This window comes from Bradyrhizobium yuanmingense, from assembly GCF_900094575.1.
Lineage (GTDB): Bacteria > Pseudomonadota > Alphaproteobacteria > Rhizobiales > Xanthobacteraceae > Bradyrhizobium > Bradyrhizobium yuanmingense.
In genome coordinates this window covers 221,617-275,003 of the sequence record NZ_FMAE01000008.1, presented here as the reverse complement: position 1 = coordinate 275,003, position 53,387 = coordinate 221,617, and the positions used below count along the sequence as shown (strand labels likewise).

Below are 53,387 nucleotides of genomic sequence, written 5' to 3'. Positions count from 1 at the left end.
GCACCGCCCCGAACGTCGCCGTGCAGAAATATCTCAACGCCAAGAAGATCCCGCAGCTCTTCGCCGCCACCGGCGCCGCACGCTTCACCGATCCAAAGAACTTCCCCTGGACCATGGGCTTCAACCCCTCTTACCTCGTCGAGGGCCGGATCTATGCGCAATACCTCCTGAAGAACCATCCGAACGCCAAAATCGGCGTGCTCTACCAGAACGACGATCTCGGCAAGGATTATCTCGCCGGCCTCAAGGCGGGCCTCGGCGACAAGGCGAGCATGGTCGTCGCCGAGACCTCCTACGAGATCAACGAGCCGACGATCGACTCGCAGATCCTGCGGTTGAAGGATGCGGGCGCCGACGTGCTGTTCAGCGCGACCACGCCGAAGCAGGCCGCGCAGGCCATCAAGAAGGTCGCCGAGATCGGCTGGAAGGCGCTGCACATCATCGACATCAACGCCTCCTCGCTCAGCGCCGTGCTCAAGCCCGCCGGGCTCGACAATTCCAAGGGCATCATCAGCGTCGGATACGTTAAGGATGCCGCGGATCCCGAATGGAAGGACGACCCGGGCATGAAGCGCTACCTCGCCTTCATGGCCAAGTACTATCCCGAGGGCGACAAGGATTCGAACCTGAACGTCTACGGCTACATCACCGCGCAGCTCCTGGTGCAAGTGCTGAAGCAATGCGGCGACGATCTGACCCGCGAGAACGTGATGCGACAGGCGGCCAACCTCAAGAACGTCGAGCTCGACCTGACGCTCCCGGGGATCTCGGTCACGACCACGCCGACGGACTATCGCGTCAACAAGCAGTTCCAGATGGTGCAGTTCGACGGCCAGCGCTGGCAGAAGCTCGGCGACATCGTCACGGACGAAGCCAGGGAGTGAACCCGCTTCGCCGGCGCTCAACGCCTTTCGGCGTAACGGCCGCCGCCACGGATGAGATCGTCGCGTTCCGCGGCATGGCGCTGGTATTCGGAGATCGCGCGGTTGGCCATGCGGATCCGATTCGTGTGGCCCTCCTCGACCATCACGGTGATGCGCTGCGCCAGGAACACGCAGGCGTCGAATTCGTCGCTGATGGCGCCCGTTCGCGTAAGAAAGTCCCAGGCGATCTCGTAGGCCTGCTCCGCCGCGGGATTGCGGTAATCGCTGAAGATGATGTGCGTCATCACTGCCAAAGCCTGATCGCAGCGATCGTTCCTAGGCTCACGCGCAGATGGCAGGGAACCCGGCGGCGCGAAAAAACCACCGGCCGCGGGGCGCGCCGGTGGTTCGCTGTCAGCGAGGAACGCGAAGAACTACGCGGCCTGGCGCTGATGCGTGAGGTACTCCATGGTGACCTTCTCGACATTGGAATCGATCCAGGCCGCCATGCGCTGCTCCTCCTTCAGAGACGTCTCGAGCGGCTCCTTCGCCTCCGGCATGCCGGCCGCGCCGCACAGCGCGAGCAGCGACTTGTAGGCGGCGATCTCGAAATTCTCGAAGGCGTTGTTCGCGAAAGTGTTCTTCAGAATCTCGTCGCCGGCAACCGAATGCGCCATGGCCATCATGTTGGCCATCACTGACTGCGCCGTATCCTTCAGGCTCGACGTGCTCTCACCACAGGCTTCCAAGCATTTCTCGAGGCGCCGCAGTTGCTCATTCGTCTCCTGAAGGTGCGCCGTGATCTTCGCCTTGACCTCGGGATATTCGTCCAGCCGCTCCGACTGGCGCTCCATCAACTCTCGCGCCTGCACTTCCATCGCATGCGCATTGCGTAGTCCCACCACGAACGTATCGCGGGCTGCATTGGCCATTTTCCTGTTCTCCGTTTGACTGGCGTCGTTCGCGCAACCGGGAAGCACAGGCGATTGTTCCTAATACAGCCGCGCTGATTGCCGCGGAGAGATGACCGTCTCATCGCCTGTTCCGGCCGAAGGATCCGGCACCAACCTGCGATAGAACGATCACCTCGTATCACCGCTTCATGCCCGCCACATAGGCCGCGAGCTTGTCGAGCGTCTGGTAGCCGTATTCGACGGCGCCGAAGCCGATCATGCCATCGCGCTGCTCGGTGCTCGAGGCCAGCTGCCGCATCATCAGCACGGTCTTGCCGTTGCTCTGCTCGGCAAAGGTGACGGTGAAGCGGAACATGCGGGGATCGTCATCGTGGTCGGTACCGTGATCCATCTCCATCAGCGAGGGCCGCTCGATGCGGCGGAAGCGCATCCGGTTCGGATAGACCGTGCCGTCGGGCCCGATCATGTTGAAGCGCCAGACGCCGCCGACGCGCACGTCGATCTCGAAGGTCTCGACCTTGAAGCCCTTCGGGCCGAACCATTGCGGCAGATGCTTCGGGTCGGACCATGCCTCGAACACCAGATCGCGCGGCGCGTCGATCACGCGCGACATCACGATCTCGCGGTCGAGCGACCATTGCGACAGAGGGGGGTTGGCAGAACTCGTCATTGTCAGGAACCTTTCCGTTCGGTTGTTCGGGACGGCCGCTTGGCGGCCGCCCTTTCCTTCTCTTTCTTGAGCTTCATCACATAGGCCTCGAACCGGTCGAGCCGCGCTTCCCAGACCGCGCGCTGCTGCTGGAACCAATCCTCGGCGCCGACCAGCGCATCCGCGCTGAGACGGCAGGTGCGCACGCGTCCCGATTTCTCGGACTGAACGAGCCCGCTCGTCTCCAGCACATGGATGTGCTTCATGAAGCTCGGCAGCGCCATGTCGAAGGGACCGGCGAGCTCGCCGACCGACGCCTCGCCCGCGCACAGCCGCATCACGATCGCCCGCCGCGTCGGATCGGCGAGCGCGGCGAAGATCTGGTCGAGGTTGGATAATTGGTTAGCCATGAAGCTAACTATAAACGCAGGATCGCGGACGTCAACAATTGTTAGCCGAACGGCTCAGTTTTGTGATCTGGATTGGCGGGAACCCACAACGCGCAATCGTGAGTTGGGACCTGGCGCCCTCCTCACTAAAACCATCCCGGGGCGCATCAGCATGATCGATCAGAGCACGTGGCGCCCGTTGTCATCTCATCCCCGATCACCCGGCGAGTCTTCGCCCAGGCCGCGTCCATTGCGATGGCGATGGCGCTTTGCCAGCGCCGCGCCTCGGCCGATTCCGACATGATTGCGCAAATGCGCGACATCGTCGCCGGCGCGCTGGCGCCGACCGCGACGGCGGACCATGCGGGCGGCCTCGCCGCAGCGCTCTATGCCGGCCGCCATGTCGAGTTCTTCAGCTACGGGTTCGCCGACGATGCGACCGGACGGAAGGTGACGCCCGACACGCTGTTCAACCTCGCCTCGTTGCGAAAGCCGTTCGAGGCCACGCTCGTGGCGCTCGGCGTGCTGCGCGGCGAGCTGCGGCTCGACGATCGTCTGCCGAAATACCTGCCCGAGCTGAGCGGCAACTACATCCGCAACGTCACTGTGGGCCAGTTGGCGACGCACACGTCGGGCCTGCTGCTGCCGACCGACCATCCGCCCTGGCCGAACGAAGAGTTTACGCGCGAGCAGTTCATCGCCCTGCTGAACGCCTTCACGCCGACACCCGGCATCGCACCTGGCCGGCAACGCGTCTACACCCATGCCGGCTATGTGCTGCTTCAGCTCGTGCTCGAGCGTTGCTACGGCAAGCCGATCCATGCGCTGATCCAGCACCGCATTCTCCGCCCCCTCGCCATGGGCTCCACCTTCCTCCCCGAGCGCGGTCCGGACCATCGCGCCGTCATGGACGCGGCGGCGATGCAGCGCGTGGTCCAGGGCTATTCCGACCAGGGCATGGCGATCGGGCCGATCGGCAACCAGCAGAGCTACTTCGATTTTCCCGGCACGGGCCAGATGTTCGCCTCCGCCCGCGACCTTGCCGCCTTCGCGGCCGCCTGCGTCGACGGCCGCGCGATCGACCCGCATTTGCGCGAGGCGTTGCGGCTGACGCAGCGCGAGGCCTTCCGCGTCGACGAAAGATTCGGACAGGGCCTGGCCTGGGAGACCGTGCGCGTTCCAGGCGTCACCATCGTCGACAAGCCCGGCGGACTCAACAACGCCTCCGGCTATATCGGCCTGGTGCCGGCGCGGCGGATCGGCATCGTCCTGCTGGCCAATCGCGGCGAGTATCCGCACGAGATCGCCCGCTACAAGATCCTGCCGGAGCTGGCGCGGCTCATCGCCTCACATTGAGGCCGCCGCTCAGACCGAGCGCATCAGCCCGCCGTCGACGCGGATGTTCTGGCCGGTGATGTAGGCGGCGCCGTCGGAGGCCAGGAACGAGATTGTCGCCGCGACCTCTTCGACCTTGCCGTAGCGCTTCATCGGCACGCTGTCGCGCCGCGCGTCCTGTTGCGGCAGGCTGTCGATCCAGCCCGGCAGCACGTTGTTCATGCGGACATTGTCGGCCGCGTAAGCGTCGGTGAAGATCTTGGTGAAGGCGGCGAGCCCTGCGCGGAACACCGCCGAGGTCGGGAACATCGCGCTGGGCTCGAACGCCCAGGCGGTCGAGATGTTGATGATGGCGCCGCCCTTCTGCGCCTGCATCAGCGGCGTCACCAGTCGGGTCGGACGGATCACGTTCAAGAGATAAGTGTCGAGGCCGGTGTGCCACTGCTCGTCGGTGATCTCGGCGATGGGGGCACGCGGCCCGTGCCCCGCGCTGTTGACGAGAACGTCGATCCGTCCCCACTTCGCCATCGCAGCCTCGACGAGGCGCTTCAGGTCGTCGTTCGACTGGTTCGAGCCGGTAACGCCGAGCCCGCCGAGCTCGGCCGCCAGCGCCTCGCCCTTGCCCGAGGACGACAGGATCGCGACGCCAAACCCGTCCGCCGCCAGCCGCCGCGCAGCCCCCGCCCCCATGCCGCTGCCGCCGGCGGTGACGAGCGCAACCTTCTCTACTGCCATGATCCGATGATCCCTTTAGTTGAGGCGAGCCGCAGGCTCGGCCTATCATGAGGCCTTCTACAGCCAGACCCGTCGGCAGGTCCATGGCCGAAGACATCCATCATGAGGCGCTTGAAATGAGTGATCTGCAGATCCGCAATTTGCGCCCCGACGAAATCGCCCTCGCCGTCGACTGGGCCGCTGCAGAGGGCTGGAATCCGGGGCTGGCGGATGCGGCCTGCTTCGCGATCCCCGATGCCCGAGGCTTCTTCCTCGGCGAGATCGACGGCGAGCCGGTCGCGACCGTCTCCTGCGTCAATCACGACGACCGCTTCGCCTTCCTTGGCTTCTACATCGTGCGCGAGCGCTTTCGCGGCGCGGGCCATGGCCTGCGCATCTGGAATGCCGCGATCGCGCATGCAGGCGCGCGCGTGATCGGCCTCGACGGCGTGGTGGCGCAGCAGGAGAATTACAAGAAGTCGGGTTTCCAGCTCGCTTACGCCAATATCCGCTATGGCGGCACCGTTGCGGGATCCGTCAAGCCGTCTGCCGATGTCGTTGCGCTCGACAAGGTCCCGTTTGCGCTGGTGGACGCCGATGACGCCAGCGTATTCCCCGCCGCGCGCAGCGCCTTCCTGCGCGCCTGGATCAACACGCGAGGTCATGTCGGCCGCGCGCTGCTGCGCGAGGGCAGGCTCGCTGCATGGGGTGTGATCCGGACCTGCCGGACGGGCTACAAGATCGGCCCGCTCGTCGCCGACGATCGCGCCGCCGCGGATCAAGTCGTGCAGGCGCTGCTCGGAAGCGCGGGCGCCGGCGAGGTCTTCCTCGACGTCCCCGCCGTCAATCCCGTCGCGATCGCGCTCGCCGAGGCGCTCGGCCTCGAGCCGGTGTTCGAGACGGCGCGGATGTATACGGGGCCGATCGCGCCGCTGCGCATCGACCGCGTCTTCGGCGTCACCAGCTTCGAACTCGGCTAGCTCAATAGCAGCGCATGATGTTGACGGTGTGCTCGCTGCCGCCACGGCCGGGCACCGTCACCTGCTCCGTCGGGCAGCTCGGCACGTAGGGCCGATTGGACGGCACGACGTTCGGCGGATAGCGATGCGTCCAGTCCCAGGGCACATCATAGGTGTAGGTGTAGCGCACATCGGCGGAGAGCGATTGGTTCACATCGGCGAAGGGCTGGCTGTAGCCGGCGCCGTCGTAGAAGTAGCTGCCGCCGCCCGGCCAATAGACCCAGGGAGCGCTGCGGCGATGGAACCTGGCGCCCGGCCCGATCGGCGGACGTGCCGCAGCCGGCGGGGCAGCAACTGCGGCGACGCCGGACGCTGTGGCGCCAGCAGCTCTGGCAGGACTGTCACTGGAGCTAAGCAGCAGCGCAGCTGCGCTGAGTGAGGCGAACAACGCCCCATATGATCTGGCAATCATGATACGCACCACACTCGTTTGGCTTCGCGATAGCGGCTCCCCGAAAGGAGGCTAGGCCGGGCTGTCGCCCACCCGCAAACGTATAATTAATTATTGGTTAAGGCACGCGAATAACCGGGAACAAGGTGCGGCAGAACGCCCGGAATTCCTCTCTCATTTCAATGGCTTCGTGCGTCAGTGGCCCTGCAGCTTGCGCAGCCAGTCGAGCATGTCCTGCGGGCTTGCGCTGCCCTGTGTCACGATCGCGGTGTTGCCGCCGCTGCGGCGGGTGACCGTCGTACGCCCGGGCTCCTTGTCGATCGTGACCTCGGCCTCCGCCGGATCACCGCTCTGCGTGATCACCGACGTGCCGTTCTCGTCCTGGACCACGGTGGTGTGACCGTCGCCGGCGCCGGCCGGCGCCATTGCAACCACGCTCATGAATCCCAGTCCGGATGCGAGCAGAAGCAGCTTCATGTTACACCTCCATCATCGGCCGAACTGGAAGATCGCCAGCCAGTTGAAACGCCCGAACTGCCTCACCGCTCCCGTGTTCATGTCGCCGATCTGGAGCAGGAGCGCGTTGGTGGAATTGCCGATCTGGGTGATCTCGGCGGTGTTGCTCACCCCGGATTGACCGATCGCCGCATTGGTGGTGCCGCCGACCTGGATCACATTGGCATAGTTGTGCGTGCCGTTCTGGATGATGGTCGCGTCCACCGTGCCGGTCCCGCCGATCTGGATCACCCGCGCGATGTTGATGCGGCTGTTCTCCTCGATCGTGACAGGCTGAACATTGTCGCCGAACTGCACGACCGTTTGGATGCTTACGTTCCGGTTGGTCACGCTGCGCTGGACGGTCCCCGCGCTTGCCGGCGTCGCCGCACCGACGGCGGCGAGCATCGCCGCCAGGGCCAAAGCCCGCCTCAGCACCTGTCTGCCACCTCGCATCGCGCTTCCCCGTTCGTTGTCGACACTGGCGAGATCGCTCGCGCGTCAGGGACCGGTCTGGACGATGGTCGAGGCGTTGACGGTGCCGAACTGCGCCACCGTGCCCGCATTCATCGCGCCGAGCTGCGATATCAGGCTGGTCGCCGACTGGCCGGCCTGGCCGACATAGGCGAAGTTGTTGACGCCGGCCTGCCCGATCGATGCGGAATTCGTTCCGCCGAACTGCAGCACGCCGGTGGCGTTGTTGGTGCCGTTCTGGGTGACCGTCGCGCTGGTCGTGCCCCCGATCATGAACACGCCCGCCATGTTGAGCTGGCTGTTCTGGTTCAGCACCACGGGCGGCCCGCCGACCGACACGATGGTCTTGATGTCGGCCGTCTGCGCTTGCGCCGAAAGGGCGCCGGCCAGGTATAGAGCGAGCGTTGCGGCACATGCGCCGCCGAGATGACGTTTCATGACATGCCTCACCACTTCGGATCTGCTCACGGAACCTGCTGGAGGACAGTCGATCCGTTCAGGATCCCGAGCTGTCCGACGCCGGCGGTGTTGTTCGCGCCGATCTGGCCGATCAGGCTCGAATTGGAGCCGCCAACCTGGCCGGTCAGCGCGGTATTGGTTGCGGTCGCAGTGGTGCCGCCCTGCCCGATCACGGAGGTGTTGACGGTGAGCAGCGAGCCCGTCTGCAAGGTCGTCGCGGCATTGGTGGCGCCGAACTGCATCGTGGTGGCGCTGTTGCTGGTGCCGCCGCTCTGCGAAATGAACGAAGAGTTGGTCGTGCCGAATTGCAGCACGCTGGCCGAGTTGCCGGCCCGGGCATCGGCTGCCGTCAGTGCACCGAATGCTGCGAGAGTTGCAATGAAATAGGTGATCCGCATGTCCTGTCCTCCGCGAGAATGAGCCGGCGTCGCAATTGACCGTCCTGCCCGGTAGCGGTGCTCTAGAGAGTGGCCCGGACGCACCAACCTGGGTGCGTCCGACCTAAACCAACCGTGCCTCAGTTCGCCGTCTGCGAGACGGTGCTGCCGTTGATGCCGAACACGCTGAGCTGGCCGACGGCGGCGGAGTTGTTCTGGAGCGCGGCAGGCCCGAACGAGTTCTGGGTGATCGCGCTGCCGTTGTTGCCGAGCGCCACCTGGCCGGTGGCCGCCGTGTTCTGCACGCCGATCTGGTTCACGGTGCTGCCGTTGTTGAGCGAGGCAGCACTGGTGCCCTGCATCGTCGTCGCACCGTTGATGATGCCGAGCTGGCTGGTCGACGAGGTAGAGTTGGTGAGGCCCTGCTGCGAAACGCTCGAAGAGTTCACGACGCCGACCTGCACCGTGGTGGAGGTGTTGGCGGCCTGAGCTGCGGAGGACAGAGCGAACACGGCAACGGAAGCAAAAAACAATTTACGCATGGAGTATCCCTTTCTGGCCAAGTTGTCTGACTGGTTTCGGATGCCTTCCCGGAAAGAGGCCGACATCGTAGGGGTGAGACTGAACCGATCCTGGCCGGCGCGACAGACTGCAGTTCATGCTAGTCGCTACGGACTAGACGCTGCGTGTCGTCTCGGCTTGGCGCCCCATGCTGTCGACCAGGCGCACCACCTCGATCGGCGTACGCAGCTGCAGCTTTCGCATCATCCTGGCGCGATGGACCTTCGCGGTCACTTCGCTCACGCCGAGTCGTGCGGCGATCTGCTTGGCGACGAGCCCTTCGGCCATCAGCAGCATGATCTCGCGCTCTCTGGCCGTCAGCGTCTCGACGCGTTGGCGGGCTTCACGGACGCTGTCTTCGCGTTGCAGCCGCCTGCGGTCGCGCTCGATGCCGTGCCTGATCGCATCGAGGATCTCCTGCTCGCGAAACGGCTTTGGCAGAAACTCGACCGCGCCGCGCTTCATCGCCTCGACCGAGACGCGGACGTCGGAGTAGCCGCTGATGAAGACGATCGGAATGGACACGCCCGTCTCGGCCAGCCGGCGCTGAAGCTCGAGCCCGGTCGGCGACGTGCCGGGAAACCTCACGTCGAGCACGAGGCATGACGGCCCGGGCGAAACGGTCTCGGTGAGGAACTCGTCGGTCGAGGCGAACAACTTCACCTGATGCCCGGTCTCCTCGCAGAGACTTCCGATCGCGGCTCGAATCTGGGCTTCGTCGTCAACGACATAAACTGTGGCTTGGTCCGAATTCATGGCAATGGGCTCCCCGGCTTGGGGCTCGATGAAAAGGCAACGAGCTATCCATTCTTCTTGCAAGCGAGATCAAGGTGCTTGGATGATTCGCGCAGATCGAGCCGAGCGCGCCGGTCTGCCGGTTCGATGTCATAGGGCCAACACGCTCCGGAGGCGAGTGAAGGCGTTCACATATCGGGCTTCGTGATGGGAGGACGTCGATCTTACCGCCGGCGGCATCGGGGCGCACCGACATCGAGAATGCGGCAATGCTGCGTCGTGGTCTCGCCGGCTGCATCATGGCATCGCCACCCATGTGTCGGCTCGACGCCAGCTGCTGGCCGCTCCGGCCGGATCAGACGGGACGTTCAGTCAGCTTATCGAGATCGATACCGCGCGCCTCATATCGATACGCTCCGTATGCATCCTGATCAAATCACGAAAAGTAGCATCCCACCTGCTTTACCACTGGATGATGCGCCACGCCCGACCGTCAGCCCGGCGAGGACGACATACTGACATTCGATACAACCTTAGACGTTTTACAACCATAGCGAGCTTGCCACTTTTTCCTGATTCCCCGAAATTAATTCAATCGGCGAGTTTTGATATGCGATTTGTGCCAGCATTTGCCTTGCTCGGAGCTTCATGCGGCCTCGCTGCGATCCTCTACGCCGGTCCGGGCACGATCGCCGGCGCTGCCGGGAGCGCGGCGGACACGGCCGCTCGCGCCTATGAGCAGACCAGGCGGCTGCTCGTGCCCGGCGGCCGCGAAGCGCCGACCATCGGATCGGATGCCCCCTTGTTCCGCTATGCCTCGATCCAGCGTGGCAGCATCGAGCAGACCGTCACCGTCACCGGCGCCCTGCAGCCGGTCAAGACGATCGAGGTTGGATCGCAACTGTCGGGGCAGCTCGCCCGCGTCTATGTCGACTTCAACGACACCGTCACCAGGGATCAGCCGCTTGCTCTGATCGATCCGCGCAGCTTTGCGGCCAAGGTCGACGAGGCCCGGGCGTCGCTGGCCGTCGCCAATGCCCTGGTCGACATCGCCAGGGCCAAGCTCGACCGGGCCAGGATCGATCTGCAGAATGCGAGGGGCAGCCGCGACGTGCTCGCGGCCAAGCTCGAGAGCGCGCAGGCGGTGAAGTCCTCGGCTCAGAAGACGCTGCAGCGCAAGCTGGCGCTGCAGTCGCAGAACGTGGTGGCGACGACCGCGGTCGACGACGCACAGACCGAATTCACCGCGCGCCTCGCCCAGGAACGCGAAGCCGAGATCCTGATGTCCCTCAACTCCTATTCGGTGGAGGGTGCGCAGGCCGACGTCCGCCGCATCGAGGCGGAGCTGCAGCAGGCTCGCATGGCGGTGCCGGAGAAAGCCGCCGTCCTCGCCGCAGCCCAGGCCGATCTCGACCGCACCATGATCCGTTCGCCGATCGACGGCGTCGTGGTCGGCAGGTTCGTCAACGAGGGGCAGACGCTCGCGGTCGGACTTGAAGCGCGCACCACCTTCATGGTGGCGCACCGCCTGGAGGACATGGAGATTCACGCGCAGGTCGATGAAGCCGATATCGGCCGCATCGCGCCCGTGCAGCACGCGCATTTCACCGTCGACGCCTACCCGGACCGCCGCTTCGAGGCCGTGGTGCGCCAGGTGCGCAAGGCGCCGCAGACCCAGCAGAACGTCGTCACCTACACCGTGGTGCTGGCGACCGCCAACCTCGACGGCGCGCTGCTGCCGGGAATGACTGCCCTGGTGAAGATCGTCATCGAACGCCAGGACGACGTGCTGAAAGTGCCGCTTGCAGCGCTGCGATTCCAGCCGACCGGCACGCGGCCGGACACCGGACGCAGCGGCGTGTGGGTGCGCACCGCCAGCGGCGCGCTGCAGCGCGTCGCCGTCACGGTCGGCGCCGCCGGCACCGAGCAGGTCGCGCTCCGGAGCGGAGACCTCGTCGAGGGCAGCGAGGTCGCGGTCGGCCAAGCCATCCGCCCGGCGGGCATGGAAATACTCGGAATCAGGTTCGGGTCATGACCGCCGCTGCGCCCCTCATCAGCCTCCAGTCGGTCAGCAGGACCTATCGCACCGAGCGCGTCGCGGTGGCCGCGGTGCGCAATGTCAGTTTCGACATCGCGCAAGGCGAGATCGTCGCCGTGATGGGACCGTCCGGCTCCGGCAAGTCGACGCTGATGAACATGATCGGATTGCTCGACCTGCCGAGCGAGGGCGCGGTCTATCTTCAGGGCGCCAACGTTGCCGATCTCACGGAAGATCGCCGCTCGTCCCTGCGCGCTCGCCGCATCGGCTTCGTGTTCCAATCCTACAATCTGCTCGCCCGCCACGATGCCATCGAGAACGTCGCATTGCCGCTGGTCTATTGCGGCATCGCGCGCAAGGAACGCATGGCGCGCGCGGAAGCGAGCCTTCAGGCGGTCGGCATGCTGCACCGAGCCCATCACTTCCCGCGGCAGCTCTCCGGCGGCGAGCAGCAGCGCGTCGCGATCGCGCGCGCACTGATCGCCTCCCCCCTGATCGTGCTCGCCGACGAGCCGACCGGCGCGCTCGACAGCCGCACCGGTGCCGAGATCCTGTCCCTGTTCGCCGCGCTCAACCGGATCGGCCAGACCATCGTCATGATCACCCATGATCCCGGCATCGCGGCCCAGTGCCGGCGCACGATCCACCTGCATGACGGCGAGCTCGTCGGCGACGAAACGCAGACCCCTGCTCTGGCGAAACGGAGCGCTGTGTCATGACGATGCTGCAGGGCTTTCAGATCGCGTTGCACGCCCTGCGCCTCAATCCGCTGCGCAGCTTCCTCACCATGCTCGGCATCGTGATCGGCGTCGCCTCGATCGTGACGGTGTTCGCGATCGGGGCCGGCGCGCAGCTCCGCCTCCAGGAGCAGATCCGTTCGATCGGGGCCAACGTGCTGATGATCACCCCCGGCGCGGTCTACCAGGGCGGTGTGCGTCTCAAGGACGGCAGCAAGCTGACGATGACCGAGAGCGACGTGCAGGCCATTATCGAGCAGATCCCGGAAATCCAGGCCGCAGCCGGCTCCATCGCGGGAACGGCGCAGGTCATCCACGAGGGCAAGAACTGGAACACGACGATCAACGGCACGACCACCGGCCACTTCATGGTGCGCGACTGGCAGCTCGCGGCCGGGCGCTATTTCTCCGCCACCGAGGAAGCCGGCGCCGGCAAGGTCGTGATCCTCGGAAGCACGGTCGCGCGCGAGCTGTTCGCACCCGGCGACGATCCGATCGGCGCGCAGATCAGGATCATGAAGGTCCCGCTCGAGGTGGTCGGCGTGCTCGACCGCAAGGGACCGGCTCAGGACGACGTCGCCTTCGTGCCGCTCACCACGGCCAAGCTCCGCTTCCTCGGCAGCGCCAGCAAGATCAACCGCGACGCGGTCGCCTACATCATCGCCAAGGTGGCCGCAGACGGTCAGATGGCGGGCGCGCGCGCGGAGATCGCGAACCTGCTGCGGCAGCGCCACCGCATCCCCGCCGGCCAGGACGACGACTTCAAGGTCCAGGATCCCGCCGCCGCCATGGAGGCGCAGCAGGGCGCGATCCGCACCGTCGCGCTGCTGCTCGTCGCCATCGCCTCGGTTTCGCTGCTCGTCGGCGGCATCAGCATCATGAATGTCATGATCGTGTCGGTCACCGAGCGCACGCGGGAGATCGGCATCCGCCGGGCGCTCGGCGGGCGAATGCGCGACATCCGTCTGCAGTTTCTCTGCGAAGCGCTCGTCCTCTGCCTGCTCGGCGGCGCCATCGGCGTCGCCGGCGGCATCACGCTCTCGATGACGGTCGCCCGCATGGCCGGTTGGGTCACCTCGATCGACGGCCAGGCGATCGGCCTGTCTCTCGTCTTCTCGATCGCGACCGGCCTCGTCTTTGGTTTCTATCCAGCCCACAAGGCGTCCAAGCTGAGCCCGATCGAGGCGCTCAAGACGGAGTGAGAGCATGCCGGGATGTTCGCAAAGGCCAGGGAGGCATCAGCCATGAGCTCGGATCCGAAGGACTTGATCGCACCGACGCCGCGCGAACGGGAGCTGATGACGCTGATCGCGCGGGGAATGCAGAACAAGAACATCGCCTACGAGCTCAACATCTCGGAGAACACGGTGCGGGCGCATATCGGCAACATCATGCGCAAGTACCGGCTTCAGAACAGAACGCAGATCGCGATCGCCTTTGCCCTGCACGCGGCGCCATCGTCGCTCCGCCGCGATCTCGCCAAGACCGAGCTCTATCCGGCCGCGACGAAGCCGGCGCAGGCGCTTGCACCGAATCCACCGACGGCGCAGACCGCGCCGGATTGAATGGTTGCAGCTACCATCCCTTGCGTTGCCCGACGGGCAAAACATCCAATCTATGGGTCAACGCACGCGGCCCAAAATATTCCGCTTTACCGAAATTCGGAAATCGCCTATGTGTCGCGCAACCCGGCCCAAGGAAGAGGGGCGTATCGCGATCGTCACGAACGCGGGCCGGGGGGCGGTGGACGCTGATGGCGTTGGCGCGAAAGGGTTTGCAGGGCGGAGAGCCGTGAGCAAAGACCTCGCGCATACGACCGGTGTCATCGGCGTACGGCAAAATCGTGTGGTCCTGACGCCCGGGGTCTGTGCGTCAAGTCTTGCGGTGATGTTGCGGCCCAACCGGGCAAGCGCATCAGCCATCCGCGGGGCGACGGGGGCAATAGTGCATCGCTCCCCGAGGAGAGCACGACATAAGCCGTAAAGCCACTGCGCAGGGAAGGCCGGATGTTTGGCTTCACCTGTATGCCGCTGTGCAAATTCTTCGTTGCCACCTTTCGCACAGTGGACCGTGGGTGCCCGGCCGGCACCCGGTCTTCCCTGCGCCCTCTTTCAATTGAGGGTCGGACGACAGGCAAAGCTCGGGCGAAATGAGCCGCGAGGATGCGGAAGCGTGCCTGCGAGTCACGCGAATTGGAGAGACGCGGTGTCGCAACTTGCCCCGTCATTGCGAGCGCAGCGAAGCAATCCAGAAATGTATCCGCGGAAAGATTCTGGATTGCTTCGCTGCGCTCGCAATGACGCTGTTGAGACAGTTGTTTGCCTGAAACTCAGGTCTCGTGCCCGGGACGCAGCGCGGCGTCTCTTGGACGATGCGCTGCAGAGCCGGGGCCCATGTCACAGCGAACCGCGCGGTGTCCTGGGTCCCGGCTCTGCGCCACACCGCTTACGCGCTGCGCCGCGTCCGGGACAGGAGGAAACCGAACGACGCTGCGAGCCGCGACCGCGGCCCATTTGCCTTACATCCCGATGTCGAACACGTTCGGCAATTGGCCTGCCAGAGGCAGTGCGGTGGCGCCGAGGAAGGTCGCCACCATCGCCATCAGGCGACGGTTGTTCTGGCGCTTGCCACGCATCTGGCCGGCGATCCACTCCAGCATCTCGCTGTTGACCTTGGAGGCATAGGACGGCGCCCAGCTCTCGATCTCGGTGTCGGCCGACAGCGCGACGCTGCGCGGCGGCACCTTCAGGCCCGAGGCGCTCGCGGCATAATGGGCGACCGCCTTGGCAAGCAGGTCGTCGAACCGGCCGCCATCGGTGCGCTCCGTCGCGGCCTCGTTGATCTCGAACAGAACTTCGGCCTCGGCGCGGCTGACCGGCTGGTCGTTGACGGCGGTGGCGGTGAGGATGCGCACGCACCAGGCGGTGTCATCGGCGTCGAGCGAACGGGAGAAATGCACCCGTCCCTTGGTGGTCGGGCCTTCGCCCGTGATCACGCCGTCCCGCACGACGGAAAGGGCATGAGCTGCGGTATCGCGGCAGGACGGCACGAGGGACGACGGCTCGGTGGGCTTAGGCGCAGCGGCGGACATAGTTCACTTCCAGACTTCTTCTGATCGACCAGCATTTCCATGCCGGCGTAAAGGGGTGGTTAACGATTCGATACGGGGATCGCGACTTTTCTAGATGGTTGCCAATTGGTCGCTATCAGGACCAATCTGGTTCTAGAACGCGCCGGGCGAGCGTGATGAAAGTCATAAAAGGCATTATCGGGGCGAGCGAGACCGTGTGACCCCGGGTGGAGCTGTTTCGCCGCAGCTGCCGCTGTAACAATAAGTTGCTAGAAAATCGGCTCTTCAAAGAAGGAATTCACATTTTACTTGAGCCGGTTCAGTTGGCGTTCACTTAGGCCGGCGAAGCCCTTATAATGGATGTGACGGCCGGAGACGAATTCTCGATTAGATTCAATGAGATGAGGTAAGATCATGACACTTCCGATCGGCGCCACCGCCCCTGACTTCGAAGCCGAAACCACCGAAGGGAAGATCAAATTCCACGACTGGATCGGCAACAGCTGGGCCCTCTTGTTCTCACACCCGAAGGATTTCACGCCGGTTTGCACCACCGAACTCGGCGCCCTCGCCAAGCTGAAGCCGGAATTCGACAAGCGCGGGGTCAAGCTGATGGGCCTCTCGGTCGATCCGGTCGACCGTCATGCCAAATGGTCGGAAGACATCATGGAGACCCAAGGCGCCGCGCCGAACTACCCGATGATCGGCGACACCGATTTCAACGTCTCCAAGCTCTACGGCATGCTGCCAGCCTCGACCTCTGGCGATCCCCTCACCCGCACGCCGGCCGACAACCAAACCGTCCGCAACGTCTTCATCATCGGCCCGGACAAGAAGATCAAGCTGGTGCTGGTCTATCCGATGACGACGGGCCGGAACTTCCAGGAGATCCTGCGCGTCATCGACTCGCTCCAGCTCACCGCCAAGCATCGCGTCGCCACCCCGGCCGACTGGTCGCAGGGCGACGACGTCATCATCGCGGGCTCGGTCTCCAACGACGAGGCCAAGACGATCTATCCGCAGGGCTGGAAGGAGCCGAAGCCCTACATCCGCATCGTCCCGCAGCCCAGATGACTTTTGGCGGTCGCGGATAGCGGCCCCAAAAAGTCATCCCGGGGCGATGCGTCAGCATCGAACCCGAGATCTCGAGATCCCGGGGCTGGTCCTTCGGACCATCCCGGGATGATGACCCAGAATCACGCCGCGTGCACGCGGTCGAGGAAGCTCTCGACCTCGGCCTTCAGATGCAGGCTCTCGCCCGACAGCGCCTGGGCGGAAGCAAACATGCGGCTCGACGTTTCGCCCGTCTCGCTGGCGCCCTTGGCGGCGTGACGGACATTGACCGCGACATCGGCCGTGCCTGACACCGCGGCGCGCACGCTGGCCACGATGTTGTGCGTCGCGCTTTTCTGTTGCTCGACCGCCGCCGAGATCGAGCCTGCGATGCCGCTGATGCGCTCGATCGTCTGGCTGATCGCCTTGATGGCTGCGACCGATTCCTCGGTCGCAAGCTGCATGCTCTCGATCTGGTTCGAGATTTCGTCGGTCGCCTTCGCGGTCTGGCCGGCGAGCGTCTTGACCTCCTGAGCCACCACCGCGAAGCCGCGGCCGGCATCGCCCGCGCGTGCAGCCTCGATGGTCGCATTCAGCGCCAGCAGATTGGTCTGCTCGGCGATCGAGGTGATCAGCTTGACGACGTCGCCGATGCGCGAGCCGGCCTCCGAGAGCTGCGCGATGCGCTGGTCCGTCGCTTCGGCCTGCCGCACCGCCTCGGCGGAGATCTCGTTCGATTCCTGCACCCGGCGGGTGATCTCGGAGATGGATTGAGACAGCTCGTCGGAAGCGGACGCCGCCGAACGCACATGCTCGGAGGCGCTTTCGGAAGCTCCCGCCGACTGCGCCGACAGATCTGCCGTGGAGCGCGCGGCGTCGGTGAGTTGTCGCGCGGCGCGCTCGAACTCGCCGGACGATGCCAGCACTTTGTCGAGAATGCCGCCGACGCTGCCGCGGAACCCCTCGACGAAGTTGCGCAGCTCGGCCTTGCGCTGCTCGGCTGCGGCAGCGGTTGCCGCTGCCTGCTCAGTGCGCAGGCGCGCCCGCTCCTGCGAGTTGCTCTTGAACACCGCGACCGTGCGGGCGATTTCGCCGATCTCGTCGGCACGGTCCTCGCATTCGATCGCGACGTCGCTCTGACCGTTGGCAAGCGCGGTGAGCGAATGCGTCACCGAGGTCAGGGGCCGGGTGATGCGCCGGACGACCAGCAGGGTCAGGACCAGCACCAGAAGCGCGGCAAGCCCGGCAGCGGCCGCCATGCTCTCCATCGCCTGGGACAGCATGCCCTCGAACTGCACCATGGGGATGCCGACATAGAGAATGCCGGCGACCTTGCCGGTGCCATCGGCGATCGGGAAATAGGCGGTCATGAACGTCTTGCCGAACAGCGTGGCCGGCCCCTTATAGGCCTCGCCACGGCGCAGCGGGGCCTGCCCCGGATGATCGGCGGCCAGCTGGGTCCCGACGGCGCGGTCGCCGTTTTCCTTTTTCACGTTGGTCGAGCGGCGGATGAACTGTCCGCTCGCCGCGTCGAACACGAACAGGGTCGCGTTGCCGCCGACATAGGACACCGCCCGGTCGACGATGGCGTGATCCCTGAAGTCGGGCATTTTGGGGATCTCGGCGCGGACCACCGCGCCGTCTCGGATCGTGATCTTGGCTTCGGGAACGGTCTCCGCAAAGGCCAGCCCCAGCGTGCGCAGATTGACCTCGATGTCGCGCAGGGCGCGGTCAGTGAAGGCGGATGTCAGTGACCAATAGCCGGCGCCGACCACGAGCGCCGTGTTCATTGCGATCAGCAGCACCGCGCACAGGACCGCTTTGGTGCCGAGCTTGAACCGCGGCAGGAACTTCGCCGTTAGAAGATTGGACATGGATGGAATGACCCCCGTAATTCCTGCATATTGGTGCAATTGACTTACAGCCGCATTAACGACGGGTTCCCACCGCCGCACGCCGTACGGTTTCCAATTGGTAAACGAGGCCTTCCCTGACCCCGCCCGTCATCGTCTGGTTTCGCGACGATCTCCGCCTGTCCGACCACCCCGCCCTCCACGCCGCCGCCAAGTCCGGAGCGCCGGTGCTTTGCCTCTACGTCCTGGACGAGGCGGCGGGGCGAGCGCCGGGCGGTGCGGCACGCTGGTGGCTGGCGCAGTCGCTGCGGGCGCTCGGAGCCGAGATCGCCGCGCGCGGCGGCTCGCTCGTCCTGCGCAGAGGACCGGCGGCCAAGGTGATCCCTGAGGTGGTGCGACAGAGCGGTGCCCGCGCCGTCTACTGGAACGAGATCACGCAGGCGCCCCATCAGGCGGTTGAGCGACAGCTCCAAGCGGCCCTTGCGAAGCTCGGCATGCACGCGCAAAGCTTTCCGGGCGACTTGCTGGTCCCGCCCGCGGCGATCCGCACCAAGGACGGCCGGGGCCTGCGCGTGTTCACCCCGTTCTGGCGCCGCGTACTGGCCCTCGGCGACCCGCCAAAGCCCCTGCCCGCGCCGAAGCAGCTGGGCCCTGCACCGAGCATCGCAAGCGATCGACTGGAGAGCTGGACGCTCGAGCCTACCACGCCCGATTGGGCGGGCGGCCTGCGCGAGGCATGGACCCCCGGTGCCGCGTCCGCCCATCTGCGCCTGCGCGACTTCCTCAAGCACACTGTTCGAATGTATGTGGGCGACCGCGACCGTCCGGACCGAGACGGGACCTCACGGCTGTCGCCGCATCTGCGCTTCGGCGAGATCAGCCCGCGTCAGTTCTGGCACGCCGCCCGGTTCGCCGCGGCGGAAGATCCGGCACTCGGGCAGGGTGTGGATAAATTCCTGAGCGAGCTCGGCTGGCGCGAATTCTGCCGCCACCTGCTCCACGATCATCCCCAGCTCGCCACCCAAAACCTGCAGACGAACTTCGATGGCTTCCCTTGGCAGCCCGACAAAGAAGCGCTCACCGCCTGGCAGCGCGGGCGCACCGGATACCCCATCGTCGATGCCGGCCTGCGCGAGCTCTGGCACACCGGCGTGATGCACAACCGGGTGCGGATGGTGGTGGCCTCCTTCCTGGTCAAGCACCTCCTGATCGACTGGCGCGAGGGGGAGGCCTGGTTCTGGGACACGCTGGTCGACGCGGACGCCGGCAGCAATCCTGCCAACTGGCAATGGGTCGCCGGCTGCGGCGCGGACGCTGCGCCCTATTTCCGCGTGTTCAATCCGCAGCTCCAGGGCGAGAAGTTCGATCCTGATGGAGCCTATGTTCGACGCTGGGTTCCGGAGCTGAAGGCCCTGCCCGCCAAGCTGATCCACCGGCCCTGGCAGGCAACGCCGATCGAGCTTGCGAGCGCGGGCATCACGATCGGCAAGACCTATCCGCAACCGATCGTCGATCATGCCAGGGCACGCGAACGCGCGCTCGCCGCCTACGCAAAGATCCGCAAAGGTTGAGCGTCGCTTTGACACAATTTCGAAACCCGCTATCGTCATCGCTCCATGCAAACCGTGGGGGACGATATGGACGACGAGAAGCCGATCACCGAACAGGCGATGGAGACGATCACCAGCGCCGTGGAAACGACCAAGGACGCGGCAGTCACCGCAGTCAAGCAGGTGAAGAAAGCCGCCAAGAAGGTCGCGAAGAAAGTAGCGCCGAAGAAGGCGGCCAAGAAGAAAGCCAAGAAGGCTGCGAAGAAGACGACGAAGAAGGCCGCAAAGAAGTCGTCCAAGAAGGCGGCGAAAAAGTCTGCGAAAAAGGCGACCAAGAAAGCCGGCAAGTCGAAGAAGAAGGCCAAGAAGGCCAAGCGCTGATCGCACCGGAAGACGTCTCCGGGTGCGGGCGCGCCCGGAGACGGCGCGCGCCTATCCTCGCCGCTTGGCTGCGCGCCGGCCCGGATGACGCTTGCTCTCAGGATCGCGGCTGTGCACGCCGTCAGGACCGCCGATTGACGACGAAGACCGCCGCGGCGCAGAGCGCCATGCCAGCAATGGCAATCGCATCCAGCTTTTCTCCGAACAGCAGATAGGCCATCAGGGCCGTGACGGCCGGAACCAAATAGAACAGGCTCGCGACCGAGGTCGCCGCGGCGTGGCGGATCAGCCAGTACAACAGCCCGATCGATCCGATCGAGAGCGCGACCGCGAGCCAGGCGAGCGCAAGCACAAACTCCCGCGTCCAGTGCACCACGCGATCCTCGAACAGGAAGGCGCCGACCGCGAAGAAGATGGTGACCGCCACGTACTGCACGAGATTGCCGGCGCGCCAGTCGATGTGATTGCAATAGCGGCGCTGATAGAGCGTGCCGAGCGTGATGCTGACCAGCGAGACCACCGAGGCGAGCCAGCCGAGTCCGGCTTCGCCGGTCATCGGGCGGTTGTGCAGGATCAGCACCACCCCACCGAGGCCGAGCAAGAGCCCGGCCCATTGCAGTGGCGTGACCCGTTCGCCCAGCCAGCGATTGGCGATGGTCGAGGTCAGGATCGGCTGCAGGCCCGGAATCAGCGCGGAAAGGCCGGCCGGAATCGAATGCGCGATCGCGATCGCGGTGCCGCCGAGATAGAAGCCGTGGACGAGGATGCCGGCGACCGCGCTGTGCGCGATGCCGGCGCTATCAGGCCATTTCGGCCGAGCGATTCCTGCGATGATTGCCATCAGCCCGACCACGATCGCCATGCGGATGGCGAGATAGGTCAAGGGATCGGCATTGTTGACGACGTATTTGGTGCCGATGAATCCGGTGCTCCAGAGCAGCACGAACAGGATCGGCGCGGCGCGGGCGGCCAGGGCTTCTTGATTATGATTCATTGCCGCCCTCATTGCCCGACCCTCGGCCATGCGGCAATGCGAATTTCGTGGTGACGATATGCTGCGCTGCGACGGAGGATCGCGGTCCGTCTCAGCCGCTCACCATTCGTCCGGGCAGGGATTGACGATCTTCCAGAGCTCGACCCCGTTCTTGATCTTCTTCATGTCCGTGGTGAGCCCGCCATTGCGGCGAATCCAGTCCTTCACCGTGTCGGGGTAGTAGGACATGAGATCGGAGGTACCCTCAGCGCTGGTGACCTTGATGCCGAAGGTGAACGCCTTGTCGTAATAGGCCTGGTGGAAGCCGAGGCTCGCGCGCGGCGTCACGCAGATCTTGTTCATCGGCACGATGCCGAGCACGAGCGTGCAGGCCGAATTGCAGATGCCGTCGATGATGACCCGCTCGCCCTTTTCGCGCACCCGCTTGTACTTGGCCTTGTACTCCTCGACATAGCCGCCGTGGTCGCGCGTGATGTGCAGCTCGGCGCGCGCGGGCGTGGCGGCGGCGAGGCAGAGCAACAGCAGACTCGGAAGCGTGATGCGCATGGCGAGATGACGGCGAAGGCCTTCAGGAATGTACCGGACTCGAGGGGCCGGCAAATGCCCCCCGGGCCGGCGGAAGAATCTGAACCGAATAGTCTTTGGTCATACTTGTGTGGGGAATTCGTTAAGCATCCCGAAAAGGCCAAAAATGGGCAGCTTTGGCCGCATGTCCGGCAATTCTGTCACACCCACCCGGAAATCTGCGGGATTGGCCTTGATTTCTGGCCTCCGGAGCGATGCTTGGCCGCTCGAAATTGCTATAACAAGCTGACCCATTCGAGCGGGTTCCGGAGAATCGAGATGAGCAAGTTGACGCGTGTCGCCGCGGTTGCGGCCCTGACGGCTGCGGTCCTGGCCCCCGCCCTCGCGGAGGCGAACGGCCGCCACCGGTACCACCGCTCCTACGCCAACCCGCTGCCCTACCCGATCAGCTACCTGCACAATTACGGCCCGGGTATCAGCCCCGGCACCTTCGCCTACTATGACGGCCCGGCGACCAACCACTGCTACCGCAGCGCGGCCGCTTATATTGGTCAGGACGGCCGGCGGCACCCCTGCTACTGAGGCGCCGCGGCCGCTGCGACTCATCTATTTGGCGGCGCCCGACCGCAGCAATTGCTTCTCGATCTCGTAGATCGGCAGCTTGACGAGGTCCTTGCCGACCTCCCCCTGAAGCGCCTTGCGCAGCCCGTCCGAATAGTCGGCGCGGATCATGCCGAGCGCACGTGGCGAGGCCACCATGGTCAGGGCCGTCGTCTCACCGGAGCTGACGGCGGCATCGAGCCGGCCGGCCAGGCTCCGCAGAAAGGCGCGCTCGGCCTCGTCGTGCCAATCGGTCTGCTCGACCGAGCTGCGTGCGCTGCCGGCTGCGCCATGTAACCGGCCCGGCGCGTCGGCCCCCTGAGCGGCGGTCGCGGGATTGGGCTGCTCGTGCACCTCCCTGGTGTGGAGGTTCGGAAACATCTCGTCGCCGAGGTTTTCCAGAATGAGCGCCTTGCGCCCGTCGCACACGACCAGCCAGTCACCCTTGTCCATTCTCATCTTGTCCATCGCAACTTCTCCTTCACTTGCAGACGCCGCATCCGGCATCAGAGCTGTTCTTCGAATTCCTCGAAGGACTTGCCGAATTGCGTCATCGCCTCCTCCAGATAGTCGGCGAGCATTGGCGTACCGATCAGGTATGAGGCGGTACGCTGGTTGTGCGCCTGGGCGGCCTGGGCGCGCAGTTGACGCCAATCGGAGAGATCACCGTCGCCGCGGCCAAGCCAGGTCAGCGCCACGAGATCGATCTGCTCGTCAACATTGAGAGCGCGGATGAAGCCCGCGAGCTCGGCACGGTCGGTGCTTTCGCCGCGCCCACCGCGGCCGTAGCTCATGTCGTCGTCGCCGAAGTCCAGGATGACGCCACCCCCTCCCGCTTCGCTGTCGGACCGGCGCGATTTCGAGATGACGAAGAACACCTTCTCCGGCGAGATCGACAGATCTGGAATGACTCGCATTCAGCTCACCTTGCCCGGCAGCAGGCACCACGCCGCTGCCATGACGGCGACAGTAAGAGCCAAGGCAAACTTGCGAATTGCGCACGATCAAGCTCAAGTCACGACACGGCCTGCCCGGCCTACGGCCCGCTGCCGAGCCGTGACGTAAGGGTCAGCTCGCCTGTTCATCTGTATTACATTTCGGTTCGGCCACAATTTGATCAGAACAACCTCGATATCCTGCATCGCGTAAGCGAAGGAAGACATCATGAACCTCACGACTGGCCGATTGGCCGCGTTCCTGTTCGGCGCCCTCGTTGCATCGTCGACGGCATCCGCCATGCCCATCGCGCCTGCACCTGCGACACCGCAGGTCTCCGGCGTCGAGCAGGTCCGCATGGTCTGCGACGCCTGGGGACGGTGCTGGTGGCGGCCGAACTATTATGGCTACTACTACAGGCCGCGGCCATATTATTACGGCCCGCGGTACTATGGGCCGCCGCGCTATTACGGGCCGCGCCATTATGGGTACTACGGCTATCGCCGCTGGTGACGTTTGAAGGGGCCTTCGGGCCCCTTCGCTTTTGCGAGATCATGTCTTGCGCAGTGGATCACTGGCCCCAAGCCGTTCATGTTTGATCTAGATCAAAGATGAGATCAGCCGAAAAGGTCACTTATGACGATTTAACCGATCGTGTTTCGGTGCTGTCAACATGAAGGTGCAGAGCGTTGAGGAACGGCGATGAGCCAACGTACCTCATGGCATGATGTCCGCAATACTACGGCCCTGAAATTCGGTTTACTGAAACTCGATGCTTCGCCATTGATGATGCAGCGATGTTCCTTTGATTGTCTCATTTCAGCGGCCGGCCAGAATCATGTTGTTCGACGACCTCGCTCCCTCCTCTGCCCTTCAACTGATCGGCTTCTCCGATGTCGATGCGTTTCGGCCGATTGAGACGATGGAGGATGCGAGGAGCATTCCGCTCGACATCCCGAACTTCGCGGCGGCCCGAGCCATCGTCTCCCTGCCGGCGTGCCGCATCATCGTGATGAGATCGTTCGCGCGGATCCTAGACACCGCCTATCGCATGCCGGGCGGGATGGTGATCCTGTCGATGAGCGACGATCTTCAGGTCAACTTCAAAGGTGTGGATCTCGACGCCCGCTTCTTCGCTGCCCTCCACGGCAACGATGAGTGCCATTTCGTCGAGCCCCGGACCAATCATCACGCCATGATCATCTTCTCCCCCGAGCTGAGAGACCGGGGCTGGTTCGACCGCGCCGACCATTTGCGCGCCCATGTCGCGAACCGGCCCGCCCTGCTCCACACCCGACAGCTCCTGCTCGACATCCTGCGCACCGCGTCAGTGCAGCCAGACCTGTTCGAGACGACCGAGGTTGCGGCCCATCTGCAGGAAGGCCTGCTGCTCGCGCTCGACGATTTGTTTCGAATCGATTCGACGTCGGATCGGAGCACCTCGGTCCACAGCGAGCGGGCGATCAAGCTCGTGCAGCGCATCGACGACTACGTCGCTACCTATCCGACCGCGCCGATCTATACAGCCGATCTCGCCCGCGAGTTCGACGTCTCGATCCGTACGCTCGGCGGCGCCGTCAGCAAGGTGCGGGGCATGAGCCTGCACCAGTACATTCGCCTGAAGAGGCTGTGGGCGACCCGCGCCCGCCTCCTCAAGGGTGGCGTCACCGTGGCCACCTGCGCACGTGCCCAAGGCTTCCATCATCTCGGCGAATTTGCCGCAGCCTACCGCGCGATCTTCCACGAGGCGCCCTCCGACACGCTGGCACGCGGCCGGCAAAGCGGTGTCCCGGCAGGCTGATGGACGCCGCAGGCCCTCGCGGCGGTGACCCGGCATCCTCGCCGCTTTAGAACATATATGGAACAAAGAGGACTGGCGCGCTCGGAAGGATTCGAACCTCCGACCCTCGGAATCGAAATCCGATGCTCTATCCAGCTGAGCTACGAGCGCCCTGGCCCGAGTAGCGGGCCACCGAGATCCGCCGGCCGGCACTGGCGAGGAGCCAGTACACCCGACGGCGGTCGGATTGGTTCGAATTAGCAGAGAGGCCGGCCAATAAAAAGCCCTTCCCACCTCGATCGAGGCAGCCGAAGGCGCTGTTACCAGGTCGTGTTGAAGAGGCCGAAATGCGGCTGCTGAGCGACCAGCATCATGGGGCGGCCCGGCTGATGCGCCGGTTGCGTCCTGACGATCTTACGCTTGGGCTGAGCCTGGACAGGAGACGCTTGGGCCTGGAACGTCTGGGGCTGGCCCGCGTCGGACTTCCTCGCTGCGGCGGTCCCGGCCCTCGGCTCTGGCGTGAACTGGGCGAAGGTCTCGCGCACCCGCGTCTTGGCAGACATCTCGGCCAAAGCCGGCGACAGGCTCTCCTGTACCGGTGGCTGGGGAGCCGCAACTGCGGCAGTCTGAACCGCGGGTGCGACAATCGTCGGCTGGCTGGTGTCGAGGACGACGCGCTCAGGCAGATGGCGGTCGGACCGGATTCGGATCAGCGGCTGGTCGTTGCTTGCGGTCGCGACGGCCTGCGCTACGGGCGCCGCCGGGAAAACGAAATCCGCCGCGAACAGCAGTGTGAGCAAAGCTCCACCGACAAAGATGAAATACCTAAAGATGGGCATTGGCCGCGCTCCGCCCCCCGCATCCCCGCGTGGGCTCTGCTCGCCTCAACAGGCGATCTTCCAATTGGTTCCTGGCCCAGCCGTTCGGTTCAAATGGTGATGCATAGTTTTCGGCCAAGGACCGCAGAAGGTAACTTTTCAGCTACCGGGACAAGTCGCCTTCAAGCACGGCGTGCTGCAACCGGGGAACATTTTGCCTGATCGGCATTCACGTTAACGAAGCCGATCGGGATACGCACAAAGGTCTTGCGGCTCTTCATGCTGACCGGATCCGCCAGCACGCGGCTGCGGTCGGTCAGATGACTTCCATCGCGCCGCGTGAAGGCGCAGACGATCTCGACATCCTTTACGGCATAGTCGTTGTCGTTTCGCAGCGTGAACGTCACCAGGGCTTTGGAGCCGAGGCCGCCGCGACGCCAGGTCTGTGATGAAATCCTGAGACGACCAAGTTCTGCTGTCGCCGGCACCTGAGCTTCGGACACTGGCGAGGCTACTTTGGACGCATCGCCGGAGGGAGGCGCTTCAACAGCCGCCAGCTCAGGCCTCACCGGCTCAGCACTGTTGCCCTTGGAGAGAGGTAGCAGCATCCAAATGCCGCAACCGACGATGATTGCCGCCAGCAGCCATAGAAGGCTTCGGCCAAATGAGACGCTCGCAATCGTCACCGCCCGCGCCAGTCGTTCGCCGGTGCCGGCCAAGCGCCCCAATCCGAGTCGGTCGAGCCTCGCATTCATGGTTGCACACCGATCGCGACCGCAGCACCATCGAAGATGGATTTAGTCACAGCTTACCTTAATTCGGGCGACGAACTAAGGTTCCCCCAACGTCATGCGAGTCGGCAACGGCGGTGGTGGCCACCGGCGATACTGCTAGCATGCGCCATAGCATCGAAAAGACCCGTTGGGAGATTATGAAATGCCGTTCGCCGTCGCTTGGGATCACGTCCATCTGCGCAGCCCCGATCCGGAGGCCACCGCGGCCTGGCTGCAGGACATCCTTGGTGGCGAGATCGTGCGCGCGCCGGGACGAATCGACGTGAACCTCGGCGGAGCCAGGATCTTCATCGCGCCACTCGAGGGCGACAGCGCCGTCAGCCCGCCACCTCCGCACCCGCATCAGGGCCTCGACCATTTCGGCTTGACGGTGAAGGACATCGACGCGGTCGCCGCCGAGATCAAGGCCAAGGGTGTCACGTTCACGCGCGAGCCGACGACCATTCGTCCCGGCGTACGCATCTGCTTCATCCGCGGGCCCGAAGGCATCTCGATCGAGCTGCTCGAGCGCGACAAGAAATATACCTGACGCGACGGGGCGCCCCGCCGTCCAGGCACCGAGCCGGCGACGACGTCACGCCCGAAGGCTAAGTCATGCTACCGGGCATAAAGCAGCGGATGGTGACACCCATGTAGCCGTAGATCGGCCAGACCATGGTGCGTCCCACCCGGTTCGGCTCCGAGATCACGGCCTCCGCGGGCACGTCGACCCAGACGAGCTCCTGCTGCTGGCCATCGAGCGCATAGCCATAGCGCGGGACGCGGACGCGATAATGCCCGTCCTTGCTGTCCCAGTCGGAGTCCGAGAGCGCCGAACCGTCGGCATCGGAACAGCAGGGCCCCTCGCCGCTGCGCAGACTGTCGAACCAAGCCTTCAATTCGGGATTGGTGTTGGCGAACTGCCCGCGGTCGCGCGCGTGCCCCGAGGGGGCTGCGAGCGCGATCAAAGCCAACGCGGGCGCCAGCCTCGTGAGGTTTGCCCGGCGTATCGCATCGCCAATCCGCCGTTGTTCGCTTTTGCAATTCGTGGGACGCGCACCGTACAGACGCGGCTCATCGCCGCCGGAATCGATCCAGTTGGTCACGTTCGTCTTGCTCCAGCACCCCGCGGCCAGTGCAACAATGGTTATGCATTTCGCGGGCCAACTCTGATTCGCAACGTCGGGCCTCGCCTCACCATCAGAGCGTCACGACGGTGTCATGGACAAACCGGAACAACGACGGCTCGCAGCCGCCGCGACCGGCCGGCAAACTGCCTCGTTGCGCGCAGGGATGGGCTTTGGCATAAAAGCGGGACCGGTTGCGCCATTGGGCGATGGCGGCCGGCCTACGGGACGTTATGAAAAACGGCCTCTATTCAATTCACGTCACCCTGCTCGATGGTCGAGTCGGCAAGGGCAGCGGCGTGATTCTCTTCCGCGACGGCAAGATTCTCGGCGGCGATGCCTACCTGTATTACACCGGCAGCTACACGGTGAAGGACAACAACAGCTTCAAGGGCGAGGTGCTGGTGCAACGGCACACCTCGCCTCGAGGCGATGACAATCCGCTGTTCGGCGGCCCTGCCCCTGTCGGCATCGGCGTCACCGGCACGTTCACGGACACGCGCGGACAGATGACCGGCACCGCGCTGGTCGGCAAGGCCAGCCAGATCTTCGGCGCGACGCTGCACAAGCTTGCAGACGTCGATTAGCTATTCCGCGGCCTGTTCGAGCGGCGCCACACGCGGCAGGATCATCTGGATGCGCGTACCGCCACCCGGTTCGGAATCGAGATCGAGCCGGCCACCGAGCCGGTTGGTGACGATGCTGTAGACGATGTGCAGCCCGAGGCCGGTGCCGCCTTGGTCGCGCCGCGTGGTGAAAAACGGATCGAAGGCGCGGCGACGGACGTCGAGCGACATGCCGCAGCCATTGTCGGAGAAGATGATCTCGACGTTGTCCTTGCCGGACTCGCGCACCTGGATCTCGATCGTCCCGGGCCGGCCGTCCGGGAAGGCGTGCGCCACCGAGTTCAGAAACAGATTGGTCAGCACCTGGCCGTACGGGCCGGGATAGCTGTTCATGGTCAGGTCCGGCTGACACTCGACGTTGAGCGTCAGATTGTGCTTACGCAGGCCCGGCCGCAGGCTCATCACCACCTGCTCGGTGAGGTCACCGAGATCGAAAGTACGCTGATCCGAATAATTGCGGTCGGCGGCGACCTGCTTGAACGACTGGATCAGCTCGGCGGCGCGGTTGAGATTGGAGACGAGCTGCGAGGACGCATCGCGGCTGGTGCTGAGGAAGTCGTTGAGCGTGGAGCGGCGCAGCTCGCCGCGCTCGACTTCGGCGGTGAACATGGCGGTCTTGCGCTCCAGCGCGGAGGCGACGGTGAGACTGATGCCGACGGGATTGTTGACCTCGTGGGCGACGCCGGCGACGAGGCGCCCGAGCGCGGCCAGCTTCTCGGCCTCGATCAGGGAGGCCTGGGTCTCGCGGAGATTGCGCAGCGCGGTTTCGGCGGCTTCCTTGGCCTTGCGCATCTCCTGCTCGCCCCGCTTGCGCTCGCCGATATCGAGCGCAACGGTCACGATCCGCTCGATCTCGCCCTCGGCGTCGAGCAACGGCAACTTGTTGACCAGCCATTGCCGCATGTTGCCGGAGGCGTCCTGATACTCCTCCTCGTAGAAACCGAGACCTTTTCGAAGCTTGAGCACCCGCTTGTCGCTCTCGTCGGACTTGGATGCGCCGTAGCGCGACATCAGGTCGGCCGTGGTGCGGCCGAGCGCCTCGCCGGGCTCGATGCCGAAGATGCCGGCCATGTAGCGGTTCATCAGCACGTAGCGTAGATTGCGATCCTTGACGTTGATCACCGCCGGCACGGTGTCGATGACCTGCTGGAGCAGGCGCCGGCCTTCGGCGATGGCTTCCTCCGCCCGCTTCTGGTCGGTGATGTCGCGCAGCGTGCCCTCGTAGCGGATGATGTTGCCCGCTTCGTCCCGCACGCCCGTGGCGCTGTCGGAGAGCCAGAGGATGTCGCCGCTGCGCTGGCGCACCTGATACTCGAACTCGCGCACCATGCCGTCGCGCGCCATCAGCCGCTGGTATTCGGCGCGCGCCTCGGGGTGGACGTAAATCGTGTGGGCGATGTCGCTGATGCTGTCGATCAGCTGCTGCGGGCTGTCGTAGCCCATCATGCGCGCCAGCGCGGGATTGGCGTTGAGGAGGTCACCGGCCGGGGTCGTCACGTAGATGCCGTCGATGGAGCCTTCGAACAGTTTTCGATAGCTCTCCTCGGCGAGCCGCTGCTCGGTGAGCGCGCGCACCGCCGCCTCGCGCGCGGTGTCGGCCTCCTCCAGCGCGCGGCGAAACACTTCGGCCGCCCGCGCAATGTCGCCGATCTCGTTGCCAAGGTCGGCGGACGGAATTGAGACGTCTTTCCGGCCGGCGGCGAGCGCGCGAATGGATCGCGCGATCTGGGCGAGCGGACGCACCGTCCTGCGAACCACGAACCAGGCAGCGCCGATGCCGATCAGCACGCCGACCGTGCCGAGCACGATGCTCTGCCATCGCGCCTCGGTCAGTGTCCGGGCGAAGTCGCGCGACAGCACGTGACCGCGTCGGGAGCTGACCTCGCGCAGCAATTCGGTGACGCGGCCGATCAGCCGTCCTTCCGTTCCCAGCACCTCGCGATCGATGTCGGCGATCTGCCGCTCGCGGACGGCGACGGCCATGATCGCCTCGGCATAGTCGTTCACCGCCGACTTCAGCTTGGCATCGGCAATATCGAGCCCCCGCATTCCCTGTGCAGCCTGCTCGGCTGCAGACGGGTTGCGCGCGAGCAGCCCGATCGCGATCCGGCCCTGTGCCTCGGACAGGCGGGACGCCAGCTCGCGGTCCGCGGTGCCTTCAACCGCTGCGTCGAATTGTTCGCGCAGCGGCGGCAGTCCGGCGAGCAGCTGGGCGCGGCGGTCGATCAGCGTGGAGATCCGCTCGAGGCCGGAGCGATAGGTTGCGAGCCGCTCGGTGACCCCGTCGAGCATGTCCTGCTGCTCGGGCGCGAGCTCGATGCGGGTCTTCTTCAGGATGTCGCTGAGCGTCGAGGCCGCCTCGCCGACCTGCTGGAACTGGATGCCGGCACCGGGATCTGTGACGAAGTCGCGCGCGGCAAGACGCAGTTCGTTCATGCGGCGATCGATGTCCTCGGCGAGGTCACCGACGCTCTGCAGCCGCTGCAGCTCGGCGAAGGTCGAATCGATGTGCCGGATCGCAATCACGCTCGCAGTCGAGGTGACAATGATCACCGCCAGCACCAACAGGAAGCTACCGAAGGTGAGCTGGCCGATGGAGAGCGAGAAGGTTCGCCTTTTCTCAGGGGGCGGCGTCAATTCGGCGGACATTGGTGGTTTGAGGACCGGACTGCTGGAGGTCCAATATACGACGTATTCCTGCCCGGGGGGAACATGCCTCGGGACGCGGAATATCGTTAATATCGGGACTTGCCGCCCGCTTCAGCTTTACGACAGTTTGACGCTGGCTGCCCCGCGCGCCGGGATTCATCGATACTTCGCCGCCTGTCGAAGTGTGCTAGCCGACGGGGCCGACGTCGAACACCTCGCCGTCATAGCCGGCCTCGCGGGGGATGCGGAGCTGACGGCCGGTTTCGGTTTTGGTCATCACCGGCATCACCGTAACGATCGAGAGTCCGCGGGCGTGCTCCAGCGCCGCGCTCACGCTTCCCTGCTTGGCGAGCCGGATCAGATTGCGCGTGGTCGGGAACGGCAGCTTGAAGCGGCCGCTTTCGCCGCCCTCCACCGCCTCGCGCGCTGACAGCCAGATCGAATCGGTGGACTCCCGCCCGTCGTGGGCGCCGAGCTGGTCGGGCGGCGCGGCCGCGAGGAAGAACCAGGTATCGAAGCGCTTCGGCATGCCCTCCGGCGTGATCCAGTGTGCGTAAGGCACCAGCGTGTCGAGCGCGAGCTGGAGGCCATTGTCGTCGAGGATCTTCAGGAAGCTGATCTTGTGCTCGTTGAGGGCAACGCGGTGCGCGTCAGCGATCTCGCCGGCGCGGTTGGCATCGACCGCCAGGCCAGTCTGCCTCGATCGCGCCAGCAGGATGCCGCTCTCCTCGAAGGTCTCGCGGATCGCGGCGATCCGGAAGCCGCGGTCCGCTTCGCTGAGGCTTTCGCCGCCCGAATAGAGGTCGGCGCGGGCGACGATCTCGTTGTCGCCGGCATCGACGCTGCCACCGGGAAACACCAGCGCGCCCGAGTTGAACTCGATCTGATGATGGCGGACCATCATGAAGACTTCGATTTCCTTAGTGCCGTCGCGCAGCAGGAGGATCGTCGAGGCCGGGCGTGATGCTGATGTCTCGGCCATGCAACTAGCCTGCGGCGCTGGATTGCGGGCCGAGATTGGCGCGCTTGTCGAAACGGGCGACCCGCGACAAGAGATAGTCGACCTCGGCCTTCGCCGTCGCCGTCATCGTCGCACCGGGCTTGCGCTGCGCGCTGGAAGCGATAATACCACGCTTCTGCAGCACGTATTTGCGCACGGTGAGGCCGACGCCGGGCTGCTGCTCGTAGCGGATCAGCGGCAGATGCGCGTCGAAGATGTCATGTGCCGCGTCGCGCTTGCCGGCCTTGGAGAGGTTCACGACGTCGATCAGGAGCTCCGGGAAGGCATAGCCGGTCATGGCGCCGTCGGCGCCGCGCTCCATCTCGAAGTCCAGGAAGGTGCCGCCATTGCCGCAGAGAATCGAGAGCGGACGGAGCGAGCCGTCCTTCTGGAAGCCGCGTAGTGTCGAGATCTTCTCCAGGCCCGGCCAGTCCTCGTGCTTGAGCATCACGCAGTTCGGATTGTCCATGACGATCTTGCGGATCACGGCGGGGGTGAACACCACCTGCAAGGTCAGCGGATAGTCCTGCAGCACCCAGGGCACATCAGGGCCGATGGCTTCCGCCGCCTGCTTGAAATAGCCGATGATCTGGTCGTCGGTGCGAAGCGAGGGCGGCGGCGCGATCATGACGCCGGCCGCGCCCGCATCCATCGAAGCCTTGGCCAGCGAACGCATGGTGGCAAAGCCCGGCGCGGAGACGCCGACGATCACCTGCATCTTCTTGGCGCGCTTGACGTAGCGCACCGCGACCTGCTCGGCCTCGACGGCGTCGAGCTTGGGGGCTTCACCAAGAATGCCCAGCACCGTGACGCCGTCGCAGCCGACCTCCTCGTAGAAATCGGTCAGGCGGTCGATCGAGCGCTCGTCGATCCGGCCGTCGTCGTGGAACGGCGTCGGCGCGATTGCGAAGGTGCCCTTGGCGTCGGCGGTGAGTTTCATCGGTCCTCGTCTTTCTCTAATCTGTCATTCCGGGGCGCGACGCAGTCGCGAGCCCGGAATCCATAACCACGATCCGGAGTATGGATCCCGGGCTCACGCTTCGCGTGCCCCGAGATGACGGCCTTCTAAAACCGCCGTGCCCCCATCTTGATCTGCTCCTCGGAGAAGAAGATCTCCTTGGCATGATCGACAATGTCCTGGGCGTTCCAGCCCGAGTGCGGCGGCTTCCAGCCTTCCATTTCCATCATCCGCATCTCGCGCACGCCGCGGGGCCCGGACACGCCCAGCACCTTGCCGGTCTGGTCGCCCGACAAATCGCTGACCATGTATAGCACGGCCGGCGCGATGCCGTCCGGCCCGAGTGCGGCGCCGGGGTTCTCCTTATAGCGGGGCAGGTCTGCGGTCATGCGGGTCAGGGCGCCCGGGGCCAGCGTCCAGATCCGGATGTTGTACTTGCGGCCCTCGATCGCGAGCACGTTGGACAGGCCCCAGATGCCGCCCTTGGCCGCGCCGTAATTGGTCTGGCCGAAATTGCCGATCAGCCCTGATGTCGAGGAGGTGTTGACGATGACGCCGCCGCCGTTTTCCCGCATCCAGCGAAACACCGGCATGGTGCAACAAAAGGTGCCCTTCAGATGGACCTTGATGACCTTGTCCCAGTCGGCCTCGCTGGCCTTGTGAAAGGTCTGGTCGCGCAAAATGCCGGCATTGTTGACCAGGATGTCGGCGCGGCCAAAGTGCTTGATGGCGTCGTCGAACACCGATTGGCCGCCCTCCATGGTGGAGATGTCGGCGCCGTTGGCGACCGCCTTGCCGCCCTCGGCCTTGATCGCATCCACCACCTGCTGCGCCATGGACACGTCGGCGCCGGAGCCGTCGCGGGGACCGCCGAGGTCGTTGACGACGACCGAGGCCCCTTCCCGCGCGAACAGCTTTGCGTAGGCCTCACCGAGCCCGCCGCCCGCGCCGGTGATCAGCGCGACCTTGCCGTCGAGTAGTCCCATGGTGGCGTCTCCCTGTTTGTTTTTCTTCCACCTCTCCCCGCTTGCGGGGAGAGGTCGATCGCGTAGCGATCGGGTGAGGGGGTACAGGTCTCAATACCGTCCCGACTCGTGGTGAGAGCCCCTCACCCCACCCTCTCCCCGCAAGCGGGGCGAGGGAGTGAAACGCCGGTGCCCACTAACCCAGCACCGTCTTGCCGTTCTTGATCACCGTCACCCCGCGCGACTTCACCTTGGCTTCGAACGAGATCACGTTGCCGTCCTTCCAGAGGTCCATGGTCACGGTCTCGCCGGGATAGACCGGCGAGGAGAACCGCGCGACGTGCTGACGGAAGGCGCTCGCATCGTAGTCGGCATAGGTCTGGAGCACGCCGCGGCAGGTGATGCCGTAGGTGCACATGCCGTGCAGGATCGGACGCGGGAAGCCGGCTTTCTTGGCGAACTCGGGATCGGAGTGCAGCGGGTTGCGGTCGCCGCAGAGGCGATAGACCAGCGCCTGGTCGGGGCGCGTGGTGATGTCGATGGTCTTGTCCGGCTCGCGCGATGGGATCTTGTGCGGATCGGGCTGGGTCAGGTTCGGCCCGCCGAAGCCGCCATCGCCGCGGGCAAAGCGCGAGGCGACCAGCGTTGCCAGCTTCTCGCCCTTCTCGTTCTTCAGCACGGTCTGGTGAACGATGACCACGCCCTTGTCCTTGCCCTTGTCGTAGACTTCGAGCACCGAGGAGTCGGCGGTGATGTTGGCGGCGACCGGCAGCGGCTGGTGGAAGGTGATGTCCCGTTCGCCGTCGACCACCATGACGCGGTTGAGATTCATCTCGCCCGGGCCCGAGCCCCAGGCCGCGACTGAAGCAAAGGTCGGCACCACCTTCAGCGGCCGCGGCGTGAACGTGCCCTCGTTGACGAAGGCGAGCTCGTTCTCGTCCATGGGATCGGCGCCGAGGCCGATGCCGTAGGCGTAGAGCATCACCTCGCGATCGGTGTAGGCGTATTTCTGGCCGAGATTTTTCAGGCCTTTGAGCTCTTCGTATCTGGCGGACATTCTTCTGGTTTCTCCCGGGATTTCACCGGCGCTTACTGATGCGCCCTCTCCCCTTGCGGGAGAGGGCTCCGAGGTGCCGGCCACATACGCGTTTGGGTGAGGGGTTGCTTCCACGTTGAAGATTCTCTCCGTGGAGAGAACCCCTCATCCGGCGCTTCGCGCCACCTTCCCCCGCAAGGGGGAAGGAAGAAAGCAATCAAGCCACCGTGAAGAACGGCAGCGGGGCGCCGTCGGTCGGCTTGAACACCACCTTCACCTTCTGACCGATCTTGAGCTTCTCCAGATCGCAGTCGACGAAATTGGTCTGCACCGATGGCCCCTCCTTCAGCGTGACGTAGCCGATGGCGTAAGGACCGGTCGGCGATTTCCGCATCAAACTGTAGGTGTAGATCGTGCCCTCGCCAGAGGCCTGTTCCCACACCGTCTTGTCGGAGTAGCAGAACGGGCAGATCGAGCGCGGGAAGTAATGCGCTTCGCCGCAGGCGGTGCAGCGCTTGATCATGAACTTGCCCTCTTTCGCCGCGTCCCAGAACGCTGAAGTCTCGGGATTCGTCACCGGGGCCGGATACTTTTTCACTTCGCTCATCACACGCGCTCCAGAATGGCGGTCGAGGCGGCGTGGCGGACGCCGAGCAGGCCGCCGGTGCCGTGGGCGATGGCGAGATCGCAGTTCTTGACCTGCACCTTCGGATGCGCCTCGCCGCGCAGCTGCCTGACGGCTTCGAGGATCTTGGTCATGCCGCCGCGGTTGACGGGGTGGTTGCTGCAGAGGCCGCCACCATCGGTGTTGAACGGCAGCTTGCCGACGCCCGAGATCAGGTTGCCGTCGGCGACGAACTTGCCGCCCTCGCCCTTCTTGCAGAAACCGAGGTCTTCGAGCTGCATCAGCACGGTGATGGTGAAGCTGTCATAGATCGAGGCGTATTTGATGTCCTTCGGCGTGATGCCGGCTTCCTCGAACGCACGCGGACCGGACCAGACGCCGGCGGAGTAAGTGAGGTCGAGATCTTTGCCGCCGCGCGGGCCCTTCATCGCCTCGCCATGGCCGATCAGGCGCACCAGCGGCTTCTTCAGGCTCTTGGCAATCTCCGGCGTCGTCACGATCAGCGCGCCGCCGCCGTCGGAGACGACGCAGCAATCCATGCGATGCAGGGGATCGGAGATCATCGGCGAGTTCAGGACGTCCTCGACAGTGACCACGTCCTTGAGCATCGCATACGGATTGTACTGCGCGTGATGCGAGGCCGCGACCTTGATCCAGGCGAGCTGCTCGGAGGTGGTGCCATAGTCGTGCATGTGGCGCATGGCACACATGCCATAGGCATTGTGCGTGGTCGCCCCGTAAGCGGTTTCGAAATCGACCTCGGCGCCGGAAGCGCGCGGCGGCATCGCGCCGGTGCGCGGCTTGCCGGCGAGCGTCACGAGCGCGATCGAGCATTTGCCCGCGGCGATCGCCTCGGCGGCATGGCCGAGATGGATGATGTAGGAGCAGCCACCGGTCTCGGTGGAATCAATGTGGCGAAGCTTCTTGGTGTTCAGGCCGAGATAATCGACCATCGGCCAGGCGCCGCCGGGCGCGTCGCCCGCACAGAAATAGCCGTCGATATCATCCTTGCTGATCCCGGCATCCTCGATCGCGCCCTTGGCGACCTCGGCGTGGAGCTGGGCGGTGGATTTGTCCGGCGCATGCCGGGTCGGGTGTTCGTAGATCCCGGCAATGTAGGCCTTGCCCTTGATGGTCAAAACTTCAGTCTCCGCTCGCGTCTCGTTCGTGGCTCTTTTTTTGGCTCTTTTTTCTGAACCGCACCGGGCTGATTGGCAAGCGCGGAAATATTCCGCCCCGCGAGAGGGTAGCGGATTGGCGCAAGGGGAGCACATCCGAAAATCCGCCCCAGATAGCAAGCGAACCTGCCCGCCGCGTCGTCATTGCGAGGAGCCCTTGCGACGAAGCAATCCAGAGCCCCTCCATTGAGGAATTCTGGATTTGCTTCGCTACGCTCGCAATGACGGAGTTTGTTGCCACTGATGGCGCTGCTTCAACTCAAGACTCGCTCGCAGACACACGCCCGCATCCTCGCGGCACATCTCGCCCGAGTTTTGCTCCCGTCTTGCTCCCTCCGAAGACAGAGGGCGCAGGGAAGACCGGGTGCCGGCTGGGCACCCACGGTCCGCTGTGCGCGAATTGCGCGAAAAACAGATGCACAGCGGCATACAGGTGGAGCCCAACATCCGGCCTTCCCTGCGCAGTGGCTCTACGGCTTATGTCGCGCTCTCCCCGGGGAGCGATGCACTATTGCCCCCGTCGCCTTGCGAGAGAGACCCGCACGACTTGACGCACAGACCCCGGGCGTCAGGACCACACGATTTTGCCGTACGCGAGACCGCGCCCGTCGTGCGCGCGAAAGCCTCGCGCGACGCAGCCCGCGTCCACCGCCGCTCACCCCGCGTTTCGTGACGATCGCGATACGCCCCTCTGAGAGGGATGAGGTGGCGGAGAGATACGATAATTCCGAATTTCGGTAAAGCGGAATGTTTTTGCGCGCGCGGATTGACCATGGCTTGGGTGTTTTGCCCGGCGGGCAACGCAACGGATGGTGTCGTAGCCCGGATGGAGCGCAGCGCAATCCGGGGCCGTCACCCGCGGAGGCACTCGTCCCGGATTACGCTGCGCTCCATCCGGGCTACTACGCCTACTCCGCCGCGATCTGCCGGGGCGCCGGCGGCGGGTTGGCCAAATCCGCGGCGAGCTGGGCGTAGCGGGCCTTGGCGTCGTGTACGGCCTTCTCCTTCACGGGGCCGTAGCCGCGGATGCGGTCGGGCAGTGAGAGCAGCTCGACCGCGGTGTCGATCGTGAGCGGCGACAACAGGCCGAGCACCCTTGCGACGTCCTTCTCGTAGCCGGCGATCAGGTCGCGCTCGAGCTTGCGGTCGGCGCTGCGGCCGAAGATGTCGAACGGCGTGCCGCGCAGGAACTTGAACTTGGCCAGCACGCGGAAGACCTTCAGCATCCACGGGCCGAAGGCGCGCTTCTTCGGGCGCCCCAGCGCATCGACACCGCTGCTGAGGATCGGCGGCGCGAGATTGAAGTTGAACTTGAAGTCGCCCTCGAACTGGTCGCGGAGCTGCTGCTCGAAGGCGCCGTCGGTGTAGAGGCGCGCCACTTCGTACTCGTCCTTGTAGGCGAGGAGCTTTGCATAATTCACGGCAACCGCGCGCGGCAGCGCATCGCCATAGCCGCCCTTCGCGGCGGCATCGCGGACCTGGTCGACCAGCTTGCGATAGCGCTTGGCGAGACGAGCGTTCTGGTAGGCGGTCAGATGCTTGGCACGGTGCTCGATGACCTCGTCGAGCGTCATGGCATCGAGCGCCTTCGGCGCGGCCACTTCGTCCCCGCCCTTCAGCATATCCGCAAGGCGCTTGGGGTCGGCGACTGCGAGGCGGCCGAGGCGGAAGGCTTCCTTGTTCATCTTGATCGAGACGCCATTGACCTCGATCGCCTGCTCGATCGCTTCCGCGGAGAGCGGCAACAAACCCTTCTGATAGGCATAGCCCATCATCATCATGTTGGTGGCGATGGCATCGCCGAGCAGCTGCTCGGCAGGCTTGGTGAAGTCGAAGAACACCGAATCCTTGTGCAGCGCCGTTTCCAGGAGCCCGTTCAGCTTGCGGGTCTGGAAATTGAAATCGCGATTGAGGATGAAATCGGCGGTGGGAATGACGTGGCTGTTGATGATGCCGTGGGTGCGGCTGGTGTCACAAAGGGTGATCGTGTCCTTGGCGACTGCGACGACTTCGTCGGCGGCGAGCACGAGATCGGCCGTGCCGGTGACGATGCGCGAGCAGGTCACCTCGGCCGGATGATCTGATAGCCGCACATGGCTGAGCACCGCCCCGCCCTTTTGCGCGAGGCCCGACATATCCAGGATCATCGAGGCCTTGCCCTCGATGTGGGCGGCCATGCCGAGCAGCGCGCCGATGGTGAGCACGCCGGTGCCGCCGACGCCGCCGACGGCGATGTTATAGGGCTTGTCGAGCGTCGGACGCGAGGCCGGCTCGGGCAGCGCGCCGATCTCAGCGAGCTCGGCTGGCGCGCGGTGGCGCGGCGCGCCGCCGTCGATGGTGACGAAGGACGGACAGAATCCTTTCAGGCAGGAATAGTCCTTGTTGCAGGATGACTGGTTGATAGCGCGCTTGCGGCCGAACTCGGTCTCCAGCGGCTCGACCGAGATGCAGTTCGACTGCACCGAGCAATCGCCGCAGCCTTCGCAGACGGCCGGATTGATCATGACGCGGCGCGCCGGGTCCTCCATCAGGCCGCGCTTGCGGCGACGGCGCTTCTCGGCGGCGCAGGTCTGCACGAACACGATCGCCGAGGTGCCCTTGAACTCGCGGCACATCTTCATGACGTTGTCGAGCTCGTCGCGGTGATACTTCTTCACGCCGGGCGCGATGGTATCGGCGGGATAAGCGTCGGGGTTTTCCGAGACCAGATAGAGCTCGCGGATGCCTTCGGCGTACAGCTGCTGGGTGATCTGCTGCGGCGAGAGATCGCCGTCATGACGCTGGCCGCCGGTCATGGCTACCGCATCGTTGTAGAGGATCTTGTAGGTGATGTTGGCCTTGGAGGCGATCGCCTGGCGGATGGCGAGAATGCCGGAGTGGAAGTAGGTGCCGTCGCCGAGATTGGCGAAGATGTGGTTCTCGTTGGTGAAGGGCGCGATGCCGACCCAGGGCACGCCCTCGCCGCCCATATGCGTGAACGTCTCGGTCGAGCGGTCCATCCACAGCGCCATGAAGTGGCAGCCGATGCCGGCAAGCGCGCGGCTGCCTTCGGGGACTTTCGTCGACGTGTTGTGGGGGCAGCCGGAGCAAAAATACGGGGTTCGGGAGACAGGGGCGACCGCCTGCATCTGGGTCGCCTGGCGGCCGTTGAACCAGTCGGCCTTGGCGCGGAGCATCTCCGCGATTTCGGGGTTGAGATCAAGTCGAAGCAGGCGTTCGGTCAGCGAGGTCGCGAGCGAGGCGACGCTGAGCTCGGCGGCGAAGGTCAGGAAGCGCTTGTCGTGCTCGTCCATCTTGCCGACGATGCGCGGGCGCACATCGTCGCGCCAGTTGAACAACACCTGCTTGACCTGGTTCTCGACGATCTCGCGCCGCTCCTCGACGATGAAGATCTCCTCCAGGCCGACGGCGAATTCATGCACGCCTTCGGGCTCGAGCGGCCAGGGCATGCCGATCTTGTAGAGACGAAGGCCGATTTTGGCGGCGACCTCCTCGGTGATGCCGAGCTCGCGCAGCGCCTGACGAACGTCCTCGTAGCTCTTGCCAGAGGCCATGATGCCGAAACGGGCGGTCGGCGAATCCATGGTGACGCGGTTGACCTTATTGGCGCGGGCAAAGGCGATGGCGGCAAAGCCCTTGTAGTCCTGCAGGCGCCGGTCCTGCTCGAAGCGGTCGTCGGGCCAGCGCAGGTTGAGGCCGCCGGGTGGCAGCTCGAAATCGGTGGGAATGATGAACGGCTTCATCTCGTCGGTGAGGTCGATCTCGGCGGTGGTCTCGACCGTCTCCGTGATCACCTTCATGCCGACCCAGCAGCCGGAATAGCGCGACATCGCGATGCCGAGCAGGCCCATCTCGATCATCTCGTGGATGCTCGAGGGATAGAGATACGGCATCAGCGCCGACATGAAGGCATGGTCGGACTGATGCGGGACGGTGGAGGATTTTGCGCCGTGGTCGTCGCCGGCAAGGCACAGCACGCCGCCGTTCTTGGCCGAGCCCGCGGCATTGCCGTGACGGAACACGTCGCCGCAGCGGTCGACGCCCGGGCCCTTGCCGTACCAGATGCCGACCACGCCGTCGTATTTGGCGCCGGGCGAGAGGTTGAGCTGCTGCGAGCCCCATACCGCGGTCGCGGCGAGGTCCTCGTTCACGCCGGGTTGGAACTTGATATTGTACTGCTCGAGATGCTTGCGCGCGGCGAAGAGCTGCTGGTCGTAGCCGCCGAGCGGCGAGCCGCGATAACCGGAGATGAAGCCCGCGGTGTTGAGGCCGTTGGCGCGGTCGCGCCGGATCTGGGCCATCGGCAAGCGGACCAGGGCCTGGATGCCCGTGGTGAAGACGTGTCCGGTCTGCTGGGTGTACTTTTGATCGAGACTGATCGGACCCTGGTTGATGCCCATGCTGTCCTCGCTTGCGCCCTGTTCAGGTCTTGCTGACTTAAGTCGTTGCCTGCCCATTGGTTTTAGCTAGGGCGCGCCGACCACCTCCGCCACTCTATGTCGGATATTTCATGCTCCGCATCACAATTCTGGACCAAAGGAGGCCTCGGGTAAAAATCGCAATTTCGTGGCCTGAAACACGTTGGCGATTTTCAGTTTGTGTCACCATACCCCCATCGTTGCGAAATGAATCGACGCTTCCCTTCACGCAGGTAGGGTCGATGGGTCGCAGGGGAGGCTGTCGATGCGGACGATTCTGACGGGCCTGGCGCTTGTGGGCCTGGCGTTGTGCAGTGCGGTTGCAAGTACGGTCACAAGCGCGGCCGGCGCCGCCGGACCATCGCCCGAGCTGATCGCCTATGGCAAGGCGCTGGTCGAGGCCGGCGACTGCGCGGGCTGCCACACTGCCGATCCGGCCAAACCGTTCGCGGGTGGCAAGCGCATCGACACGCCCTTTGGCGCGATCTATGCGCCGAACCTGACGCCGGACCGTGACACTGGCATCGGCGGCTGGACGGATGCCGATTTCACCCGCGCCTTGCGCACCGGCATCGCGCCTGACGGCTCGAATTATTACCCGGCGTTTCCCTACCCCTACTTCACGAAGACGACGAAGGACGACACGCTGGCGATCCGCGCCTATCTCGCCACGCTGGCGCCCGTCACCAGCCGCAACAAGCCGCCGGAGCTGCGCTGGCCATTCGGCTATCGCGGCCTGATGCGGCTTTGGAACACGATGTATTTCAAGCCCGGCCTGTTCGAGCCGGACCAGACCAAGAGCGCGGCCTGGAACAGAGGCGGCTACCTGGTCACCGGGCTCGGCCATTGCGGCGCCTGCCACACGCCCAAGAATTATTTCGGCGCCGACCGGGATGCGCAGGCGCTGTCCGGCAACGCGGTCGGCGGCTGGTTCGCACCGCGGCTCGACGGCGCCCCGCGCACCGGGCTGAAATCCTGGAGCGAGGCCGATATCACGGAGTACCTGCAAAGCGGGCGCAATGCCAAAAGCCACGCCGGCGGGCCGATGGCGGAGGTCGTCGTCAACTCGACCTCGAAGATGAGCGATGCCGACGTGCGCGCGATCGCGATCTATCTGAAGAGCCTGCCGCCGGCCCGGCGCGAGACGATCGTAACGCCGCCGGACGCTGCCGAGATGAAGGCCGGCCAGGCGGTCTACGCAAAGCTCTGCATCGCCTGCCACGAGGCCGACGGCACAGGCAGCCCGCGCATCTACCCGCCGCTGCCGGGCAATGCGCTGCTGCAATCGATCAATCCGTCCTCGACCTTGCGCATCATCCTCGACGGTGCCCACACTGTGACGACGCCGCGCGCGCCGAACACCGGCGAGATGCCAGCCTACGCCGAGCAGCTGTCCGACGCCGAGATCGCCGCGGTGACGAACTACATCCGCAATTCCTGGGGCAATGCCGGCCCGCTGGTGACACCGGCACAGGTGGCGAAGGCAAGGAAGCGAGAGGCGAATGGGCAATAGCGAGTGGCGAATGGCCCAGAACCATTCGCTATTCGCCATTCGCGCGCGACAGCGCTCACCGCTCTTCATCCCCCGTGAACACGAATTTCGGCATCTCCCATTTGTAGCGCACCGCAAGCAGGCGGAAGCTGATGCCGAGGACGAAGGTCAGGATGGTCCAGAGCTCCGCGTTGAGCTTGAAACCGAACGCGGTCGCATAGAACAACCCCGTCACCACCGAGACGCTGGCATAGAGCTCGGATCGAAACAGCAGCGGCACGTCGTTGCAGAGCACGTCGCGCAGCACGCCGCCGGCGCAGCCCGTCACCATGCCCGAGACGATGACGATCGGCAGCGAAGCATCCATCTGCCAGGCTACGTCGCAGCCGGCCATGGTGAAGACGACGAGACCGATGGCATCGAGCACGATGAAGGCGACCTTCAGCCGGTGCACGAGGCGCGCAAACAGGATGGTGAGGAAGGCGGCGCCGCCGGCGAGCGCGAGATAGATCGGGTTCTGCACCCAGGCCAGCGGATAATGTCCGAGGAAGAGATCGCGCAACGTGCCGCCGCCGAGCGCGGTGATGCAGCCGAGGAAGCAGACGCCCAGCCAATCCATGCTGCGGCGTCCGGCAGCGAGCGCAGCCGTCATGCCCTGCGCCGCCACCGCGGCCAAGGACAGGAAATGCAGCACGCTATCGGTAGGCGGCAGGCTCCACATCGCGTGTTCCCTCCTCCATGGCCCTCGAACTCAGGCGTGGGTTTCCCATGGAACAGGTTCCCGATTCCCCACACCGAGGCAACATGCGACGAAAGCACCAAGGCGGCGGAACAGAATCTCGCACCTGAGGGTTGTCCCGGGGTCATAACCGAGGAGACCAAATCGATGGCAGACGACCGTTTTCCCAACGATCCGTACCGCCCGAACCTCGCCGACGATGAGTACTCTCGCGCGGCGCGCCGGGATGCCGACCTGCAGGCCGATCCCGAGCTCGGGGAAGGCCCCGCCTCCAGCGGCAAGATCGCGCTGTTTGCGGTCGCTGTCGCCCTGGTGCTGGGCGCAGTGTTCTACGGCTTGAACAATTCCAGCACCACCAACGAGGCCAGCAACACACCGGCCTCGCAGACTGCGCAGACGCAGCCGACCAATCCGGCCGCACCTCCCGGCATGCGTGACGTGACGCCGCGCAGCAACACCGAGCCGGGCGTGACCACGGGTGCAGCGCCGAACAGGCCGGCCCCGAATACGCCAGCTCCGTCCGACGGCGCGAAGTAACATTTCGTAATGATGCGCGAGAGCGGCGGGATGCAACATCCCGCCGCTTTCGTTTGCCTACCCGAACATCTTGTTGAGCTCGCCGCCGGGATAGCCGCCGCCGAGCTCGGTGAAGGTCCCCTTCTCCGCCATCTCCTTGGCCGCGCGCATGAAGCCGCCCCAGGCGGCGCGGGCGAGCGAGCCGCCGACGCTGATGCGGCGCACGCCGAAATCCTGGGCTTCCTGCAGCGACAGGCCGGAGCCGCCGATCAGAAGATTGAACGGCTTCGGTGCGACCGCCTTGACCACCGCGGCGATGTCCTCGCGGCTCTTCAGACCCGGCGCATAGAGGCAGTCGGCGCCAGCATCGGCATAGGCGGTGAGCCGGTCGATGACGAGCTTGAGATCGGTCACGCCCCACAGATAGGCCTCGCAGCGGCCGACCAGCAGCGTGCCGCTGTCGCCGATCGCCTTGCGCGAGGCCTTGATGCGCTCGACGGCCAGCGCGCGATCGTAGAGCGGCTTGTCCTTGTCGCCGGTGGAATCCTCGATCGAGAGGCCCGCAACGCCGGTGCGCACACCGCGCTCGACATTGTCCGCGACCTTATCGGGCTCGACCGCAAAGCCACCCTCGAAATCGGCGTTCACGGGGATGTCGACAGCCGAGCTCAATGCTGCCAGATGCTGACAGACGTCCTCGACGGTAACGTGATTGTCGGCCTTGCCAATGGTCCAGGCAAAGCCGGCGCTCGATGACGCGATCGCCTTGAAACCGAGATGCTGCAAGGCTTTCGCGCTGCCGACATCGACCGGATTGGGCAGGATGAAGCAGCCGCTCTCGTGCATTTTCCTGAACGTCGCGCGCTTGTCAGCGGTCGTCACGTGCATGTTTCTCTCCCTTGTTAGCCGCGCAGAGATAAGGCTGCGTTTTCGAGTCCGCTAGTGCGCGTCATGCACGGCGCGGCTGTCCTTCGGCGCCTCGTCGCGGTCGTTCATGCCGTAGTCGCGGATGACGCTGGCGATGCGTAAGTGATAATCGGCGAAGATCTGCGCCCTGCCCCTGGCCTGGGTGCGGCGGTGCTCCATCGTGTTGCGCCAGGCCTGGACGGCCGCTTCGTCCCGCCAGAACGATACCGACAGGATCTTGCCCTTCTCCGTCAGGCTCTCGAAGCGCTCGACCGAGATGAAGCCGTCGATGGTCTGCAGCAACGGCTTCAGATCGGCTGCAAGGTCGAAATAGGTCTGGCGGTGTTCCGGCTTGGGCCAGACCTCGAAGATCACGGCGATCATGGGCGTCTCCTGCTGTTGGTCGGCCTACAATACCACCTTGCGCAGGAAGGTGCGTTCTTCGGCGAGGATGAATTTCTCCGCCTCGGCAAAGTTGAAGTTTGCCATACCGTCGAGATCGGCGCGCAGCCGTTTGCGATAGGCTTCATAGGCGGCCAAGCTCTCGAACGAGATCAGGGCCGACGCAATGTTGTTGGTGCCCTCATGTGGCATGAAGTAGCCAATCAACTCGCCGCCACATCTGGGGATGATGGTGAGCCAGCGCTTCGAATATTCCTCGAACTGCGCGCGCTTGAAGGGATCGAGCTGATAGCGGATGAAGACGGTGACGGACATAATGGGCTCCTTTGTTTTCGCCGTCATTGCGAGCGTAGCGAAGCAATCCAGGAGTCCCTCCGCGGACGCAGTCTGGATTGCTTCGCTACGCTCGCAATGGCGACTTGGTGACACGCTACGCGCTTGCCCGACTGCAACGCTTCGGTTACCATCGAAGCATGAAATCAGGACCCGACATCGCCATGGTCGCCTCGCTGGTTGGCGACCCCGCCCGCGCCAACATGCTCACGGCGCTGATGAACGGCCGCGCGCTCACCGCGAGCGAGCTGGCGCAGGAGGCAGGCATCACGCCGCAGACCGCAAGCTCGCATCTGTCGAAGCTCGAGGCCGGCGGCCTGATCGAGCCGGAGAAACAGGGCCGCCACCGCTACTACCGCCTCACCGACGACGACGTCGCCGGCGTGCTCGAGGGGCTCGCCGGCCTTGCCGCGCGGACCGGCCATATGCGCGTGCGCACCGGGCCGAAGGACCCTGCGCTGCGGCGCGCGCGGATTTGCTACGACCATCTCGCCGGCGATCTCGGCGTGCAGATGCTGGACTCCTTGCGCGAGCGGCATCTGGTCAGGCAGAAGAAGCAGGAGATCGAGCTGACCGCCGAGGGCGAGCGCTTTCTTGTGAAGCACCTGCAGATCTCGCCCGACATGCTCAGCCATCCGCGCCGCCCGGTCTGCAAGGCCTGCCTCGACTGGAGCGAGCGGCGGCACCATCTCGCCGGCACGTTGGGCGCGGCCATGATGCAACGGTTCGCCGAGTTGAAGTGGGCCGCGCGCGATCCCACGCCCGGCAGCCGTATCGTGAATTTCACCCGTACCGGCGAGAAGCAGTTCGCTGCGCTGTTCGCGAATGGGAAGGAATGATCACACAAGCCCTGTGAGATCGCACGTTTGCGTGTGAATGTGCACTCTCGTCATGGCCGGGCTTGACCCGGCCATCCACGTCTTTATTGCGGCTGGCACGTGGATGCCCTGGACAAGCCCGGGCATGACGGAGACTGTGATGAACCGCATCTTCCTGGCCGCGCTCGCCGCCGCCCTTCTTACTTTCCAACTCACATCGACCTACGCCGCCGATGCCACGCCCCGCGAGCCCTATGGCATCGCGCTCGAAGGCTTTGCCTATCCTTACCCCGTGCACTTGCTCCCCGTCGTCAACGACGGCGAGCAGCTCAGCATGGCCTATATGGATGTCGCCGCGGCACGGCCGAACGGCCGCACCGTCGTGCTGCTGCACGGGCGCAATTTTCCGTCGAGCTATTGGGCGCCCGTGATCAAGATGCTGAGCGAGGCCGGCTTTCGTGTCGTGGTGCCGGACCAGGTCGGTTTCGGCAAGTCTTCCAAGCCGGCGGGCGAGCTGCATTTCGACAATCTGGCGCGCAACACCATTGCGCTGCTCGATCACCTCAAAATCGACAAGGCCGAGATCGTCGCGCATTCGCTCGGCGGCATGCTCGGCGTGCGCATCGCCCGGGCCTATCCCGACCGCCTCGTCCATCTGGTGCTGACCGCGCCGATCGGGCTCGAGGACTACCGCCTCTACGTGCCGCCGACGCCGACCGAGAAGATGATCGAGACCGAGGACAAGCTCACCGCCGACGGCTATCGCAAGCAGCTCCAGACCAATTACGCAATCAAGCTGCCGGCCGAGGCGATCACGCCGTTCATCGAGGCCCGCTTCAATATCAAGGGCAGCCCGGACTATCCGCGCTGGCTGGGCGCTTTCGTCTCTTCCGGCCAGATGATCTATCGTGAACCGGTGGCGCACGAGATCCCGCTGATCGCGACACCGACTCTGTTCATCATGGGCGCGGACGACCACAACGCGCCGGGCCGGCCGCTCGCGCCGGAGGCGCTGCGGGCCAAGATGGGGCAGAACGCAGAGCTTGCGAAGCAGCTCGCCGCGAAGATGCCGAACGCGCGGGCCGAGGTGATCCCCGACACCGGCCATCTCGTGTTCCTGGAGGCGCCGGAGACGTACAAGGAACTGGTGCTGGGCTTTCTCGGCCGCTAGCGACACCAGCGTGTCGTCCGGGACCAGATGCGGGGAACGTTCATGCCGCATTCAGGTCATGATTGGCAGGTTTGGATCGCAACGTGCCGGCACGTTTCTCCAATTTTAACGTGTCGAATCGTGTCTGTTGATTCATTGTGCGCCACAAGCGCCATCCCCCTAAGCCTGCCCCCAGGACGAGAAGGAAGATCAAAAATGAAATACCTGTTAGCCGCCGTCATGCTCGCCAGCGCGGCCGTCGTCGGTTTCAGCGAGGCGGCCAGCGCCGCCGAGGGCTGCGGCCGAGGGTTTTATCGCGGCCCCTATGGTCAGTGCCGCCCGATGCGTGGCGCGGTCGTCGTGCGCCCCGCCCCCGTGGTGGTCGCCCCACCGGTCGTCGTGGTGCCCCGCGCGCGCGTCTGCCCTTACGGCTTCCGCTGGTACGCCGGCCGCTGCCGTCCTTACTGATCTTCTCCGCACTCCAGAATGGCCGCGCGGCATCCGCTGCGGCCATTTTCTTTTGGCGCTCTGACTTTCGCCCACGGAGCCGGGCGTCTCCAGAATCGAAACGGGGACCGCCAGCGGCGATCCCCGTTGAGTCCGCGAATGGTCGCGAGCTTACCAATAATGGCGGCGGCGCCAGCGCCGGCGATGCCGGCGCCAATGACGGCGGTGCCAGCCCCAGTGGCGGCCACGCCCACGCCAGTGAACCTGCTCAGGAGCGAGTTGCGCAGCTTCCTCACTGGTCGTGACAGCGGGATGCGCGTCGGGATTGCCTTGCGGCGCGTGAGTGGGATCAGCGAGCGGCTGCGGTGACAGCGGCGCGGCCTGTGCCGCGGTCGCGGCGAAGGCAGCGGCGCCCGCCGTCAATCCCAAGGCAAGTTTCAAAAAGTTCCGGCGCTCCATCGTTTCTTCCTTCTTGGATCATCGTGCACGTGATGCAGAAGGAATGTCGCTGCAACGCCATGAACCGAAGCTGAAGCCGGCGTTCAGATTCATGCGAGCCGAGATGAAGAATTCGTAACTCCGTCCGGGTTACAGAACCTCGCTACGTCGCGAACTCCTGCGCCAGCACCAGCGTCTCGCGCGAGCGCTTCACGTCGGGCCAGTCGCGGTTGAAATCGGCGACGAGCTTTTTCAGCGCGTCGCCTTTCAGCATCGCGTTCAGCTTGGCCTCGTCGTCGAACTGATACATCGCCTGGTGCAGCGAGGGATCGTCGAGACTCCAGAACCGCCACGCCTTGCTCACGCCGAAGACCTTCACTGCGTCGGGCAGGTGTTCCGTCTCGTACCACCGGTCGAACGCAGCGCGCTTTTCGGCGTCGGACACGACGGCGCGAACGACGAAGAAGGCTGCTGGCATCGGATTTCCTCCTGTTGTTTGGGGCGAGCCTAGCCGGTTAAGCCGCCGGCGACAAAAGGAGTCGCCGCCGGTGTCGGAATGGGCGCCCTTCGTTCGTCCTTTGCGTTGAACCGGCACACGGAGACAGCAAATGGCCGACCTCACCCTGACCACCTTCGATTGGGTTCCCGCAGCGCCGCGAGGCTTCGTGCGTGACTTCCGCGTGCGCTGGGCGCTGGAAGAAGCCGCCTTGCCCTATCGCGTCGCCAGCGTGCCATTCGACGACCGCGGGCCCGCGCACTTCGCCCACCAGCCGTTCGGCCAGGTTCCGTGGCTGACCGACGGCGACCTCTCGATCTTCGAGACCGGCGCGATCCTGCTGCATCTCGGCGGCCTCAGCGAGAGGCTGATGCCAAAGGACCAGCGCGGCCGCACTGAAGCGGCGGAGTGGGTGTTCGCGGCGCTCAATTCGGTGGAGATGGCCAGCCTGCCCTGGGGCATGTCCAAATTCATGGGACATCCGACCGACACGGCAGCATGGAAATTCGTGGACGACTTCCTCAAGCTTCGGCTCAAGCATCTCGAGGCGGTGCTGGCCAGCCGCGAATGGTTGGCGGGCTCCTTCTCCGTCGCCGACATCCTGATGGCGGACGTGCTGCGCGTCGTCGATGGTTTCAACGGGCTGACGGATAGTCCTGCCTGCCGCGCTTACGTCGCGCGCGCCACCGGACGTCCGGCGTTCGCCAAGGCCCACGCCGACCAGCTGGCGCATTTCGCCGCGGCGGATAAGGCGCGCGGGGCGTGATGCACCTCACATAATCGATGCTGTGCTTGGCATAGAGTCGCCGGCATCGGAACGATTCAATTCGACAGGTGACCCATGGTCCGCATCGAATATCTCAAGCGACAGATCGCCCGCGCCGAGCGGTTGGCCAAGGCCATGCTCGACCGGCAGACCGCCGACCGGCTCCAGGCCTACGCCGCCGAATGCCGCGCCGAATTGTCGGAGCTGACAGTCAAGCAGGCCGCGTGAGGCTTGCTGGCGCTGGAGGCGTCTGATGCGTAGGGCGGATTAGCGATAGCGTAATCCGCCACTTCTCCATCCGATGACGCACACCTTGGTGGATTACGCTTCGCTAATCCACCCTACACCTCACACCAGCTTCAGCGGCGCATCGGCAACGACCCTGAGGTCAATGCTGCCGATCAACGCCGCACGCCGCGCCTCCGCAGCACTGATGGCCTCGTCCGTCTGCCGCAACGTCGAGACATTCGAGCCGAGCGAGACGATCCCGCCGAGCACCAGCGCAATCGATCCGAGCGCGGCAGTCTGACCAAATCCGAACAGACCGAGGATCGTCACCAGCAGCAGCGCCGCCCCGCCACCGATCGCGATCTTGGACGCCAGGATGTACTTGCGGCACCGCTCAGCGATCTCGGCGAGCTCTTCGATCCGATCTTCGATATCGGAGATTTCATCGGTCGGATCGTCTTCGGTCATTGGATCGAGCGTGCCAAATCAGAAGGAGCCTGTCGCCCGCATGAGCAAAGCGACATGCGGGACCTCGGCAAAGACCCGGATTTCGCTGCGCTCATCCGGGCTACCTCCTATTACAACGGCAAATTGTCGTGCTTCTTCGCCGGCATTTCCGTCTTTTTGTCCTTCAGCATCGCCAGCGCCCGCGCGATGCGCTTGCGGGTCGAGTGCGGCATGATGACGTCGTCGATATAGCCGCGCTCGGCGGCGATGAAGGGCGACAGGAAGCGGTCTTCGTATTCCTTGGTGCGGGCGGCGATCTTGTCGGGGTCGCCGATGTCTGAGCGGAAGATGATCTCGACCGCGCCCTTGGCGCCCATCACCGCGATCTGGGCGGTCGGCCACGCGTAGTTCATGTCGGCGCCGATCTCCTTGGAGGCCATGACGTCGAAGGCGCCGCCATAGGCCTTGCGGGTGATGATGGTGACGAGCGGCACGGTGCACTGCGAATAGGCGAACAGGAGCTTCGCGCCGTGCTTGATCAGGCCGCCATATTCCTGCGCGGTGCCGGGCAGGAAGCCCGGCACGTCGACGAAGGTGACGATCGGGATGTTGAAGGCGTCGCAGAAGCGGACGAAGCGTGCCGCCTTGCGCGATGCGTCGCTGTCGAGCACGCCGGCCAGCACCATCGGCTGGTTGGCGACGAAGCCGACCGTGCGCCCGGCAATGCGACCAAAGCCGGTGACGATGTTCTTGGCGAAGGCTTCCGCGATCTCGAAGAAGTCGCCCTCGTCCACGACCTTCAGGATCAGCTCCTTCATGTCATAGGGCTTGTTCGGATTGTCGGGGATCAGCGTGTCGAGCGACATGTCGACCCGCTCGATGTCATCGAAGCTCGGCCATTCCGGCACGCCGTCGGTGTTGTTGGAGGGCAGGAAGTCGATCAGGCGACGCATCTGCAAGAGGGTCTCGACGTCGTTCTCGAAGGCGCCGTCGGCGATTGAGGAGCGCGTGGCGTGCACCGAGGCGCCGCCGAGCTCCTCGGCCGTCACGACCTCGTTGGTCACGGTCTTCACCACGTCGGGACCGGTGACGAACATGTAACTGGTGTTCTTCACCATGAAGATGAAGTCGGTCATGGCAGGCGAATAGACGTCGCCGCCGGCGCAGGGGCCCATGATGACGGAGATCTGCGGGATCACGCCCGAGGCAAGCACATTGCGGCGGAACACGTAGGAATAGCCGGCGAGCGCAGCGACGCCTTCCTGGATGCGGGCGCCGCCGGCGTCATACAGGCCAATGATGGGCGCCCTCGCCTTCATCGCCATGTCCTGGAGTTTTGTAATTTTCAGCGCGTGCGTTTCGGACAACGAGCCGCCGAACACCGTAAAGTCTTTGGCAAAGACAAAAGTCTTGCGACCGTTGACGGTGCCCCAGCCGGTGACGACGCCGTCGCCCGGCACCTTGGTCTTCTCCATGCCGAACTCGGTGGAGCGGTGCTCGACGAACATGTCGAACTCCTCGAACGATCCCTTGTCGAGCAGAAGCTCGATGCGCTCGCGGGCCGTCAGCTTGCCGCGGGCGTGCTGCGCCTCGATGCGCTTCTCCCCGCCGCCGAGCTTTGCGCCGGCACGACGATCTTCAAGGGCGTCCAGGATGTGTTTCATTTGCTCCCGCCAGTTCTTAAGTGATGGGCGGGTTCTAACACGGCATTTTGCGGCCCGGAAAGCCGCTTTCGCCGTCGCAGGGCTGCCCTGCCGCAGCGGGAAAGCGCAAGGAATTACAAAGTTTTGCCCAGGAGGCGAGCGTGAGCGAAGGAACGGCCGAGACGGGCGCTGCGACAGGCGGCGTCAACATCCTGCTGCGGCTGGAGGGCCTCACCCTGTTTGCAGGGATGGTGACGCTCTATGCGGCCTGGGACGGGTCGTGGCTGGTGTTTGCGCTGCTGTTCTTCGTACCCGATCTGAGCTTCCTGGCCTACCTGTCCGACGCCAGGTTCGGCGCGATGGTCTACAACGCCGCCCACAGCTACTTGGTGCCGGTGGCGCTGCTGACGCTGGGCTTCGCCCTCGCCTCGCCCCTCATCCTCTCCATCGCCTTGATCTGGCTTGCCCATATCGGCATCGACCGGGCGCTCGGCTACGGCCTGAAATATTCCGCCGGGTTCGGCTTCACCCACCTGGGGCGGATTGGGCGGCAGAAGGATTCCTGACCTCACATTTGGCAGCCCGGCAGGTTGACCGGGCCGACCGATTCAGGCTTGCTCCGAGTCAGATCAGGCGCCGAATGTTGCGTGAGCCCAGTCGGTACGGCGGTGATCATCTGCCCTGGCTCCAGCGTCTACCTACTGGCATCACCGAGATGTCCGCGACGGTCGTCCCCTTGCCGCCGAACCCAGCGTCCGAAACGATCGACTTCCTGCGCCGCATGGCCGGCATGGTGTCGGGGCGGAACGGCGAGATGCTGCTGCGCGCAGCCAGCATGATCGAACAGCTCGGCCAGCGGGCGATGTCGGCCGAGCGGCTCTATCATCAGGCGCAGGAAGAGAGCACGCGGAACGCCGAGCTGCGCGAGTCCGCCGAACTCGCCTCCGACGCCATGGTCGGCCAGATCGCGGCGCTGCGGGCACAGCTCGCCGAGCTCACCGCCGCGACCGCAGCCGAGCGCGCCGCCTTCGATGCCGAGCGCGGCAAGCTGCTCGCGCTGATGCAGCATGCCGAGCAGCATATTGGCAAGCTCACGACGGAGCTGGACAGCTTGCGCGCCTCCGTCGACAGCTTCAACGAAACCGCGGTCTCGGTGCCGATCGAGGTGCTGCGGCTGGCGCGGACGCAGTTCGATTATCTCTCCAGCGGCTTTGCCCGGCGCGGCGATCCGATCTCGCAGGCCATGAGCGAGATCGGCGGCTTTGCGATTGACCGGGCGCTCACGGCAAAACCCGACAACGCCTGAACTCCGTCCCCGAAATCGTCGACTTTCAGCTCGAGCTGGACCGCCGGGTTGGCGCTCAGAATTGCCGAGGAGTTGCCGATGGCTGCGTGGTGTTGCCATGACGTCATCATAGCGGTGACACCGAAACCACTACAAGGCCGGGCGTTCGAAAGCGATATCAGCGCAGCAAGAACCCACGACCGGAGAGAACAATGT

At 64.7% G+C, this 53,387-nt stretch carries 62 protein-coding genes and 1 tRNA gene (2 of these 63 only partly in view); 25 read left to right on the top strand and 38 right to left on the bottom strand.

Going from position 1 to position 53,387, the window contains the following annotated elements:
- Positions 1–884 carry the 3' portion of an ABC transporter substrate-binding protein gene (locus GA0061099_RS28855; protein WP_036029080.1) on the top strand. The gene continues 331 nt to the left of window position 1, outside the view, so 884 of the gene's 1,215 nt are visible here — the last part of the coding sequence; the start codon falls outside the window, past its left edge; the stop codon is at positions 882–884.
- 17 nt (positions 885–901) lie between these two features.
- Here GA0061099_RS28855 and GA0061099_RS28850 read toward each other — a convergent pair whose 3' ends face one another.
- The 4 genes from GA0061099_RS28850 to GA0061099_RS28835 form a co-directional block, all read right to left on the bottom strand.
- The gene (locus GA0061099_RS28850; RefSeq protein ID WP_081493004.1) at positions 902–1,168 is read right to left on the bottom strand and encodes a hypothetical protein; all 267 of its coding nucleotides are present in this window, start codon (positions 1,166–1,168) and stop codon (positions 902–904) included.
- A 129-nt stretch (positions 1,169–1,297) separates the two neighbouring features.
- Positions 1,298–1,795 (bottom strand): ferritin-like domain-containing protein, encoded by a 498-nt coding sequence (locus GA0061099_RS28845; protein WP_036013491.1) that lies wholly within the window; start codon positions 1,793–1,795, stop codon positions 1,298–1,300.
- Between the two features lie 160 nt (positions 1,796–1,955).
- Complete coding sequence (locus GA0061099_RS28840; RefSeq protein WP_036029079.1) at positions 1,956–2,447, bottom strand: SRPBCC family protein; 492 nt, start codon at positions 2,445–2,447, stop codon at positions 1,956–1,958.
- 2 nt (positions 2,448–2,449) lie between these two features.
- Entirely contained in the window at positions 2,450–2,836 is a 387-nt protein-coding gene (locus GA0061099_RS28835) for an ArsR/SmtB family transcription factor (protein ID WP_036029077.1), read from the bottom strand.
- 168 nt (positions 2,837–3,004) lie between these two features.
- On the opposite strand from GA0061099_RS28835, the gene GA0061099_RS28830 reads away from it, so the two are divergent.
- Positions 3,005–4,171, top strand: coding sequence for a serine hydrolase (locus GA0061099_RS28830; RefSeq protein ID WP_478209842.1), 1,167 nt, complete (start codon positions 3,005–3,007; stop codon positions 4,169–4,171).
- Positions 4,172–4,180: 9 nt separating this feature from the next.
- Here the strand turns inward: GA0061099_RS28830 and GA0061099_RS28825 are convergent, their stop codons facing one another.
- Entirely contained in the window at positions 4,181–4,885 is a 705-nt protein-coding gene (locus GA0061099_RS28825) for an SDR family oxidoreductase (protein WP_036029068.1), read from the bottom strand.
- A gap of 116 nt (positions 4,886–5,001) precedes the next feature.
- On the opposite strand from GA0061099_RS28825, the gene GA0061099_RS28820 reads away from it, so the two are divergent.
- On the top strand, positions 5,002–5,844 hold the full coding sequence (locus tag GA0061099_RS28820) for a GNAT family N-acetyltransferase (RefSeq protein ID WP_074448165.1): 843 nt from the start codon (positions 5,002–5,004) through the stop codon (positions 5,842–5,844).
- 1 nt (position 5,845) lies between these two features.
- Here GA0061099_RS28820 and GA0061099_RS28815 read toward each other — a convergent pair whose 3' ends face one another.
- From GA0061099_RS28815 to GA0061099_RS28785, 7 genes are all read right to left on the bottom strand, one after another.
- A complete protein-coding gene (locus GA0061099_RS28815) occupies positions 5,846–6,295 on the bottom strand; it encodes a hypothetical protein (protein ID WP_036013475.1) in 450 nt (149 codons plus the stop codon).
- Positions 6,296–6,469: 174 nt separating this feature from the next.
- A complete protein-coding gene (locus GA0061099_RS28810; RefSeq protein ID WP_036029067.1) occupies positions 6,470–6,751 on the bottom strand; it encodes a hypothetical protein in 282 nt (93 codons plus the stop codon).
- 12 nt (positions 6,752–6,763) lie between these two features.
- Positions 6,764–7,225, bottom strand: a complete 462-nt coding sequence (locus tag GA0061099_RS28805; protein WP_036029066.1) for a minor curlin subunit — start codon at positions 7,223–7,225, stop codon at positions 6,764–6,766.
- A 45-nt stretch (positions 7,226–7,270) separates the two neighbouring features.
- Positions 7,271–7,681 carry a curlin gene (locus tag GA0061099_RS28800; RefSeq protein WP_036029065.1) on the bottom strand — a complete coding sequence of 137 codons (411 nt, stop codon included), beginning with the start codon at positions 7,679–7,681 and terminating at the stop codon, positions 7,271–7,273.
- A gap of 26 nt (positions 7,682–7,707) precedes the next feature.
- Positions 7,708–8,100 (bottom strand): curlin, encoded by a 393-nt coding sequence (locus GA0061099_RS28795; protein WP_036029059.1) that lies wholly within the window; start codon positions 8,098–8,100, stop codon positions 7,708–7,710.
- A gap of 119 nt (positions 8,101–8,219) precedes the next feature.
- Positions 8,220–8,621, bottom strand: a complete 402-nt coding sequence (locus tag GA0061099_RS28790; protein WP_036029057.1) for a hypothetical protein — start codon at positions 8,619–8,621, stop codon at positions 8,220–8,222.
- 133 nt (positions 8,622–8,754) lie between these two features.
- On the bottom strand, positions 8,755–9,396 hold the full coding sequence (locus GA0061099_RS28785; RefSeq protein WP_036029055.1) for a response regulator transcription factor: 642 nt from the start codon (positions 9,394–9,396) through the stop codon (positions 8,755–8,757).
- 589 nt (positions 9,397–9,985) lie between these two features.
- On the opposite strand from GA0061099_RS28785, the gene GA0061099_RS28780 reads away from it, so the two are divergent.
- Genes GA0061099_RS28780 through GA0061099_RS28765 form a run of 4 tightly spaced genes read left to right on the top strand, consistent with a single transcriptional unit; the run spans position 9,986 to position 13,715 of the window.
- The gene (locus GA0061099_RS28780; protein ID WP_036029053.1) at positions 9,986–11,410 is read left to right on the top strand and encodes an efflux RND transporter periplasmic adaptor subunit; all 1,425 of its coding nucleotides are present in this window, start codon (positions 9,986–9,988) and stop codon (positions 11,408–11,410) included.
- The gene (locus GA0061099_RS28775; protein ID WP_036029051.1) at positions 11,407–12,132 is read left to right on the top strand and encodes an ABC transporter ATP-binding protein; all 726 of its coding nucleotides are present in this window, start codon (positions 11,407–11,409) and stop codon (positions 12,130–12,132) included. The genes GA0061099_RS28780 and GA0061099_RS28775 overlap by 4 nt, the downstream gene beginning before the upstream one ends.
- Positions 12,129–13,352, top strand: a complete 1,224-nt coding sequence (locus tag GA0061099_RS28770) for an ABC transporter permease (protein ID WP_036029045.1) — start codon at positions 12,129–12,131, stop codon at positions 13,350–13,352. The genes GA0061099_RS28775 and GA0061099_RS28770 overlap by 4 nt, the downstream gene beginning before the upstream one ends.
- Positions 13,353–13,394: 42 nt before the next feature.
- Positions 13,395–13,715 carry a response regulator transcription factor gene (locus GA0061099_RS28765; RefSeq protein ID WP_036029207.1) on the top strand — a complete coding sequence of 107 codons (321 nt, stop codon included), beginning with the start codon at positions 13,395–13,397 and terminating at the stop codon, positions 13,713–13,715.
- 953 nt (positions 13,716–14,668) lie between these two features.
- On the opposite strand, the gene GA0061099_RS28755 is transcribed toward GA0061099_RS28765, so the two are convergent.
- Positions 14,669–15,241 (bottom strand): hypothetical protein, encoded by a 573-nt coding sequence (locus GA0061099_RS28755; RefSeq protein ID WP_036011195.1) that lies wholly within the window; start codon positions 15,239–15,241, stop codon positions 14,669–14,671.
- Between the two features lie 393 nt (positions 15,242–15,634).
- Here GA0061099_RS28755 and GA0061099_RS28750 point away from each other — a divergent pair, with 393 nt between their 5' ends.
- Positions 15,635–16,294, top strand: coding sequence for a peroxiredoxin (locus GA0061099_RS28750; RefSeq protein WP_036011192.1), 660 nt, complete (start codon positions 15,635–15,637; stop codon positions 16,292–16,294).
- Between the two features lie 122 nt (positions 16,295–16,416).
- Here the strand turns inward: GA0061099_RS28750 and GA0061099_RS28745 are convergent, their stop codons facing one another.
- Positions 16,417–18,147: a methyl-accepting chemotaxis protein gene (locus GA0061099_RS28745; RefSeq protein WP_036031599.1), complete on the bottom strand. Its 1,731-nt coding sequence runs from the start codon at positions 18,145–18,147 to the stop codon at positions 16,417–16,419.
- Between the two features lie 158 nt (positions 18,148–18,305).
- Here GA0061099_RS28745 and GA0061099_RS28740 point away from each other — a divergent pair, with 158 nt between their 5' ends.
- The gene (locus GA0061099_RS28740; RefSeq protein WP_050996269.1) at positions 18,306–19,697 is read left to right on the top strand and encodes a cryptochrome/photolyase family protein; all 1,392 of its coding nucleotides are present in this window, start codon (positions 18,306–18,308) and stop codon (positions 19,695–19,697) included.
- Between the two features lie 66 nt (positions 19,698–19,763).
- Entirely contained in the window at positions 19,764–20,057 is a 294-nt protein-coding gene (locus tag GA0061099_RS28735; RefSeq protein ID WP_036031605.1) for a hypothetical protein, read from the top strand.
- A 121-nt stretch (positions 20,058–20,178) separates the two neighbouring features.
- Here GA0061099_RS28735 and GA0061099_RS28730 read toward each other — a convergent pair whose 3' ends face one another.
- Together GA0061099_RS28730 and GA0061099_RS28725 are read right to left on the bottom strand one after the other, a co-directional pair.
- Entirely contained in the window at positions 20,179–21,051 is an 873-nt protein-coding gene (locus tag GA0061099_RS28730) for a DMT family transporter (protein WP_036031610.1), read from the bottom strand.
- A gap of 99 nt (positions 21,052–21,150) precedes the next feature.
- Positions 21,151–21,597: a hypothetical protein gene (locus GA0061099_RS28725; RefSeq protein ID WP_036011182.1), complete on the bottom strand. Its 447-nt coding sequence runs from the start codon at positions 21,595–21,597 to the stop codon at positions 21,151–21,153.
- Between the two features lie 297 nt (positions 21,598–21,894).
- Between GA0061099_RS28725 and GA0061099_RS28720 the strand changes: the two genes are divergently transcribed.
- Positions 21,895–22,158, top strand: coding sequence for a hypothetical protein (locus GA0061099_RS28720; RefSeq protein WP_036031614.1), 264 nt, complete (start codon positions 21,895–21,897; stop codon positions 22,156–22,158).
- A 24-nt stretch (positions 22,159–22,182) separates the two neighbouring features.
- Here GA0061099_RS28720 and GA0061099_RS28715 read toward each other — a convergent pair whose 3' ends face one another.
- Together GA0061099_RS28715 and GA0061099_RS28710 are read right to left on the bottom strand one after the other, a co-directional pair.
- Positions 22,183–22,644 carry a host attachment protein gene (locus tag GA0061099_RS28715; RefSeq protein WP_036031617.1) on the bottom strand — a complete coding sequence of 154 codons (462 nt, stop codon included), beginning with the start codon at positions 22,642–22,644 and terminating at the stop codon, positions 22,183–22,185.
- 38 nt (positions 22,645–22,682) lie between these two features.
- Positions 22,683–23,093, bottom strand: a complete 411-nt coding sequence (locus GA0061099_RS28710; RefSeq protein WP_036031620.1) for a DUF3775 domain-containing protein — start codon at positions 23,091–23,093, stop codon at positions 22,683–22,685.
- A gap of 247 nt (positions 23,094–23,340) precedes the next feature.
- Here GA0061099_RS28710 and GA0061099_RS28705 point away from each other — a divergent pair, with 247 nt between their 5' ends.
- Together GA0061099_RS28705 and GA0061099_RS28700 are read left to right on the top strand one after the other, a co-directional pair.
- Positions 23,341–23,625: a hypothetical protein gene (locus GA0061099_RS28705; protein ID WP_036031624.1), complete on the top strand. Its 285-nt coding sequence runs from the start codon at positions 23,341–23,343 to the stop codon at positions 23,623–23,625.
- A 325-nt stretch (positions 23,626–23,950) separates the two neighbouring features.
- The gene (locus tag GA0061099_RS28700) at positions 23,951–24,913 is read left to right on the top strand and encodes an AraC family transcriptional regulator (RefSeq protein WP_036031627.1); all 963 of its coding nucleotides are present in this window, start codon (positions 23,951–23,953) and stop codon (positions 24,911–24,913) included.
- Positions 24,914–24,986: 73 nt separating this feature from the next.
- On the opposite strand, the gene GA0061099_RS28695 is transcribed toward GA0061099_RS28700, so the two are convergent.
- The 3 genes from GA0061099_RS28695 to GA0061099_RS28685 form a co-directional block, all read right to left on the bottom strand.
- A tRNA-Arg gene (locus tag GA0061099_RS28695) sits at positions 24,987–25,063 on the bottom strand.
- A gap of 149 nt (positions 25,064–25,212) precedes the next feature.
- On the bottom strand, positions 25,213–25,731 hold the full coding sequence (locus tag GA0061099_RS28690; RefSeq protein WP_036011164.1) for a hypothetical protein: 519 nt from the start codon (positions 25,729–25,731) through the stop codon (positions 25,213–25,215).
- Positions 25,732–25,892: 161 nt separating this feature from the next.
- Positions 25,893–26,465: a hypothetical protein gene (locus GA0061099_RS28685; protein ID WP_036011161.1), complete on the bottom strand. Its 573-nt coding sequence runs from the start codon at positions 26,463–26,465 to the stop codon at positions 25,893–25,895.
- Positions 26,466–26,646: 181 nt separating this feature from the next.
- Between GA0061099_RS28685 and GA0061099_RS28680 the strand changes: the two genes are divergently transcribed.
- Complete coding sequence (locus tag GA0061099_RS28680) at positions 26,647–27,033, top strand: VOC family protein (RefSeq protein ID WP_036011159.1); 387 nt, start codon at positions 26,647–26,649, stop codon at positions 27,031–27,033.
- A 58-nt stretch (positions 27,034–27,091) separates the two neighbouring features.
- Here GA0061099_RS28680 and GA0061099_RS28675 read toward each other — a convergent pair whose 3' ends face one another.
- A complete protein-coding gene (locus GA0061099_RS28675) occupies positions 27,092–27,589 on the bottom strand; it encodes a hypothetical protein (RefSeq protein ID WP_036011156.1) in 498 nt (165 codons plus the stop codon).
- 254 nt (positions 27,590–27,843) lie between these two features.
- On the opposite strand from GA0061099_RS28675, the gene GA0061099_RS28670 reads away from it, so the two are divergent.
- Positions 27,844–28,197 carry a GrlR family regulatory protein gene (locus tag GA0061099_RS28670; RefSeq protein ID WP_036011154.1) on the top strand — a complete coding sequence of 118 codons (354 nt, stop codon included), beginning with the start codon at positions 27,844–27,846 and terminating at the stop codon, positions 28,195–28,197.
- Here GA0061099_RS28670 and GA0061099_RS28665 read toward each other — a convergent pair whose 3' ends face one another.
- The 8 genes from GA0061099_RS28665 to GA0061099_RS28630 all read right to left on the bottom strand — a co-directional run bounded on the left by GA0061099_RS28665 (position 28,198) and on the right by GA0061099_RS28630 (position 41,047).
- Entirely contained in the window at positions 28,198–30,885 is a 2,688-nt protein-coding gene (locus GA0061099_RS28665; RefSeq protein ID WP_036027531.1) for a PAS domain S-box protein, read from the bottom strand.
- A gap of 187 nt (positions 30,886–31,072) precedes the next feature.
- The gene (locus tag GA0061099_RS28660) at positions 31,073–31,867 is read right to left on the bottom strand and encodes an NUDIX hydrolase (protein ID WP_036027533.1); all 795 of its coding nucleotides are present in this window, start codon (positions 31,865–31,867) and stop codon (positions 31,073–31,075) included.
- Positions 31,868–31,871: 4 nt separating this feature from the next.
- Complete coding sequence (locus GA0061099_RS28655; RefSeq protein WP_036027535.1) at positions 31,872–32,825, bottom strand: dihydrodipicolinate synthase family protein; 954 nt, start codon at positions 32,823–32,825, stop codon at positions 31,872–31,874.
- A 125-nt stretch (positions 32,826–32,950) separates the two neighbouring features.
- Positions 32,951–33,829: an SDR family oxidoreductase gene (locus tag GA0061099_RS28650; RefSeq protein WP_036027537.1), complete on the bottom strand. Its 879-nt coding sequence runs from the start codon at positions 33,827–33,829 to the stop codon at positions 32,951–32,953.
- 175 nt (positions 33,830–34,004) lie between these two features.
- Positions 34,005–34,865 (bottom strand): MaoC family dehydratase, encoded by an 861-nt coding sequence (locus GA0061099_RS28645; protein ID WP_036011141.1) that lies wholly within the window; start codon positions 34,863–34,865, stop codon positions 34,005–34,007.
- A 196-nt stretch (positions 34,866–35,061) separates the two neighbouring features.
- Entirely contained in the window at positions 35,062–35,451 is a 390-nt protein-coding gene (locus tag GA0061099_RS28640) for a Zn-ribbon domain-containing OB-fold protein (RefSeq protein ID WP_036011139.1), read from the bottom strand.
- Positions 35,451–36,608 (bottom strand): thiolase domain-containing protein, encoded by a 1,158-nt coding sequence (locus GA0061099_RS28635; RefSeq protein ID WP_036027539.1) that lies wholly within the window; start codon positions 36,606–36,608, stop codon positions 35,451–35,453. Before GA0061099_RS28635 ends, GA0061099_RS28640 begins: the two co-directional genes overlap by 1 nt.
- Before the next feature lie 947 nt (positions 36,609–37,555).
- Positions 37,556–41,047, bottom strand: coding sequence for an indolepyruvate ferredoxin oxidoreductase family protein (locus GA0061099_RS28630; RefSeq protein WP_036027540.1), 3,492 nt, complete (start codon positions 41,045–41,047; stop codon positions 37,556–37,558).
- A 283-nt stretch (positions 41,048–41,330) separates the two neighbouring features.
- Here GA0061099_RS28630 and GA0061099_RS28625 point away from each other — a divergent pair, with 283 nt between their 5' ends.
- On the top strand, positions 41,331–42,578 hold the full coding sequence (locus GA0061099_RS28625) for a c-type cytochrome (RefSeq protein ID WP_036027541.1): 1,248 nt from the start codon (positions 41,331–41,333) through the stop codon (positions 42,576–42,578).
- 55 nt (positions 42,579–42,633) lie between these two features.
- Here the strand turns inward: GA0061099_RS28625 and GA0061099_RS28620 are convergent, their stop codons facing one another.
- Positions 42,634–43,278: a trimeric intracellular cation channel family protein gene (locus GA0061099_RS28620; RefSeq protein WP_036027542.1), complete on the bottom strand. Its 645-nt coding sequence runs from the start codon at positions 43,276–43,278 to the stop codon at positions 42,634–42,636.
- A gap of 165 nt (positions 43,279–43,443) precedes the next feature.
- On the opposite strand from GA0061099_RS28620, the gene GA0061099_RS28615 reads away from it, so the two are divergent.
- Entirely contained in the window at positions 43,444–43,833 is a 390-nt protein-coding gene (locus GA0061099_RS28615; RefSeq protein WP_036011109.1) for a hypothetical protein, read from the top strand.
- 57 nt (positions 43,834–43,890) lie between these two features.
- Here GA0061099_RS28615 and GA0061099_RS28610 read toward each other — a convergent pair whose 3' ends face one another.
- The 3 genes from GA0061099_RS28610 to GA0061099_RS28600 are packed head-to-tail and all read right to left on the bottom strand — an operon-like array spanning position 43,891 to position 45,435.
- Positions 43,891–44,700, bottom strand: a complete 810-nt coding sequence (locus tag GA0061099_RS28610; RefSeq protein WP_036027544.1) for an isocitrate lyase/PEP mutase family protein — start codon at positions 44,698–44,700, stop codon at positions 43,891–43,893.
- Between the two features lie 51 nt (positions 44,701–44,751).
- On the bottom strand, positions 44,752–45,102 hold the full coding sequence (locus GA0061099_RS28605; RefSeq protein WP_036011104.1) for an antibiotic biosynthesis monooxygenase family protein: 351 nt from the start codon (positions 45,100–45,102) through the stop codon (positions 44,752–44,754).
- 24 nt (positions 45,103–45,126) lie between these two features.
- Positions 45,127–45,435, bottom strand: a complete 309-nt coding sequence (locus tag GA0061099_RS28600; RefSeq protein WP_036011128.1) for an NIPSNAP family protein — start codon at positions 45,433–45,435, stop codon at positions 45,127–45,129.
- A gap of 158 nt (positions 45,436–45,593) precedes the next feature.
- Here GA0061099_RS28600 and GA0061099_RS28595 point away from each other — a divergent pair, with 158 nt between their 5' ends.
- The 3 genes from GA0061099_RS28595 (at position 45,594) to GA0061099_RS28585 (ending at position 47,889) form a co-directional block, all read left to right on the top strand.
- Positions 45,594–46,292 (top strand): winged helix-turn-helix domain-containing protein, encoded by a 699-nt coding sequence (locus tag GA0061099_RS28595; protein WP_036027545.1) that lies wholly within the window; start codon positions 45,594–45,596, stop codon positions 46,290–46,292.
- A gap of 139 nt (positions 46,293–46,431) precedes the next feature.
- Positions 46,432–47,442 carry an alpha/beta fold hydrolase gene (locus tag GA0061099_RS28590; protein ID WP_036027583.1) on the top strand — a complete coding sequence of 337 codons (1,011 nt, stop codon included), beginning with the start codon at positions 46,432–46,434 and terminating at the stop codon, positions 47,440–47,442.
- 195 nt (positions 47,443–47,637) lie between these two features.
- On the top strand, positions 47,638–47,889 hold the full coding sequence (locus tag GA0061099_RS28585; protein WP_036011098.1) for a GCG_CRPN prefix-to-repeats domain-containing protein: 252 nt from the start codon (positions 47,638–47,640) through the stop codon (positions 47,887–47,889).
- 150 nt (positions 47,890–48,039) lie between these two features.
- On the opposite strand, the gene GA0061099_RS28580 is transcribed toward GA0061099_RS28585, so the two are convergent.
- Both GA0061099_RS28580 and GA0061099_RS28575 read right to left on the bottom strand, forming a co-directional pair.
- The gene (locus GA0061099_RS28580; protein ID WP_074448158.1) at positions 48,040–48,327 is read right to left on the bottom strand and encodes a twin-arginine translocation signal domain-containing protein; all 288 of its coding nucleotides are present in this window, start codon (positions 48,325–48,327) and stop codon (positions 48,040–48,042) included.
- A gap of 142 nt (positions 48,328–48,469) precedes the next feature.
- Positions 48,470–48,784: a hypothetical protein gene (locus GA0061099_RS28575; protein WP_036027558.1), complete on the bottom strand. Its 315-nt coding sequence runs from the start codon at positions 48,782–48,784 to the stop codon at positions 48,470–48,472.
- A gap of 130 nt (positions 48,785–48,914) precedes the next feature.
- Here GA0061099_RS28575 and GA0061099_RS28570 point away from each other — a divergent pair, with 130 nt between their 5' ends.
- A complete protein-coding gene (locus tag GA0061099_RS28570) occupies positions 48,915–49,568 on the top strand; it encodes a glutathione S-transferase family protein (protein ID WP_036027559.1) in 654 nt (217 codons plus the stop codon).
- A gap of 75 nt (positions 49,569–49,643) precedes the next feature.
- Complete coding sequence (locus tag GA0061099_RS41425) at positions 49,644–49,796, top strand: hypothetical protein (protein ID WP_167361682.1); 153 nt, start codon at positions 49,644–49,646, stop codon at positions 49,794–49,796.
- Between the two features lie 120 nt (positions 49,797–49,916).
- Here the strand turns inward: GA0061099_RS41425 and GA0061099_RS28565 are convergent, their stop codons facing one another.
- Complete coding sequence (locus GA0061099_RS28565; RefSeq protein WP_036027561.1) at positions 49,917–50,264, bottom strand: hypothetical protein; 348 nt, start codon at positions 50,262–50,264, stop codon at positions 49,917–49,919.
- 110 nt (positions 50,265–50,374) lie between these two features.
- Positions 50,375–51,907: an acyl-CoA carboxylase subunit beta gene (locus GA0061099_RS28560; RefSeq protein ID WP_025036964.1), complete on the bottom strand. Its 1,533-nt coding sequence runs from the start codon at positions 51,905–51,907 to the stop codon at positions 50,375–50,377.
- A gap of 140 nt (positions 51,908–52,047) precedes the next feature.
- Between GA0061099_RS28560 and GA0061099_RS28555 the strand changes: the two genes are divergently transcribed.
- From GA0061099_RS28555 to GA0061099_RS28545, 3 genes are all read left to right on the top strand, one after another.
- Positions 52,048–52,452 carry a DUF4260 domain-containing protein gene (locus GA0061099_RS28555; protein WP_036027562.1) on the top strand — a complete coding sequence of 135 codons (405 nt, stop codon included), beginning with the start codon at positions 52,048–52,050 and terminating at the stop codon, positions 52,450–52,452.
- Between the two features lie 149 nt (positions 52,453–52,601).
- Entirely contained in the window at positions 52,602–53,192 is a 591-nt protein-coding gene (locus tag GA0061099_RS28550) for a hypothetical protein (protein ID WP_036027564.1), read from the top strand.
- Between the two features lie 191 nt (positions 53,193–53,383).
- Positions 53,384–53,387, top strand: partial view of a DUF1330 domain-containing protein gene (locus tag GA0061099_RS28545; protein ID WP_036027565.1) — the start only. 434 nt of this gene lie beyond the right edge of the window; the window shows 4 of its 438 coding nt (coding positions 1–4); its start codon is at positions 53,384–53,386; its stop codon lies beyond the right edge, outside the window.

Bases quoted from the DNA above. Each gene is read 5' to 3' on its own strand.
- GA0061099_RS28560 (WP_025036964.1), bottom strand. From the start codon at position 51,907: ATGAAACACATCCTGGACGCCCTTGAAGATCGTCGTGCCGGCGCAAAG.
- GA0061099_RS28625 (WP_036027541.1), top strand. From the start codon at position 41,331: ATGCGGACGATTCTGACGGGCCTGGCGCTTGTGGGCCTGGCGTTGTGC.
- GA0061099_RS28790 (WP_036029057.1), bottom strand. From the start codon at position 8,621: ATGCGTAAATTGTTTTTTGCTTCCGTTGCCGTGTTCGCTCTGTCCTCC.
- GA0061099_RS28820 (WP_074448165.1), top strand. From the start codon at position 5,002: ATGAGTGATCTGCAGATCCGCAATTTGCGCCCCGACGAAATCGCCCTC.
- GA0061099_RS28690 (WP_036011164.1), bottom strand. From the start codon at position 25,731: ATGCCCATCTTTAGGTATTTCATCTTTGTCGGTGGAGCTTTGCTCACA.
- GA0061099_RS28825 (WP_036029068.1), bottom strand. From the start codon at position 4,885: ATGGCAGTAGAGAAGGTTGCGCTCGTCACCGCCGGCGGCAGCGGCATG.
- GA0061099_RS28710 (WP_036031620.1), bottom strand. From the start codon at position 23,093: ATGCGAGTCATTCCAGATCTGTCGATCTCGCCGGAGAAGGTGTTCTTC.
- GA0061099_RS28795 (WP_036029059.1), bottom strand. From the start codon at position 8,100: ATGCGGATCACCTATTTCATTGCAACTCTCGCAGCATTCGGTGCACTG.
- GA0061099_RS28715 (WP_036031617.1), bottom strand. From the start codon at position 22,644: ATGGACAAGATGAGAATGGACAAGGGTGACTGGCTGGTCGTGTGCGAC.
- GA0061099_RS28810 (WP_036029067.1), bottom strand. From the start codon at position 6,751: ATGAAGCTGCTTCTGCTCGCATCCGGACTGGGATTCATGAGCGTGGTT.
- GA0061099_RS28655 (WP_036027535.1), bottom strand. From the start codon at position 32,825: ATGAAACTCACCGCCGACGCCAAGGGCACCTTCGCAATCGCGCCGACG.
- GA0061099_RS28660 (WP_036027533.1), bottom strand. From the start codon at position 31,867: ATGGCCGAGACATCAGCATCACGCCCGGCCTCGACGATCCTCCTGCTG.
- GA0061099_RS28745 (WP_036031599.1), bottom strand. From the start codon at position 18,147: ATGTCCAATCTTCTAACGGCGAAGTTCCTGCCGCGGTTCAAGCTCGGC.
- GA0061099_RS28735 (WP_036031605.1), top strand. From the start codon at position 19,764: ATGGACGACGAGAAGCCGATCACCGAACAGGCGATGGAGACGATCACC.
- GA0061099_RS28640 (WP_036011139.1), bottom strand. From the start codon at position 35,451: ATGAGCGAAGTGAAAAAGTATCCGGCCCCGGTGACGAATCCCGAGACT.
- GA0061099_RS28575 (WP_036027558.1), bottom strand. From the start codon at position 48,784: ATGCCAGCAGCCTTCTTCGTCGTTCGCGCCGTCGTGTCCGACGCCGAA.
- GA0061099_RS28755 (WP_036011195.1), bottom strand. From the start codon at position 15,241: ATGTCCGCCGCTGCGCCTAAGCCCACCGAGCCGTCGTCCCTCGTGCCG.
- GA0061099_RS28730 (WP_036031610.1), bottom strand. From the start codon at position 21,051: ATGAATCATAATCAAGAAGCCCTGGCCGCCCGCGCCGCGCCGATCCTG.
- GA0061099_RS28725 (WP_036011182.1), bottom strand. From the start codon at position 21,597: ATGCGCATCACGCTTCCGAGTCTGCTGTTGCTCTGCCTCGCCGCCGCC.
- GA0061099_RS28570 (WP_036027559.1), top strand. From the start codon at position 48,915: ATGGCCGACCTCACCCTGACCACCTTCGATTGGGTTCCCGCAGCGCCG.
- GA0061099_RS28700 (WP_036031627.1), top strand. From the start codon at position 23,951: ATGTTGTTCGACGACCTCGCTCCCTCCTCTGCCCTTCAACTGATCGGC.
- GA0061099_RS41425 (WP_167361682.1), top strand. From the start codon at position 49,644: ATGGTCCGCATCGAATATCTCAAGCGACAGATCGCCCGCGCCGAGCGG.
- GA0061099_RS28615 (WP_036011109.1), top strand. From the start codon at position 43,444: ATGGCAGACGACCGTTTTCCCAACGATCCGTACCGCCCGAACCTCGCC.
- GA0061099_RS28750 (WP_036011192.1), top strand. From the start codon at position 15,635: ATGACACTTCCGATCGGCGCCACCGCCCCTGACTTCGAAGCCGAAACC.
- GA0061099_RS28565 (WP_036027561.1), bottom strand. From the start codon at position 50,264: ATGACCGAAGACGATCCGACCGATGAAATCTCCGATATCGAAGATCGG.
- GA0061099_RS28685 (WP_036011161.1), bottom strand. From the start codon at position 26,465: ATGAATGCGAGGCTCGACCGACTCGGATTGGGGCGCTTGGCCGGCACC.
- GA0061099_RS28590 (WP_036027583.1), top strand. From the start codon at position 46,432: ATGAACCGCATCTTCCTGGCCGCGCTCGCCGCCGCCCTTCTTACTTTC.
- GA0061099_RS28580 (WP_074448158.1), bottom strand. From the start codon at position 48,327: ATGGAGCGCCGGAACTTTTTGAAACTTGCCTTGGGATTGACGGCGGGC.
- GA0061099_RS28805 (WP_036029066.1), bottom strand. From the start codon at position 7,225: ATGCGAGGTGGCAGACAGGTGCTGAGGCGGGCTTTGGCCCTGGCGGCG.
- GA0061099_RS28600 (WP_036011128.1), bottom strand. From the start codon at position 45,435: ATGTCCGTCACCGTCTTCATCCGCTATCAGCTCGATCCCTTCAAGCGC.
- GA0061099_RS28720 (WP_036031614.1), top strand. From the start codon at position 21,895: ATGAGCAAGTTGACGCGTGTCGCCGCGGTTGCGGCCCTGACGGCTGCG.
- GA0061099_RS28775 (WP_036029051.1), top strand. From the start codon at position 11,407: ATGACCGCCGCTGCGCCCCTCATCAGCCTCCAGTCGGTCAGCAGGACC.
- GA0061099_RS28670 (WP_036011154.1), top strand. From the start codon at position 27,844: ATGAAAAACGGCCTCTATTCAATTCACGTCACCCTGCTCGATGGTCGA.
- GA0061099_RS28620 (WP_036027542.1), bottom strand. From the start codon at position 43,278: ATGTGGAGCCTGCCGCCTACCGATAGCGTGCTGCATTTCCTGTCCTTG.
- GA0061099_RS28650 (WP_036027537.1), bottom strand. From the start codon at position 33,829: ATGGGACTACTCGACGGCAAGGTCGCGCTGATCACCGGCGCGGGCGGC.
- GA0061099_RS28630 (WP_036027540.1), bottom strand. From the start codon at position 41,047: ATGGGCATCAACCAGGGTCCGATCAGTCTCGATCAAAAGTACACCCAG.
- GA0061099_RS28645 (WP_036011141.1), bottom strand. From the start codon at position 34,865: ATGTCCGCCAGATACGAAGAGCTCAAAGGCCTGAAAAATCTCGGCCAG.
- GA0061099_RS28610 (WP_036027544.1), bottom strand. From the start codon at position 44,700: ATGCACGTGACGACCGCTGACAAGCGCGCGACGTTCAGGAAAATGCAC.
- GA0061099_RS28550 (WP_036027564.1), top strand. From the start codon at position 52,602: ATGTCCGCGACGGTCGTCCCCTTGCCGCCGAACCCAGCGTCCGAAACG.
- GA0061099_RS28840 (WP_036029079.1), bottom strand. From the start codon at position 2,447: ATGACGAGTTCTGCCAACCCCCCTCTGTCGCAATGGTCGCTCGACCGC.
- GA0061099_RS28605 (WP_036011104.1), bottom strand. From the start codon at position 45,102: ATGATCGCCGTGATCTTCGAGGTCTGGCCCAAGCCGGAACACCGCCAG.
- GA0061099_RS28850 (WP_081493004.1), bottom strand. From the start codon at position 1,168: ATGACGCACATCATCTTCAGCGATTACCGCAATCCCGCGGCGGAGCAG.
- GA0061099_RS28765 (WP_036029207.1), top strand. From the start codon at position 13,395: ATGAGCTCGGATCCGAAGGACTTGATCGCACCGACGCCGCGCGAACGG.
- GA0061099_RS28665 (WP_036027531.1), bottom strand. From the start codon at position 30,885: ATGTCCGCCGAATTGACGCCGCCCCCTGAGAAAAGGCGAACCTTCTCG.
- GA0061099_RS28705 (WP_036031624.1), top strand. From the start codon at position 23,341: ATGAACCTCACGACTGGCCGATTGGCCGCGTTCCTGTTCGGCGCCCTC.
- GA0061099_RS28770 (WP_036029045.1), top strand. From the start codon at position 12,129: ATGACGATGCTGCAGGGCTTTCAGATCGCGTTGCACGCCCTGCGCCTC.
- GA0061099_RS28835 (WP_036029077.1), bottom strand. From the start codon at position 2,836: ATGGCTAACCAATTATCCAACCTCGACCAGATCTTCGCCGCGCTCGCC.
- GA0061099_RS28845 (WP_036013491.1), bottom strand. From the start codon at position 1,795: ATGGCCAATGCAGCCCGCGATACGTTCGTGGTGGGACTACGCAATGCG.
- GA0061099_RS28585 (WP_036011098.1), top strand. From the start codon at position 47,638: ATGAAATACCTGTTAGCCGCCGTCATGCTCGCCAGCGCGGCCGTCGTC.
- GA0061099_RS28595 (WP_036027545.1), top strand. From the start codon at position 45,594: ATGAAATCAGGACCCGACATCGCCATGGTCGCCTCGCTGGTTGGCGAC.
- GA0061099_RS28815 (WP_036013475.1), bottom strand. From the start codon at position 6,295: ATGATTGCCAGATCATATGGGGCGTTGTTCGCCTCACTCAGCGCAGCT.
- GA0061099_RS28680 (WP_036011159.1), top strand. From the start codon at position 26,647: ATGCCGTTCGCCGTCGCTTGGGATCACGTCCATCTGCGCAGCCCCGAT.
- GA0061099_RS28785 (WP_036029055.1), bottom strand. From the start codon at position 9,396: ATGAATTCGGACCAAGCCACAGTTTATGTCGTTGACGACGAAGCCCAG.
- GA0061099_RS28800 (WP_036029065.1), bottom strand. From the start codon at position 7,681: ATGAAACGTCATCTCGGCGGCGCATGTGCCGCAACGCTCGCTCTATAC.
- GA0061099_RS28780 (WP_036029053.1), top strand. From the start codon at position 9,986: ATGCGATTTGTGCCAGCATTTGCCTTGCTCGGAGCTTCATGCGGCCTC.